Below are 55,351 nucleotides of genomic sequence, written 5' to 3' on the forward strand. Positions count from 1 at the left end.
CGCACCTTGGCAGCTTCGGCTTCGGCATAGGCACGGGCGCGCTCTTCGGCTTCGCGCTCGCGGCGCACCAGCTCTTCGCGCTCTTCGCGTTCCTTGCGTTCGGTCACCAGTGCTTCTTCCTGCTTGCGCAGGTCTTCCACTTGCAGGCGTGCCTCTTCCTCACGGCGGGCCAGTTCGGCCGCAGGGCGTGCAGCCTGGGCGGCAGCTTCAGCCGGGGTTTCGTCGCGTTGGATGAAGGTGCGCTTCTTGCGCACTTCCACCTGAATGGTGCGGGCCTTGCCAGTGGCATCGGCCTGCTTGATCTCACTCGTCGATTTTTTGGTCAACGTAATCTTCTTGCGGTCAGCACCTTCCGCGCCATGGCTGGCCTTCAGGAAGCTGAGTAGTTTTTGCTTGTCCGATTCGGTCAAAGGATCTGCAGACGTGGCTTTGGCCACACCTGCGGACTTCAGTTGTTCGAGCAGGGTCTCGGGGGTTTTCTTGAGTTCGGCGGCAAACTCGGCGACTGTATTCAACGACATATTTCCTACTTACCTCCGTACCCTTACTCTTCACCCTGCGTGAACCAGTGCTCGCGCGCCTTCATGATCAGCGCCTTGGCTTCATCAGCGGTCTGGCCGGTCAGTTCGGTCAGCTCGTCGATGGCCAGGTCAGCCAGATCATCACGGGTTTGCACACCACCAGCAGCCAGCTTGGCCACCAGATCCGGTGTCAGGCCTTCCAGATCACGGAGATCCTGGGAGACATGGGCCACGCTCTCTTCCTTGGCGATTTCCATCGTCAGGAGCGCATCCTTGGCACGTGCACGCAGTTCGTTGACGGTTTCCTCGTCGAACGCCTCGATTTCCAGCATTTCGGCGATGGGCACATAGGCCACCTCTTCCAGGCTGCTGAAACCTTCATCAATCAGGATGCCGGCGAATTCCTCGTCCACGTCCAGCTTTTCCATGAACAGCTTGCGGGCGGAGTCGGTTTCCACAGCCTGCTTCTGGGCAGACTCGGCGGCATCCATGATGTTGATCTTCCAACCTGTCAGGTCGGAGGCCAGACGCACGTTCTGACCACCACGGCCGATGGCGATGGCCAGGTTTTCCTCGTCCACCACCACGTCCATGGCGTGCTTTTCTTCATCCACCACGATGGACGACACGTTCGCAGGTGCCAGGGCGCCGATCACGAACTGCGCAGGGTCTTCCGACCACAGCACGATGTCCACGCGCTCGCCGGCCAGCTCATTGGTCACGGCATTGACGCGCGAACCACGCACGCCCACGCAGGTACCGATGGGGTCCACGCGCTTGTCATGGGAGATCACGGCGATTTTCGCACGGCTGCCCGCATCGCGTGCGCAGCTCTTGATTTCCAGCAGACCTTGCTCGATTTCCGGCACTTCGTTGCGGAACAGCTCGATCATGAATTCCGGTGCGGAACGCGACAGGATGATGGGAGCGCCACGCAGCGTCAGGTCCACTTCCATGATCATGGCGCGCACGCGGTCACCGTTGCGCAGGTTTTCCTTGGGGATCATTTCCCCACGGCGCAGACGGCCTTCCACGCGGCCGGATTCGACAATGATGTCGCCCTTGTCCATGCGCTTGACCGTGCCGGTGAAGATCTTTTCGCCACGGGCCATGAATTCGTTGAGCAGCATTTCGCGCTCGGCGTCACGGATCTTCTGCAGGATGACCTGCTTGGCGGCCATCGCACCGATACGGCCGATGGGCAGCGATTCGATCTGCTCTTCAATGAACTCGCCCACCTGGATGCCGGGCACGCGATCTTCTGCGTCCATCAGCATTTCTTCGGCATCGGGGTTTTGCAGGCCGGCGTCATCCGGCACCACCACCCAGCGGCGGAAAGTGTCGTAGTCGCCGCTGTCGCGGTCGATCGCCACACGAATGTCCACTTCACCTTCGTACAGCTTCTTTGTGGCTTGCGCCAGCGCTTGTTCCACCGCGCCGAAAACCACATCGTGCTCGACATTCTTTTCACGCGAAATGGCTTCCACCAACATCAACAGTTCGCGATTCATGCGACGACTCTCCTATTTTCTTTCCAAGAGGAGGCACCCACAGCAGCGCCTTCCTTGCCCAAACGATGACGATCCAGCCTTACTCCGGCTTGGCCGCGCGCCCTTTGAAATTGACGATGGGCGCCAGCCGCGCTTCACGCAACTCGTCGAACGTGAAGCCCAGCGCCTGCAGTGGCGGCGCTTCACGCTTTTTACTCACTCGTACCCCAGGCTTGATGGGAGGGGCATCGCTCCAGACGATCTGCCACCCACCGCCTTCGGCGCGCTCCAGCGTGCCGCGGAATTTCTTGCGATTGGCATTGATGCTGCCGGTCGCCGCCTCGCCAATGGCTTCCTTGAGCGTCAAGTCCACCTCCTGGCCTTCAAAACGGATGAAGTCCTGCTCGTGGCGCAGCAAACGGTCGATGCCGGGCGACGAAACTTCCAGGCGCTTGTAATCGGCGCCATCGACTTCCAGCGCAAACTGCAGTTGGCGTGTCACACGTTCGCAGTCTTCGACGGTGATGAACTGCTCCAGCAGCGGCGCAGGCTGGCCCTCGGCCGGCGGCGCCCAAGGCAAATCGATCGTAATACGCAACAGCCCGCCTGCGGTGCGTTCGATCTCGACCAGGTCGTAGCCCAGACCTGTCACGGTTTCTTCAACGATTTGCTGTAATGCCACGTGTATTCAGTTCAATCCCGGAAGTACAAAAAACCCGATAACCACCGCTCTGATAGGGCGGCAGCTTCGAGCTCCAAATCCTACCGACCAAAAAAAACGGGCGGTTGTTACCCGCCCGTTTGGTCGTGAAGCCCGTATTGTAGCCGCTAAAGCGTTGATTCGCAAAGACAGCCCACAAGCCGAATGGAAGCCTCCAGACCGCCTTACGCCAGTGCGGCTGTCACCCGCTGAAAAAGCGGTGTGGCCTCGGGCGGCAACTGGGGCGTGGCCGGCGCGCCATCGATAAAAGAGGCCACCAGCCGCTCCAGCACCGCATGCTGCGGCAGCAGCGGCCCCAGGAAGAACGCACGCTCCCCCTGGCCGATCAGCAGCGTGGGAAAGGTCTCCACATCCACATCGTCCACAAGGTCTTCCCGGTCCTCCACATCCAGCCATTCCCAGCGCACGTCCGGCCAGCGCTGGGCCACGGCATCGAACCCGCTGCGGTAATCCCGGCACACCCCGCACCAGCCGGCGCACAGGCACACCACCCACCAGGGGTCGGCAGACACCTCGGGTGCCGCGGTCGGCACAGCCGCATCCTTCATTTGCATTGCACTCCTGGCCCGCCAGCCGCCGTCACGGACGACCCTGCCGGGCGCGAAAAACCTCCATGGTAGCGACTGTCGCAGCCTGGTTGCCCCAGGACTGGCGGATATACGTGGCCAGCGCTGCGATTTCCGCATCGCCCAGGGTCTGCATGAACGGAGGCATGCCGTGCGGCGCCGGGTTGCCCGCCGTGGCGGGGGCATAGCCGCCCTGCAAGATGCTGCGCAGCATATTGCCGGGGTCGCTGCGCAGCACTGCCCGGTTGCCCGCCAGCGGGGGAAACGCCCCGCCGGGGCCGCCACCCTGGCCCTGGGCACCATGGCAGTCCGCACAATAGTGGCGAAAATTGGCCTGGGCGCCGCTGTCATAGCGTTGGCTGCCCCCTGTGGCGGGCGGCGTCACCGCTGCCCCTCCCCCACTAGCCACTCCTCCACTGCCGCCTGCCCCCGCCGCCGCATCCGGCAGGCGCTGCAGATAGGCGGCCACGGCCCGGGCATCGCCGTCCGTCAGATACCGGGTGCTCCAGAACACCGCATCCGCCATGGGGCCACTGGCCGTGGCCCCTGTATCGGTGCGCCCGGTGCGTAGCAGCTGCACCACGGCCTGCGGCGTCCAGCGCTGCACGCCGGCCTCGCGGCTGTCCAGCAACGACGGCGCCTGCCAACCCTCGGTGGGCATCAGCCCCCCTTCCAGCCGCTGGCCGCCCCCCAGCGCCCCCAGGCCATTGCGCGGGGAATGGCAGGCCGCGCAATGGGCAACGGCCTGCACCAGATACCGCCCCGCTTCCAGCGGCCCCGCCTCCCCTTCCTGCGCCACAGCAGCGGCCGGGCGGAAGTACAGCCCGCGCCACAGGGCCAGCGCCCATTGGGACCCATAGGGAAACGCCAGCACATGCGGCTGGGCCGGCTGCGCCACCGGCGGCAGGCTGCGCAGGTAGTGGTAGAGGGCATCCACGTCATCCGTACGCAAGGCCGTGTACTGCTCGTAAGGGAATGCGGGGTACAGCAAGCGTCCGCCGGGCGCCACACCGTGGCGCATGGCGCGGCGAAAATCGGCCAAGCTCCAGCGGCCCAGACCTGTCTCGGCATCGGGGGTTAGATTCGGCGCATGGAACACGCCAAACGGCGTGCGCACCTCGCCTCCCCCCGCCAGCACCACACCGCCCTGGGCGGTGTGGCAACCCATGCAGGCGCCGACCCGCACCAGATAGGCACCGCGCTCCAGAACCGCGACAGAAGGCGGCGGCGCCGACTCCGCGCCCTCAGTCTCCGGCGGCGTACCCGCCGCACTGCCGCGCCACAGCAGCCAGGCCAGCGCGGCCACGGCCAGCAAGGCGCACAGAACCACAACCCGCAGCCACCGGCGCCGCCCCCGTGCCCCCAGGCCGACCGGTATGGGCTGCGCCATGGCGCGCGGCATCCGTGGCGCACTCATGGTCGGCCCTCCCCGGGCTGCGGCGCCGCACCGCAAGGCAGCGGCCAGCGCACCGCCGCAGGGGCGGACGGTTTGGAGTGCGCGGGCACGGGCTGCGTGGCCAGCCAGGCGCTCAGATCGGCCACATCCTCCAGCGCCAGCCCCTTGGCCACCTGGGCCATGCAGTCCGGCGCGCGGGCGGCGCGCCGCCCGGCACGCCAGGCACCCAACTGGCTGTTCAGGTAGTCGCGCGAGAGGCCCAGCAGCCCGGGCACAGCCGGCAGACTGCCCGTCAGCTGCGCTCCATGGCATTGGGTGCAGGCGGGAATGCCACGCGCAGTATCGCCCTGGTGCACCAGCTGTGCGCCACGCGCCAGGCGGGCCGCTGTCGAAGCCGGAGGCTCCGGTGGCGGATACGGCACATCCAGCGCCGCAAAGTAACGCGCCATGCCCCGCAGCATGCCGTCATCCAGGTGCTGCAGCAGATGGCCCATCAAGGGGTAGCTGCGCCGGCCATCGCGAAAGTTCAGCAGTTGCTGGTAGAGGTATTCCTCGGGCTTGCCCGCAATGCGTGGAAAGTAACCGGACGGCGTGGCCCGCCCCTGCGGCCCATGGCAGGCGGTGCAGGCCGCCACATGGCTGACTTGCAACGGGGGCACGGTGCCCTGGCCTGCCCAGGGAGAGGGCGCTGACAGCGCCGGCGACAACGGAGGTGAAGGGGATAAAGGGGATAACGGTGGCGCAACAGAAGGCATGGTCTGCGCCGCACCTGCAGCACCTGCAGCACCTGCTACACCAGTCACGGCGCACAGTGCCACCCACAATACGGCAGCGACCCGCGCCAGCCCACGCTGGCACCTGCGCCACGCACCGGAGACTCCCGGTGCTTCATACCGTGGTGAAATCCGTCCATCCCCCAATGCGCAAAGCCTGTGGTGCATGCCCACACGCTAACCAGGGCCGCCCGGCTCCACCATCCGGGAGAACACCCCTGGCCAGCGACCGGATCGCCGCATACGGTCGTGGCGGCCTCCCTGTACGCCGATGGCATGCGCCTCTGCGCACGGTGGACGGCCCAAAACGACAACAGCCCGCCAAGGCGGGCTGTTGTGCAGCAGATCCGCAGGCAAGGCGCCTGCAGGTCCGGGAATCAACCGTGGCGCTTGCCAGGGTTCTTCTTGCTGCGGGTGTGCGAACCACGTTCCAGGCTCACGCGCTGGCCACGGCCACCGGTGGGCAGGGTCACGCCGTTAGGCACTGCGGGTTGGGGGGTGAACTTGCGATCGGCTTCGGTCACGATTTTGTTGCCCATGATGGACTCCTTTTGCGAACAACGGTAAAGGGCAGGATTCTTCCACATCCAGCGCCCGGCTTGAACAGTGCGCGTGCAAATCCCTGCACAAAGTCACAAATACATAGCCAACTGTGCTAGTGCCACCTGCGTTGCAGGCCGGTTTCACCGGCCATTCAAAAAACACTGCAGCGCCCTCGACCAAGGCCGCAAGGGCCCGCGTTCCGGCCATGCCGCATGGATTTTCGCTGGGGTACAGCCGGTACTGGCCCCGCCGCCGCACCGTAAAAACCCGCAACGCACAGCTTGGTACTGCATCCGCTTTCCCACACAAGCCACCCTCTGGCACACCGCTGCCGGTACGCTGACAGGGCCACAAGCCCTGCACCTGCGCACGCGTTTTGCCAGAAATGGACTACAAGCGCTGCAACTACGCCACACCTACAGTCAGAACCTATAGCAAGCGCCTGCGGATATGCCTAAGCTGGTAACCGCACCCGTTTGCGCCGCCCGACTTCCCTGTTTGCAGCCAAAGGAACCTGCCATGCTCCGCCTCCCCGATCCGCTCCGCCAGGACCCCACAGAAGCACGCGGCCACCTGCCGGTTTCGCAGGTGCTGGAACGCAATATCCCCGTGCTGGCCACCCTGGCGCTGACCACCGTGGGCGCGATTGCCTGGTATGCGCTGCGCCGCCCGCCGATTCCCCCCACGGCCATTCCGGTGTCCGACTTTGAACTGGGCCGCTACCTGGGCAAGTGGTACGAGGTCGCGCGCATCGACAACCGTTTTGAAAAAGGCCTGCAGCGCACCCAGGCGGAATACAGCCGCCTGCCCAATGGCGGCATCCGCGTGGAAAACCGCGGCTACGACCCACGCAAGCGCGAATGGCAGATTGCCACCGGCAAAGCCAAGACCGTGCTGGGGCCGGATGTGGGTGCATTGAAAGTGGCATTTTTCGGGCCGTTCTACGACGGCTACAACGTGGTAGCGCTGGACCCCAAATACCGCTGGGCCATGGTGGTGGGCTCGCAGCTGGACCGCTTCTGGATTCTGTCGCGCACACCTTTTTTGCCCATGGGGGTGGAAGAGCGCCTGCTGCGCCAGGCGCGCGAGATGGGCGTACCGGTGGACCGCGTGATCTGGGTGCACCAAGACGGCGTCAACCCCACCGGCAGCTACTAGCACCCACACGGCTTGCTGCGGCAAGGCGGCGGCCATGCGCCCAGCCGCCGCCCGTGCGGAGCAAAGGCGGCGACGCCCTGCCCCGATATGCCACGGGTGGCGCATGGCCTTGTCGTGGTGGGGTCAGCCTATTGCGTGGCCGCCACCAGCTTCTGGGTATAGGGATGGCGGGGCTGGGCCAGCAGCTCCAGGGCCGGGCCTTGTTCCACAATGGCACCATCCTTCATCACCAGCACCTGGTGGGCCATGGCACGGATCACGTCCATATCGTGGGTGATCAGCAGATACGCCAGACCGCGCTCACGCTGCAGGCGCTGCAGCAAGGCCAGCACCTGTTGCTGAATGGTCACATCCAGCGCGCTGGTGGGCTCGTCCAGCACCAGCAACTGGGGCTCCAGCACCAGGGCGCGGGCCACGGCAATGCGCTGGCGCTGGCCGCCGGAAAATTCATGCGGATAGCGCTCCAGCAGGCCGGGGAACTGGGCCTCGCTCAGGCCCACCTCCTCCAGCATGGCCAGCACCTGCTGGCGCACCTGCCCGGCCGACAGCGCGGGCGCATGCACCCGCAGGCCCTCCCCCACGATCTCGCCCACCGTCATGCGTGGCGACAGCGACGAGAACGGGTCCTGGAACACCACCTGCACCTGGCGACGCAGCCGCTGGTTGTGGGGGCTGTTGCGGATGGCCGGTTGCTGCCACAGCTGCCCACCCACGTCCAAAACCCCTTTGGACGGCAGCAACCCCAGAATGGCCTGCGCCAGCGTGGACTTGCCCGATCCCGATTCACCCACCACCCCCAGTGTCTGGCCCGGCTGCAGCGCCAGGCTGGCCCCCTGCACGGCCACGAATTCACCGTGGCGAAACCACCCCTGGATGCCCGGCAGCGGTGTGGCATAGGCCACGCGCAGATCCTGGGTGTGCAGCACAGGCGGTTGGGACGCGGCGCCTTCCGCCACTTCCACCACCTGGCGCCGGGGCGCACTGGACAGCAGCTTGCGGGTGTAAGGGTGCTGCGGCGCTGCAAACAGCTGCGCCACCGGGCCCTGCTCCACCAGATGGCCATGCTCCATCACCACGGCACGGTCGGCAAAGCGGCGCACCAGGTGCAGGTCGTGGGTGATCAGCACCATGGCCATGCCGGTCTGGCGCTGCAGGTCGCCCAGCAGCTCCAGAATCTGCGTGCGCAGTGTCACATCCAGTGCGGTGGTGGGCTCATCGGCCAGCAGCAGGCGCGGCTGGGACGCCAGGGCCATGGCAATCATGGCGCGCTGGCGCTGGCCGCCGCTGAGCTGGTGCGGATAGGCCGCAGCGCGGCGCCCGGGCTCCGGAATACCGGTGGTGGCCAGCAGCTCCACGGCCTGCTTCCAGGCCTGGGCCTTGCTGAGGGCCTGCTTGATCAGCAGCACCTCCGCCACCTGGTCGCCCACGGTCATCAGCGGGTTCAGTGCCGTCATCGGCTCCTGAAAGATCATGGCCACATCACCGCCGCGCACGGCCTGCATCTGCCGCTCCGGCAAAGTCAGCACGTCGCGCCCGTCCAGCAGGGCCTGGCCGCTGATGCGGGCATCGCCCAGCAGGCGCAGCAGGCCCAGTGCCGTCACCGTCTTGCCCGAGCCGGATTCCCCCACCAGGGCCAGTTTTTCGCCGGCGTGCAGCTCAAAGCTGGCACCGTGCACCACCTCTTTGCTGCCAAAGGCCACACGCAGATCGCGCACCGACAGCAGCGGGACTGGATTCATCGATGTGAACTCGCTCATGCGCCCCCCTTGCCCGCTCCGGCGGGGGCGGCAGGCGCCACCGGTGTTTCCATCGCCTTGCGCGGGTCCAGCGCGTCGCGCAGCGCATCCCCCATGAAGGTCAGCAGCAGCAGCGTGGTGACCAGCACACCAAAGGTGGACAACGAAATCCACCAGGCGTCGATATTGTTCTTGCCCTGGCTCAGCAGCTCGCCCAGGCTGGGGGTGCCGGGCGGCACGCCCAGACCCAGAAAGTCCAGCGACGTCAGCGCCAGAATGGCCGCACTCATGCGAAAAGGCAGAAAGGTGACCACCGGCGTCATGCTGTTGGGCAGGATGTGGCGACCGATGATCTGGCCGTTGGACACCCCCAGCGCACGCGCCGCCTTCACATAGTCCAGCTGGCGGTTGCGCAGGAACTCGGCCCGCACGTAGTCGGACAGGCCCATCCAGCCAAAGAGGCTGAGCAGCACCAGCAGCAAGGTGATGCTGGGCGCCAACACGGCAGAGAAGATGATCAGCAGGTAGAGCTCGGGCATGGAGCCCCAGATTTCGATGAAGCGCTGGAACACCAGGTCCGTCTTGCCGCCGAAAAAGCCCTGGATGGCGCCTGTCACCACGCCCAGCAGCACGCCGGTGGCTGTCAGCGCCAGCGCAAACAGCACGCTGACGCGAAAGCCGTACAGCAGCTGGGCCAGCATGTCCCGGCCCCGGTCGTCCGTGCCCAGCCAGTTGGCCGCCGTGGGCGGTGCCGGGTTAGGCGACTGGGCAAAGTAGTTGATGGTGTTCGCGCCGTAAGGGTTGGGCGGAAACACGGCCCAGTTGCTGCCCTTGGACAGCTGTGCCTGGATGAAGGGGTCCAGGTAGTCGGTGGCGGTGTCAAAGTCGCCGCCAAACACCTTTTCGGGATAGCTGTGCCACAGCGGCCAGTACATCTGCCCCTCATAGCGCACGGCCAGTGGCTTGTCGTTGCTGACCAGCTCCGCCCCCAGGCTGATGACCACCAGCACCACAAACAGCACCAGGCTCCAGAAGCCCAGGCGGTTGCGCCGAAACCGCGCCCACGCGCGGGCGGCTGGCGAACGCGCTGTCTCCACCGTCATGCAAACACTCCTTGTACTGTCAGCAGCAACCGCTGCCGACGGCGCATCCATTGCCAGGCACGCAGTTGCGCGCCCATACTGCGGCGACAGCACACCGCCCGCCTTCCCATTCCCTCGCGCTCATGCCCTCTCCCCCCACTGATTCTCCCCCGGCCGGTCTGCGCAACGCCGTGCGCGGCGTGGCGATTTTCGAGGCCCTGAAAGGGGTGACCGCCTTGGTCGGCCTGCTGGGACTGCTGGAGCTGTTGCACCACGATCTGCACCATCTGGCGCTGGAATGGATGGGGCATATCGGCCTCAGTCCCCAGCAGCACTACCCGGCCCTCCTGATGCAGGCGGTCGACCGTGTCAATGCCACCCCCGTGCACACGCTGGTGTGGCTGGGTGGGCTGTACATCACCGTGCGCTGGGTTGAAGCCTGGGGCCTGTGGCGGGACAGGGCCTGGGGCGAATGGCTGGGCGTGCTGTCCTGCAGCATCTATGTGCCCCTGGAGGTGCAGCACCTGCTGCACGCCCCCCACTGGCAAGGCGCCGCGGTATTGCTCATCAATCTGGCGCTGGTGGCCGTGCTGGCGCTGCGCCTGCGCGAACGCCGCCGGGTGCCTGTGCGTGTGAAAGGGCCCTGAAGTGTGCACCGAGTGCGCTTTCAATCGAATTTCACGCGGGGGTCCACCCACACGTAGCACAGGTCGCTGATCAGCTTGGTCACCAGACCGATCAGTGTGAAAAAGAACAGCGAGCCCAGCACCACCGGGTAGTCCCGGCGGATCACGCTCTCATAGCTGAGCAAGCCCAGCCCGTCCAGCGAAAACAGGGTTTCGATCAACAGCGAACCCGTGAAGAACGCACCCACGAACGCCGCCGGAAAGCCGGTGATGATGGGAATCAACGCATTGCGGAACACATGCTTCCACAGCACCTGCCGCTCCGACAGGCCCTTGGCCCGGGCCGTCAGCACGTACTGTTTGCGGATCTCCTCCAGAAACGCGTTCTTGGTCAGCATGGCCGTGACGGCAAAGCTGCCCGCCACCATGGCCGTCACCGGCAGTGCGATATGCCACAGGTAGTCCGCCACCTTGCCCAGGGTGCTCAGCTCGTCCCAATTGGCCGATGTCAGCCCGCGCAGCGGGAACCACTGCAGCTGCCCCCCGAAAATCACCAGCAGGGCCACGCCCAGCACAAAACCGGGGATGGCATAGCCCACCAGAATCAGCAGCGTGGTCAGCAGGTCGAACCGGCTGCCTGCGCGCACCGCCTTGGCCACGCCCAGCGGCACAGCCACCAGATAGCTGATGAAGAACGTCCACAGCCCCAGGCTGATGGAGACCGGCAGCTTTTCGGCAATCAGCGTCCAGACATCCTTGTTCTGGAAAAAGCTGCGCCCCAGATCAAACCGAGCGAACTGGCCCAGCATCTGGAAAAAGCGCTCGTGTGCCGGCTTGTCAAAGCCGTACAGGGCCTTGATCTGCTCCAGCCGCTGCGGGTCCACACCCTGCGCCCCGCGGTAGGCCATGCCACCGCCTTCGACACCACCCCCGCCGATACCGGCCTTGGCCTCTGCCAGGTACTGCTCCACCGGGCCGCCGGGAACGAACTGGATCACCACAAAAGTCAGCAGCAGCACGCCCAGCAAGGTGGGCACCATCAACAGAAAGCGTTTGAGGATATAGGCCAGCATAGAACATGCATTATGTCGCGCGGAATCGGCTAAGCTTTGCAGCTTTTGCTTACATCTTGCCCGTTTATCCGCTGCATGGACACCATGGTCTGGCTCCTCCGCATTCGATCCGCTCTGCGCATTCTGGCACTCGCCTGCGGGCTGGGCGGCCCGGCATGCCAGGCGGCTGCACCCGTTTTCGTGGTGCAGAACGAGCCCCACCTGGCCCATGCCCGCGCCCTGGTCCGCGCCGCGCTGGATGCCGCCGGCATGCAGGCCAGCTTCGTCGACGCCCCGCAGGGCAACGAACGCCGCAACCTCTACCAGATCAGCCACGGCCACACCCATATCGACATGATGCCCGCCACCCCGGCACGGCTGCGCCTGGTGGAGCAAGGCAAGCTGCGCATGGTGCCCATCCCCTTGGACCGGGGGCTACTGGGCTGGCGCATCAACCTGCTGCTGGCCTCGCAGCGCGACAAGCTGGCCCAGGTGCGCACGGCCGCCGACCTGGCGCAGTTCTCCATGGGACAGAACGTGGGCTGGATGGATGTGGAGATCTACCGCGCGGCCGGCATTCCCACCAAGGAAATCAAGCACTGGAGTAACGGGGAGTTTGCCGAGCAGATGGAAGCCGGCTTTCTGGACCTGTTCCCGCTGGGCCTGGAAGAGACGCTGAACTACTTCCTGCCCCATTTCCAGAAGTACTACCCCCAGCTCACCGTCGACCCCTACCTCCTGGTGCGCTACCCCTGGTTCCGCTTTGTCTGGGTGGCCCCGGGACCGGATACCGAGGCGCTGTACCAGGCGCTGCAGACCGGCTTTGACCGCATCGTGGCCAACGGCCAGTTCATGCGTGTGTGGAACCAGTACCGCCATCCGCCCAACGCGCGCTTCTTCCGCGAACGCACCACCATCGACATTGCCAACCCCTTCTACGACCAGCGTCTGGTGCCGCCGCGCTACCGCCACCTGCTGTTCCAGCCCTGAGGCCCGCATGCCCCCTTCCCCCACCACATCCGCGCCCCCGCTGCCCCGCCGCCGCACGCTGCACGGGCAGTTCGTGCAGCGGCTGCTGTGGCCGCTGGTGCTGGCCTTTGTGCTGGCCGCAGGCACCACGGCCACCGTCAACTACCACAGCGAAAAGGCGCAGCACACCGCACTGCGCGAACAGACCTTGCGCATTTTTGCGCGCACCCTGATCAAGCCGCTGTGGGACTGCGATGGCGCCACCGCACGCGGGATTGTGGACACCCTAGCCCAGCAGCCCCTGGTGCAGGCCGTGCGCCTGCACGACAGCTGCGGCGACAACGTCATCGCCTCCGAACCCGCCCTCGACACCGCCCTTACAGCCCAGGACCCCGCACACGCCAACCAGTTGGCCATGCCGCTGCACCACCGCGACGAACAGGGACGCGACCACCAGGTAGGCCACCTGAGCGTGCAGTTCACCCCGTTCTCCATGGCCCAGGCCGCCATGCAGAACCTGGGCCAGCAACTGGCCGTGTTTGCCGCCATGCTGGTGGTGGTGCTGCTGGGGGCCGCCCTGGTGTTCCGCCACCTCATCGGCCGCCCGCTGGCACGCTTTCGCCAGGCCATCCGCGACCAGCGCACCGTGCGCAGCCACGCCGGCCCGGCGGATACCGTGGAGCGGCTGCGCAACGACGAACTGTCGGACGTGGTCCAGGCCTACGACGCCCTGCTGGAAGAACTGGACTCCCGTTTTGCCCGCCAGTCCACCCTGGCCCATTGCGCCCGCAGCCTACTGGCCACCGCCGCCGGCCAGCAAAGTCCGCTGCCCGAGGTGCTGGCCCAGGTGCTGCGCACCACCGGGGCGGACCGCATCTACCTGGCAGAGAACCTGCAGACCACCGCCACCACCTGGCAGGCCCAGGCCCGCCTGGTGGCCGGAGTCCCCTGGCCGGACGCAGCGCAGGCCCTGGTGCCGGCCCGCTGGCGCAGCTGTTTGGAAGAACGCTCCGGGGTGCTGGGCACCGTAGAGGACCTGCCCGAGCCCGAACGCCAGCAGTTGATCGCCGCCGGGGTGCGCAGCGTGGCTGCCCTGCCGGTGTGGGGTCAGGGCCAGTGGTTCGGCTATCTGTGCGTGCAGGACCTGCAGCAGCAGCGCCGCTGATCGGACAGCGAGCGCGTGTTTCTGCACACCGTGGCCGACATGATCGGCGCCTTCCTGGAAAGCCGGCAGCACACCCGCACCCTGGACCGCGCCATCGTGCAGTTGCGCGACAGCGAACGCGCGCTGCAGCACCGCGCCCGCCACGATCCGCTGACCGGGCTGGGCAACCGCGTGGTGCTGGAAGAAGCCCTGGGCCACGCACTGGCACATGCCCAGGCCGGGGAAGACCTGCACGGCTATGTGCTGCTGCTGGACCTGGACGGCTTCAAACCCGTCAACGACACCCACGGCCATGCGGCCGGCGATGTGCTGCTGCAGACCGTCGCACAGCGGCTGCAGGCCTGCCTGCGCAGCACAGACACCGTGACCCGGCTGGGCGGGGATGAATTCGTCATCGTGGCCCAGGGCAAGGGTCCGCAATTCCAGCTGGACCAGTTGCTGGCCAAGGTGACGGCCGCCGTGGAAGCCCCGGTGGACTACCTGGGTCAGGCGCTGCAGGTGGGCGCCAGCATCGGTGCCGCGCGCTTTCCGGAAGCCGGCCGCAGCAGCGCCGAACTGCTGGTGCGTGCCGACCAGGCCATGTACGCCGCCAAACAGTCCAAGCGCCTGCCGCGCTGAACTCCTGGCACGCTGTCCGACCCGATGGCGGGGAACGGCCCAGGCAAATGGCTCAGGGTGCCGGCTTGCCCGCAGGCGACCGGGCCCACCAGGTGTCCATCACCCAGCCTTCGCCGCTGGAATACGGCGGCACCACGCTGGGCACCGCCAGACGCCAGGCGTTGTAGGCCATGCGGTGGGTGCCGGCCGACCACTGCGGAATCAGGTAGTGACCGTGCGCAATGGCGCGTTCCAGTGCATGACAGGCGGGCAGCAGCTGTTCCTGCGTCTTGGCGCTGGTCATGGCCTTGATGAAGGCATCCACCGCCGGGCTCTTCACCCCGGGGAAATTGCCCGAATCCTCCTGGTCGGCCGCCGCGCTGCCGAACAGGTCCGCAAACTCCTGGCCCGGGTTGTTCGTGCCCTGGTAGGCAATGGTCGTGATGTCAAAGTCGAACTTCTGCAGACGCTGCTGGTAGAGGGCAAAGTCCACCGCGCGGAAGTTCAGGCGGATGCCAAGTTTCTCCAGGTTGCGCTGCCAGGGCGCCACGGTGCGGATGCCGCCATCGCCGCTGTCCAGGTACTCCAGCTCCATGGCCTGGCCCTTGGCATTGCGCAGCACACCGTCCTGCACCGTCCAGCCCGCATCCGTCAGCAGTTGCTTGGCACGGCGCAGATTGTCGCGCAGGCTGCTGGGCGGCAAGGTGCTGGGCGGCACCGTCATGGGCCCGAAGGCGGCCACAGGCAGCTGCTTGCGCCAGGGCTCCATCAGCGCCAGTTCGGCCGGCGTGGGGCTGCCATGGGTTTCACACAAGGTGTTGCCGAAAATGCCATTGACCCGCTGGTAGGCACCATAGAACATCTGGCGGCTCATCCAGTCGAAGTCCACCGCCAGCCCCAGGGCCTCGCGCACCCGCGCATCCTGCAGCAGCGGGCGGCGGGTGTTGAGCACCGAACTCTGGAAGCCCGTGGGCAGCTTGTGCGCGAACTCGCCCTTGACCAGCTCGCCGCTGGTGAACTTGCGCCCGTTCACCCGCCGCGCCCAGTCGCCGGCGCTGAAAAAGCGCATCAGATCGAACTCACCGGCCTTCAGCGCTTCGAGCTTGGCCGTGTTGTCCTTGTAGATCTTGACGCTGATGCGGTCGAAATTGGCCGCACCCTTGCGCACCGGCAAGTCGCGCGCCCAGTACTGCGGGTCGCGCACATAGGTGATGTCCTTGCCAAAGCGCACCGGCCCGATGCGGTAGGCACCACTGCCAATGGGGGTGTCCATCACCACCTGATCGAAAGGTTTGGGCTTGCCGTCCTCGCCCAGGCCCCAGTCGCGGCTGAAGATGGGCAGGCCGCCCACGGTCAACGGCAGCTCGCGGTTGGGCACCTTGAAGACAAAGCGCACGGTGCGCGCATCCAGCACCTCGCAGCCCGCCACCTCGGCCAGCAGCGTCTTGTAGCCGGGCGACACATAGGGACCGATCAGCGTGTCGTAACTGTGCTTCACATCCTGGGCCGTGACCGGCTTGCCATTGTGAAAGCGCGCCTGCGGCCTCAGGCGAAAGGTGGCCGACAGTCCGTCCGCTGCCACGCTCACATCCTCGGCCAGCAGGCCGTAGCCGGTCGATGTCTCGTCCATGCTGCCCAGCAGCAGGGTGTCGAACATCAGCGACGACAGATAGGCCGGCGCCGAGCCCTTGATGGTGAACGGGTTGTACTTGTCGAAGGTGGAAGTGCGCAGATTGCTGACCAGCCGCAGCTCCCCGCCCTTGGGGGCCTGCGGGTTCACATAGGCGAAGTGGTCAAAGCCGGACGGGTACTTGGGCTCCCCCCATAACGCATAGGCGTGGGCGGACCAAGACGGCAGGGCCGCAGTGGCTCCTGCAAGCAACAGGCAAAACTTCCAAAGGCGCATGCGACAATTCTGCACCACAGCGGCCCCGGCCCGGCAATGCCTCCTGTAGATGCATGGCCTGCACCAGCCGCTTCCACCCTTTACCCCTCAGGAGAAGAACAATGGGTTTTCTGACCGGCAAGAAGCTGCTCATCACGGGCGTGCTGTCCAACCGCTCCATCGCCTACGGCATCGCCAAGGCCTGCCACGAACAAGGCGCCGAGCTGGCATTCAGCTACGTCGGTGAGCGTTTCAAGGACCGCATCACCGAATTCGCCGCCGAATTCAATTCCACGCTGGTGTTCGACTGCGACGTCGCCGACGACGCCCAGATTGACAAGATGTTCGCCGACCTGGGCGCCGTCTGGGGCAAGTTCGACGGCTTTGTGCACTCCATCGGCTTTGCTCCCCGTGAAGCAATTGCAGGCAACTTCCTGGACGGTCTGTCGCGCGAATCCTTCCAGATCGCCCACGACATCAGCGCCTACAGCTTCCCCGCCATGGCCAAGGCTGCCCTGCCTTACCTGAACGACAAGTCCTCGCTGCTGACCTTGTCCTACCTGGGCGCGCTGCGTTCCATCCCCAACTACAACACCATGGGCCTGGCCAAGGCATCGCTGGAAGCTTCCGTGCGCTACCTGGCCGAAGCCGTGGGCCGTACCGCCGACGGCCGCGCCATCCGCGCCAACGGCATTTCCGCCGGCCCCATCAAGACCCTGGCTGCCTCCGGCATCAAGGACTTCGGCAAGCTGCTGGGCCGCGTGGCCGATGCCGCCCCCCTGCGCCGCAATGTGACCATCGAAGACGTGGGCAATGTCGCCGCCTTTCTGCTGTCCAACCTGGCTTCGGGCGTGACCGCCGAGATCACCTACGTGGACGGTGGCTTCAGCCAGACCGCAGGCCTGTCGGCCGACCAGGTGTAAGCAGCGCTTCACCCCACTGCCAAGCCCCGCAGGTTCACCGCCTGCGGGGCTTTTTCATGCCCAACGCAAGGCCATTAGCCCTTTCAACTCATATGGATATTGGCGTGAATTACTGGTGATATGCGTCAATTTGAATGAGAATAATTCTCAATCAAATTGTTTTTGGAGTATCTCCCATGGCCCCGGAGCACCACGGCGATGCGGATCCCAACGCGCCCCCCGCCCCTCCTACGCCCTTGCAGGCCTGGGAACAGCGCATGCAGCGCGCGCAAGCCCTGTGGCAGAACGGTGAACAGGAATTTGCCCTGGCCCAGCTGGTGCAGGCCATTCCGCTGGCCCACCAGCTGCTGCGCAGCCCCTATCTGACCGTACAGCCCGACGACTACCTGGCCGCCTGGGTGGTGACCCACCTGTGGATTGCCGAGCTGCTGGCCGAACGCCAGCAACTGCCCGCCGCGCTGGACTACCTGTGCGATGCCCACACCGCCTTGCTGGGCCTGGGCGACAGCACCGAAGTGAGCCTGCTGCAGCAGGCCGCCTGGCGCCACCAGCGCGAGACGGTGCAAGCGCTGCTGCAGTGGCAGCGCCAGCACGGGCCCAGCACCCGCGTGACGCAGTTGCTGCAGTCCACGCTCTGCGCCCCGCCGGCAGCGCCGCCGCCCACGGCTCCCGCCGCCGCGGCGCTGCAGCCCGAACCGCTGCAACGCTGCCCGTTGCCCGCCGACCGGCTGCACTGATCGGCCCCCGCGCACCTGCCTTTTTGCCACCCCTTGATTGGAAAAAACGGAATGACCCAACACACGCTGCCCCCCCTGCCCTATGCCTATGACGCCCTGGCTCCGCACATCGATGCGCACACCATGGAAATCCACCACAGCAAGCACCACCAGACCTATGTGAACAACCTCAACGCCGCCGTGCAAGGCACGCCGTTTGCCGAGGTGCCGGTGGAGCAGCTGATTGCCGACCTGGACCGCCTGCCCGAAGCCATTCGCCCTGCCGTGCGCAACAACGGCGGCGGCCACGCCAACCACAGCCTGTTCTGGACCGTGATGGCCCCGGCCGGTCACGGCGGTGGCGGTGCCCCCGGTGGCGCCCTGGCCCAGGCCATTGAGCGCGATCTGGGCGGCATGGAAGCCTTCCAGAAAGCCTTCACCCAGGCCGCGCTGACACGCTTTGGCAGCGGCTGGGCATGGCTGGTGGTCAACGCCCAGGGCAAGCTGGCCGTGGAAAGCAGCGCCAACCAGGACAGCCCGCTGATGGCCGGCATCGGCTCGGGCAGTACCCCCATCCTGGGGCTGGACGTGTGGGAACACGCTTACTACCTGCAGTACCAGAACCGCCGCCCGGAATACATCGCAGCCTTCTTCCACGTCATCCACTGGGACGAAGTGGCCCGCCGCTACCAGCAGGCGCTGGGCTGATCCCCGCCAGCACGCCGCTCTATGGCTTTGCCCCCGCACCAGGACCCCTCCATGAAAAAAGCCAGTGCCAGCCTGTCCTCGGCCCCTTCACCAGCCTCCCGGCTGCACGCCGCTACCGGTGTGCGCCACAGCGCCCGGCTGTGGCTGGGGCTGACCATCACCATGGCCGGTGTCTGGGCCCTGTGCAGCCAGTTCTGGCTGTACGCCCAGCACCACCCGGTGGTGTGGCAGGCCCTGCTGGGCGGCAGCATGGCGGCGCTGGCCACGGCACTGGGCACCCTGCCCGTGATGCTGTCCCAGCGCATGTCCGAGCGCACCCAGGACACGCTGTTCGGCTTTGGCGCCGGCGTCATGCTGGCGGCCTGTGCCTTCTCGCTGATCCTGCCCGGGCTGGAAGCCGCCAAGGCCCAATCCCTGTGGGGTGGTGGCGGCGGCTGGGGCGCCGGCGGGGTGATGGGCACGTCCATCCTGCTGGGCGCCGCAGCGCTGATGGCCATGGACAAGCTGCTGCCGCACGAGCATTTCATCAAAGGCCGTGAAGGGCTGGACGGTGATGCTGCCCGCAAGCTGCAGCGCACCTGGCTGTTCGTGATTGCCATTGCCTTGCACAACCTGCCCGAAGGCCTGGCCATTGGCGTGGGCTATGCCGGCAACGACGGCCTGCGTGCCAACGCCCTGGCCACCGGCATTGCCATCCAGGACGTGCCCGAAGGCCTGGTCGTGGCCGTGGCCCTGCTGGCCGCCGGCTACCGCCGCCGCTTTGCGGTACTGCTGGGCATGGCCAGCGGCCTGGTGGAGCCGGTGGGCGCCGTCATCGGTGCCGCCGTGGTCAGCAGCTCGGCCGTGCTGCTGCCCTGGGGCCTGGGCTTTGCCGCAGGCGCCATGCTGTTTGTCATCAGCCACGAAATCATCCCCGAATCCCACCGCAAGGGGCACGAGGCCTTTGCCACCGGTGGGCTGATGCTGGGCTTTGTGCTGATGATGGTGCTGGACACCGCCCTGGGCTGACCCAGCCCCTCATCACCAGGACACGCCGGGGTGCAAGCCACCCCGGCCTGTCCGCTTTCCGGTATCCCTGTGCGGTGACCGCCCCCCTGCGCGTGTCCCGCTGGGGCTAGGTTGCGTCGTGAAAGATGATGCCCAGCGTATGCCGCCGGCCGGAGCGGATCCGGGACACCCCATGCCGCATGGTGACCCGGTAGCTGCCCCGGCTCCCCTGAACGGGCCGCTGCTGCACCGCAAACACGGCGGCATCGCCCTGGCGCAGCGCCAGCACCTCAACGCGCGACTGCATGCGTGGCCGCTGTTCGGTCAGCACCAATTCCCCGCCCGTGAAGTCCTGCCCCGGCTGCGCCAGCAGCACCACCATCTGCAAGGGAAATACATGCTCGCCATACAGGTCCTGGTGCAGGCAGTTGTAGTCACCCGCTTCGTACTGCACCAGCAGCGGGGTCGGGTGCCGCTGCCCTGCGGCATGGCAGCGCGCCACAAAGTCGGCATGCTCCGCCGGAAAGCGCGGCTGCAGGCCCATCTGCTCGTACCAGCGGTTGGCCATCGGTGCCAGGTGGGGGTAGACGCTGGTGCGCAGCCCCTGCACCAGGTCGGGCAAGGGGTAGCCGAAATACTGGTACTCGCCGTTGCCAAAGCCATGGCGCTGCATGACGATGCGGCTGCGGAACACCGCAGGCCGGGCGTAGAGCGCCGCCAGGTCCTGGCAGTCCGGCGGCGTCAGCAGTTGCGGAATCACGGCGCAGCCGCTGTGGTTCAGAGCATCGCTGACGTCCTGCCAGTCCACCGCCGCCAGGCGCTGTGCCAGACCACCCAGCCCGCTCATGCCTGGGCCTCCCGCTCCAGCAAGGCACGCTTGCGCTCCACCCCCCAGCGGTAGCCGGACAGATTGCCGTCGGTCCGCACCACGCGGTGGCAGGGAATCGCCACCGCCAGCGCATTCGCGGCACAGGCCCCCGCGACCGCACGCACCGCCTTGGGCGCACCGATGCGCCGGGCAATCTCCGTGTAGCTGACGGTCTGCCCCGCCGGCACATCGCGCAGCGCCTGCCAGACGCGCTGCTGAAAGGCAGTTCCACGCACATCCAGCGGCAGATCCAGGCCCTGCTGCGGCATTTCCACCAGACCGACCACCTGGGCCACCAGTTGCTCAAACCCGGCGTCCCCGCCAATCAGCACGGCCTTCGGAAACCGGTCCTGCACATCGCGCACCAGTGCATCGGGATCGTCTCCCAGCAGGATGGCGCAGATGCCGCGTGCACTGGCCGCCACCAGGATCGCCCCCAGGGAACACTGGCCCACCGCAAAACGGATGCTGACCTGCTCCCCTCCGGCGCGGTAGGTGGACGGCGTCATCCCCAGCAACTGGTCCGATTGCGCATAGAAGCGGCCGTGGGAGTTGTAGCCCGCGCCATAGATCGCCTCCGTGACCGAGCCGCCCCGCACCAGTTCCTCTCGAACCTTGTGGGCGCGGTGGGCCGCCGCGTAGGCCTTCGGCGTGACCCCGGTCACGGCCTTGAACACCCGGTGCACGTGGAACGTGCTCATCTGCACCACCTCGGCCAGCGCTTCCAGGCTGGGCGGCGTTTCGGCGGAGGCAATGAAGCGGCACAGCTTTGCGACCAGTTCGGCATGCTGCTCCAGCCGTGCGGGCTGGTCCGGCTTGCAGCGCTTGCATGGGCGAAAGCCCGCCTGCTGTGCCGCCGCCTGCGCCGTAAAGAAACACACATTCTCGGGACGCGGCGTACGGGCCCCGCACGAAGGGCGGCAATAGACCCCGGTCGTCTTCACCGCGTACCAGAACTGCCCATCTGCCTGCGCATCGTGCGCCACGACCGCCGCCCAACGGGGATCGGTCAGCACCGCCTGTGCGCAGGCTTCAGTTTGCTTCAACATGGTTGAGCCTCTCATCAAGGATTGCATGCCCAAACTGTAGGTCGCACGCGATTTTCAGGCACTCCGTGTCTTGCTTTGGAATTCGAAAACTGGCCGACCCGCATGCACTGGCCGTCCCGGGTGGCGTGGACAGTCCGCTGTTTCGGACGCCCACCTACGGCAGCCCCTTCCGCACCGAGCCTGTGCTGGCCCACTTACGGAAACGCGGCACGCCTGGGACGGATGCCAGTGGATGCGCCAAAAGCGCCGCCACCACAAATAACTGTATATTTATACATCACTCATTAACCAAGGCAATCCCATGCACCATGTCGCAACCGGTCAATTTGAGATCACCCTCGACAGCCAGCCCTTGAGCGGCGTTGCCGCAAGCACCGGTCTGGCCCGCATGTCGCTGGATAAAAAATTCCAGGGCGACCTGGAAGCCGTCAGCCAAGGCGAGATGCTGGCATTTCGCAGCGGTGTCCCAGGTTCTGCGGGCTATGTGGCCATGGAGCTCGTGCTAGGCAGCCTGCATGGCCGCCAAGGGAGTTTTGTGCTCCAGCACAGCTCCACCATGAACCAGGGGGCACCCACCCAGTCCATCACCGTCGTGCCGGACTCCGGCACAGAGGCACTGGCCGGACTGTCTGGAAGCCTGGTCATCACCATCACCGACGGGCAGCATGCCTACCGGTTCGAGTACAGCCTGCCAGAGCGCACGCTGTGATCCTGCTCCAGCATGGATGACCCGGTGGCTTGGCGGGCGCTGCCGCTGACCATGGCGACACCCAACCGGCATACGGCAGTCGCTGCAGACCAGAAGCGGACGCTCACCTGGGCCAGCCGCAGCCCAGGCACGCCTTGACCCGCACCATGATGGCCGGGCCGCGCGCAAGGCTCTCGCCCGTTACAGGACCTGGCCCACGTCGATGCGGTTCCCGTCCGGGTCCGCAAAGACAAAGCACCTCAGCCCAAAATCTGCATCGCGAATGGCTTTGATGATCTTGACCTTGTGCGCCTGCAGGTGCTGGTACAGGGCCTCTGCATCGTGCACCAGAAGGTGGGCCACGTTCTGGACCGTCGCCTTGTGGCCTTTGTGCAGGGAAAGATGCAGCTCGGCATCTTCCTTCTTGAGGATGGCGAAGCCGACAGGGCTCCCATTCTCGAAGACCTTGGTGAACCCAAGAATGCCGGTGTAGAAGTGCATCGCCTGATCGATATCGGACACCGAAATCGTCGGGGCCAATCGGCCAAAGCGAACCGCATGGGATGGAAAAACAGCAGATGGCATATCGCGCTCCAACTGGGTGACGCGGGGGCCAAGGCGAGGCGGTGCCCGGGATTTTGGCCGGCGTCAGAGACGCGGAGCGGTGTCCGCACAATCAGCCGCCGATTCTAGTGTGCATGGCCTGCGCCTTCGTCCCTTCCTGGCGGCAGCCATGGTGCATGGTGTACCGAGCACCCCTTTGGAACCCAACCTGCCGCCATCGCTGAACAGCCAGAAGCAGGCAGCTCCCGCCCCCACCCCGGCAGCGCCGCAACCAGGTCCGCGGTTTACCCGGGACGCCCGTCCATGCGCGGCCGGGTAAGCAACGGCCCATAGCACCAGGCATACAGGCCAAAACCTGCCGACCACAGCACCGCCGACACCAGGATGGCGTGCAGCGTCTGGCTGGGGACAATGAGCGGCAGGGCCACACGCACCACCGCAGCCAGCAGCACCAGCACATAGGCTGCCGTGTCCGCCCGGCTGGCTTGCAGCGGGCGCCCGGTATGGCCCTTGGCGGTCCGGGTCATCATGCCGATCATGAGGCCGCCTGCGGCCCCCACCGTCAGCGCATGGACCGACAGCGACGGGCTCACCCACCCGAAGGCGCTGAATGCGCGCAGAAGCAGATGAATAGGCACCCACACATAGGCCAGGTGCAGCACCCATACCAGCGGCGTGCCCAGGGTCTTCCACGGCTGCCACAGCAGCCACCGGCACAGGTGCGCCACGCAGGCCACTGCGGCCACCGCTGCCACGGGCCAGCCCTGCAGGCCGAAAGCATCGGCAAGCAGCAGCACCAGCACAGAGCCCAGCGCCACCTTTTCGATCCAGGGCCGCTTGGCCGCAGACGCACCGGGCACTCCGTTGTTGGTGAACATCGGGATGACCCGCCCGCCCATGACCACCACAATGAACAGCACCGTATCCAGTGCGATCTGCAAGCCTGCCCACGGCGGCATGGCCAGCGCACCCAGGGCCGTCAGGTGGAAGAGTGCCGCCACTGCAGCCAGCAGCACCAGCAGCGCCACGAAAAAGTAGTTGCGGCGGTTGCGCGCCTGGAAGAACGGCACCGCCAGCCCGGCGGCTGCGGCCAGGGGAAACGCCACATTGGCCACGGCGGCGGCGAGCGCGTAAGGCGTCAGCACCAGGACCCGCGCCAGCAACCACAGGGCCACCAGAGCGCACAGCTTTGCGCCGGTGGGCGTGGGCAAATTGGTCCAATTGCGACCGGCAGTCAGCAGAAAGCCGACGATGACGGCCAGGGTGAAGCCAAACAGCATTTCATGGGCATGCCAGACCACTCCACTGAGATACGGACGCGGCAGCAGGCCGGCGAACTGCAGCGCCCACAACGGCACCGACAAGGCGGCAAAAACGCTGGCCAGCAGATAGAAAGGCCGAAAGCCAAGTGCGAACAGCGCAAAGCCCTTGGGTTGCGGAGCAGAGGGGTCTTCAAGGTGTTGCAGCAAGGCCATGGGGTGGTTCGTTCCATCAGGTTTTTTACACAGGGGCAGGCCTGGAGGTCCATCGCAGACTGGCCGCCGGACCTCTGGCGGCACAGTCGCCACAAGGCCCGCATTCCCGGCCTGGCATTCATAGCCAACAGCGACCATGGTGCAAAGGCCGACGGATCTCGCGGGGCACCCATTGCACAAGCGGTGCGCGCTGGGTCAGACTGGAGCAACCATGGCCCCACACAAGAGTTCACCATGCCAGACACCACACCAGACTCCAGAATTCGTGCCAATGCCATTCAAAGTCAAGGCCACACGGCCTCCCCGGACAAGGACGGCGGCGAACCGGCAGCCAGCGGCCAGACGGCTGCACCGGCAGGCCAGCGGGCCGACAGCAGCCCGCCTTTGAGCGATGCCGAACTGGTGCAACTGCGTGTGCGTGTCATCGCCCTGGAGAGCATCGTCATCGCGCTGCTGGCCCAATCGTCCGAGCGCCAGTTGGAACTGGCACGCGAGATGGCGGACCACATCTCCCCGAGGCCAGGCTTCACCACCCATCCGGTGACCATACACGCCGCCGCCGAGATGAACAGCCTGGTCCGGCGGGCCCACGCCTTCCGGTCCGGCGCCTTCCGGTCCGGCGCCTACCTTCCCAGGGATGATGCGCAGACGGAGTGATCCGCGCCTTGCTCCAACGCAAGGGCCCAAGCCTTTTCGCCCCTTGCTTTCCGTCAGTGACTGGTGTGCGGCGCCTTTCCATCCCAGGCAGGCAGTCCCTGCCTGTGGAGGGCACGGCCATGCACCCAGCCCTGTGGTCCACGCCAAGCCGGTGACCGCCACCGCACGCAGCCTCCCGCAGGTCACGCCGCCACGGGAGTTGCCCTCAACCAGGGCATCTGGGCAGCAGAGTGGTGGCTACCGCTGGATTGTTTGCTTTTTCCATACAAACCAATCCATTTACTTCTATTTATCTTTCAATCCACAGTTTCTACCATCGGGGCATTGCATTCACAGGACCCCTCCATGGACAAGACCTTGCACTACATATTCGATCCGCTGTGTGGCTGGTGCTACGGCGCCAGTGCCGCACTGGCAGCGGTTGCCGACAGGGCAGGAGTGCACCTGAACCTGCTGCCCAGCGGCCTGTTTGCAGAGGAAGGAGCCCGGAAGATGGACGACGATTTTGCGGCCTATGCTTGGAGCAACGACCAGCGCATCGAACGCCTGACCGGCCAGCGCTTTACCGAGCGCTACCGCGCGGAGGTGCTGGGCAACCGCCAGCAGCGCTTCGACAGCGCCCCTGCCACCCTGGCGCTGTCCGCCGTAGCGCTGACCGCCCCGGACAAAGAGCTGGACGCACTCAAGGCCATTCAGCAGGCCCGCTACGTGGACGGCAGGGACATCACGCGGACCGACACGCTGGTGTCGATACTGGAGACCCTGGGGCTGGCACAGGCGGCATTGCGGCTGCAGACCCCGGATGCCGAGTTGCTGGACGCCAACCGGGCACGGATGGATCAAGCCCAGCGCCTATTGCAGGCATTCGGTGCCCGCGGTGTACCCACCTTCATTCTGGAAACCGAAGGTCAACGCGCGCTGTTGCATGCGGGCTCCGCGTTCGCCGACCCGCAAGCGTTTGCCCAAGCGCTGCAGACCGCCTAGTTTTCACCGTTCAACCAGAGGAGCACCATGACCACCAACCTGGACATCATCCGCGCGACCTACGAAGGCACGTCGGAAGAAAACGGCAAGCACCTGCTGGCCGTGCTGGCCCCCGATGCCACATGGACCGAGGCCGCAGGCTTTCCATATGCCGGCACCTATGTGGGGGCCGAGCAGATTGTGGCGGGCGTGTTCCAGCGCCTGGGCACCGAGTGGGAGGGCTACACCGCCAAGGCCCACACCTATCTGGCGGACGGAGACCGGGTGGCAGCCTTCGGTATCTATGCGGGCACCTACCGCAAGACGGGCAAGGCCATGACCGCGACCTTCGCCCACCTGTACCACCTGCAAAACGGGAAAATCATCCGCATGGAGCAGTATGTGGACAGCCACCTGGTGCAACAGGCCATGCAGCCCTGACAAGGCCGGCCATGCGCGACGCCACCACCGAACTGCGCGACGTGCTGGCGCTCCTGCGTGCCGGCCACTGGAATGCGGCGCACGACCGTGTGCAGCAGTACGAAGGCCTGCATGCCGCCTGGCTCCATGGCCTGCTGCATTGGCAGGAAGGAGATCTGGAAGATGCCGAGAACTGGTACGAGCGCGCCGGCCGGCGGTTCCGGCAACGCGGCACGCTGGATGAAGAACTGGCGCTGTTTGAAGCAGCGCTGGACGGGCCGCCCAAAGGGTGACCCTCTTGGGTGACGCCCTTGGGTGATGCTCATGGCCACAGGCCCTCCCTCTGGCCTAAGCTGCCAATGCCCACCGGCTGGCGACCGTCAATGGGCAGGCGCTCCCCCCAGGCTCAGCGGCGGGCACAGCCCATGCGCCTGCATGCAAGCGCAAGCATGCGCTGTCTATTTGGATGCCCAAAAGGCTTCCGTATCTGTCGCTCTGTGCACCACGAAAGCATCCGAGAACGACAACACATAGCCGTTTGCACGGGCGCTGTAGTGCAAAAACTGCGGCGGAAAGAAAAGCTGGCACGGCAGATCCGAATCCAGCTGCCTCAGCTGGGAAGGATAGCGGCCGTGCTGTTGCCGGTATGCCGCCAGTTGCACCCGTATGCCCTCTCCATCCGCCACGCACTGATTGAATGCTGCTGTGGCAAAACGGCTGCCGATGAGCCAGGCAAAGACCGTTGCCGCCAGACAGCAGCCCGCAACCAAGGCACAGGTGCGCGCCCCATCGCCCCGCAGCAGAAAAAACGACACAGCAGCAGGCGCAAACACCGGCAACAGCTGCCACACAGGCAGAACCGAAAAACGGTGCTCACCCAGCCAGTAGCCCAGGGCCATGGCGAAAACGGTCAGCAAGCTGGCGATGGCGGGTTTGGACATGCCTGAAGCGGTGCAGACCACCGCGCACCGCAGGTACTGTCTGGTGCCGGCGGTATCACGTGGTCTGGAAAAATTGGGGAAAGCCCGCCCACACAAGCACACATAAAAAAGCCCGCTAGCTTGCGAAGCGGGCTTGGCGATGTGGGCCGTCTGTCGCGGTAAGGTGTAACGACCAGGCTCAGCAGACCCTCTACACCTTGATAGCACAGAGGCCACTGGCCTGCAGATGTGGATCGTTAGATGGGAGTTTCTTTGGGGTTCGGGCCATATTCATTGGCGCCAGGGGTGCTGTCTTGCAGCGTCCAAACAAGCCAGGCGATGGTCCCGATAAGCGGTACCAGCCATAAGAGCATCCACCAGCCACTGCGCCCTGTGTCATGGAGCCGGCGCACGCCGACAGCGATGGACGGGATCAGCAATCCCCAAAATGCCAGAGACCCGAACAGCCCCACTTCAATATCCGCTTGGTACAGACCCGTCACTCCATCGACAATGGATGAGCACAAGATAATAAGAAGGTAAAAGAGTACGAAATACCAGTACTCAGCACGTTGTGCACGGCCTGAGAAAGTGGAATATTTCTTCAGCGCCTTCAAAAACCAATCCATGCTTACTCCCTGGTGATGTACGTTTTACGGGTGATTTCTTACACAACGGCACTATAACCCGCACAACAAGTCATTATTTTTTCAGCGAGCGCTTGGTGGCATGGGCCGCATGCCATACACCGGCGCCACACACTAAATAAGAGCCGCGAACACGACCCAGCAAACCGCAGGTTTGCGTTGTAGACGAGGCGCGAAGCTGCAGGCAGTACAAAAGTACGACAAAGCGAAGCAACGACGTACCAAGGGTTGTATTAGCAGCTCTGAAGGGTGGCTGGCCTTCCTGTTTACCTTGGGTTCCTTAGCCATTGGCTTTCCCGCCAACCTGTGACAGCAGCTGAACGGTCACCAGCAGTCTTTCATATCTTCCGTGGCCAGTCCTTGCCCTATGCTCGTGGCTTCGCATGTGTGCGCTGATAAATAAGGGAGCGGTGATCCATGTCTGCCAATTCGCCCGATTCCTTAGCCAATATGGATGCCGCAGTCCAGCGGCTGGTGCAGCTGTATGAAACACTGACTCCGGCCGATATTCAGCAGCTGGGTCGTTGCTATGCAGCAGATGCGCACTTCAAGGACCCATTCAACGATGTATCGGGGTTGCCTGCCATCACCCGCATTTTCGAACACATGTTTGAAGCCTTGCTGGATCCCCGTTTCGTGGTCACCCACAAGCTGGTGCAAGGCCAGCAGGCTTTTCTGGCGTGGGAGTTTCATTTTCGGTTTCGACGCTGGCGGCCCGATACCGCGCAATGCATCAACGGCGCCACGTGGCTGAGCTTGGATGCCCAAGGCCGGGTTAGCATGCACCGCGATTACTGGGATACGGCTGAAGAGCTGTATGTGAAATTACCTCTGCTCGGAACCCTGATGCGCTGGCTGCGCACAGCAGGTTCCGCTTCTGGGACCACCATCCATGCTGACCGTTCACCACCTTGATACCTCGCGCTCGCAGCGCATTCTCTGGCTGCTGGAAGAACTGGGAGTGCCTTACGAATTGCGCCTGTACAAGCGGGATCCGCAGACCCGCCTGGCCCCTCCCGAACTCAAGCGTGTGCACCCGCTGGGCAAATCACCGGTGATCACCGATGGCGACACCGTGGTCGCGGAATCCGGCGCCATCATCGAGTACCTGGTGGAGCGCTATGGCAACCAGGCACCTGCAGAGCTGGCGCACCTGGAGCCGTCGCGCGGCACGGCCGAGCACCGCCAGTGCCGCTTCTGGATGCACTATGCCGAGGGCTCGCTGATGAACTGGCTGGTGATGAAACTGGTGTTCGACACCATTCCCCGCCAGCCCATGCCCTTTTTCGTGCGCCCGATTGCACGCGCCCTGTGCGGCAAGGTGCAGCACAAACTGATTGCCCCCAACGTCCAGACCGCGCTGGCCTTCATGAACGAACACCTGGCCAGCCACCCCTGGTTTGCGGGCGAGCATCTGACCATGGCCGACTTCCAGATGAGCTTTGCCGTGGAGGCGGCTTTGGCACGCAGCGGCAACGAGGCCGCGTGGCACCATCTGCTTGCCTACCGCCAGCGCATGCACGCGCGCCCGGCTTACCAGCGGGCTTTGGACAAGGGTGGACCGGTGGTGATGAGCTCCTGAGCCCTCAGCATGCGCTCGGCGGGAGCATGTGCGCCCAGCAGACGCGTAGACACCTGAAAGCAGGTCTGCGCTCTTGGCGTGCAGGCTATGGCGTGGGCACAGGCTGGGGTGTGGGCCCATGCAGGCCAGCCACCAGACCACTCAATTGGCCACTCACTTGACCGTTGCCAGTCCGTCGAATGTGGTGCTTGTCACCCAGTCGATGATCTGGGCATGCGTGTACTGGCCCGACTCCTTGAGCAAGGCCACCACCGGATCGCAGGCCCGCGCGAACAGCGTGTACAGCACCAGCTCGGGGGGTAGCGCCGCCTGCAGCTGGCCGCTGGTCTGGGCCTCGGTGATCCAGATGCTGAGCCGGTTGCTCAGCGCAATCAGCCGATCCATATAAGCGTCGTTGGATTGCAGCGACGCGCTGAGGGTGGAGTTCTGCGCCGGCAGCGAAGGCATCTCCCCTTCCAATTGGGTAAGCATGGCCCAGCGCGTCACGGCCTTGAGCTGGTCCAGCGGGCGTGCGGGCGTGCCTGCTTCCGCCGCCTGGGCGGCCGCTTCGCGCAAACCATCCACAAAGGCCAAGGCACGGTCCAGCACCCCGACCATGGCCGCCCCCGCCAGTTCTTCCTTGGACGTGAACAGCTTGTACAGGCTGGCCTTGGCCATGCCTGCCTCGGCAGCCACTTCGTCCACCGTCATCGCGTCGTAGCCCTTGGTAGCCAGCAGCCGATTGACGGCCGCCACGATGGCCTGTTCGCGCACACGCTGTATCTGCTGTTTGATGGAGGAGCGGCTTGTCATGGGCATATTTTAGACCTCACAGGCCACATCCAATACTAAATAGTGCAAATCTGAAGTCTTTGGTTTATAGTTTGAACTGACTAGTTCACAGTTCGTCCTTAATGGTACAGATGGTACTGAACGAGCAGGAAAGGCACTCCATGCATCGCATTGCTGTCATCGGGTCAGGGGTTGCGGGTCTGGCCGCAGCGTGGCGCTTGGCCAACGCGCCGGGTGGGCATGGCGTGACCCTGCTGGAGGCGGGCAGCCATTTCGGCGGCCATGCCAACACCGTCGACATGACCCTGGATGGGGTGAGCCAGGGCGTGGACACCGGCTTTCTGGTCTTCAACCACCGCACCTACCCGCTGCTGACGCAACTGTTCGAAGAACTGCAGGTGCCCACGACGGCGGCCGAAATGTCGTTTTCCGTGCAGGTGCCGCAGGCCGATGGCAGCGCCGGTCTGGAATGGAGCGGCAGCTCGCTGGGCAGCGTGTTCGCCCAGCGCGGCAATCTGCTGCGCCCGCGCTTTCTGACCATGCTGTCCGAGATCCTGCGCTTCAACCGTCTGGCCACACGCATCGCCCGGGAAGGTGACGAGGTCCGGCTGCACAGCTCCATCGCGGATTTTCTGGACACGCACGGCTTTGGCACCGCCTTCCGGCAGGACTACCTGCTGCCCATGATGGGCAGCATCTGGTCCTGCCCCACCGACCAGATGCTGCGCTTTCCCGTGGCCACGCTGATCCGCTTTTGCCACAACCACGGCCTGGTCCAGGTCACAAACCGGCCGCAGTGGTACACGGTGCGTGGCGGTTCGCGCCAGTATGTGCGGCGCATGCTGGCCGCACTGCAGCACGATGGTCGGCATGCGGCCCGTCTGCATGCACCCGTGCTGGGCCTGCGCCGCGTGCCGCACGGGGTGCTGCTGCAGATGGCGCACGGCACGGAGCAGTTCGACGCCGTGGTGCTGGCCTGCCACAGCGACCAGGCCTTGCAGCTCTTGGGCGCCGATGCCACCCCTCAGGAACGCAGCGTGCTGGGCGCCATCCGCTACCAGCCCAACCAGGCGGTGCTGCACACCGACGCCGGTGTGCTCCCCCGCCGCACAGCGGCCTGGGCCGCCTGGAACTACGAGCGCGCGGCCGATGCGGGGCGCGACCAGACCGGTGTCTGCCTGCACTACCTGCTCAATCGCCTGCAGCCCTTGCCATGGCAACAGCCCGTGGTGGTGTCATTGAACCCGGTGCGCCCCATCGATGACCGCCTGGTGCACGCACGCATCGCCTACAGCCACCCGGTGTTCGATCTGGCCGCCATCGAGGCCCAGGCGCAGGTGGGAGCCCTGCAAGGCCAGCGCCGGATCTGGTTCTGCGGCGCATGGTGCGGCTACGGCTTCCACGAAGATGGCCTGCGTTCGGGCCTGGCCGCGGCCGACGGCCTGCTGCATGCCTTGCAGACTCTGCCGCCCCACCCCGCCATCGAGGGGGCCGCATGAACGCCCGCCCCCTCATTGGTTTTGGCCATGTCTGGCACCGCCGCCTGCGGCCGGTGGAGCATGTCTTTCGCTATCCCAGCTACTTTCTGCTGCTGCCGCTGCGCAGCCTGCGCGCGCAGCCGGATGCCGGGCTGCGGCGCAACCGGCGCGGCTGGCTGAGCTTCCATGACCGCGACCATGGCGAAGGCGGTCCCGATGCACTGGCCTGGTTCGAGCAACTGCTGCATGACCACGGCATTGGGGACGCCGATGGCGAAGTCTGGCTGCACACCTTCCCGCGCGTGCTGGGCTATGTGTTCAAACCCGTGAGCTTCTGGTATGCCCACCGCGCCGATGGTTCGCTCGCCGCCGTGCTGGCCGAGGTCAACAACACCTTTGGCGAACGCCATGCCTATCTGCTGGCGGGTCCGGACCTGGCCTGGGGCCGCGAGCAGGCGGCGCACAAGCAATTCCATGTCTCGCCGTTCTGCGAGGTGCAGGGCGAATACCGCTTCCGTTTCGAGCGCAGCGAGGACCGCACCCTGGCGCGCGTGGACCTGCATGACGAGCAAGGCCCGCTGCTGCAGACCAGCGTGGGCGGCGTACTGCATCCGCTGGATGCGCCCACCGTGCGCCGCGCCTTCTTCGGCACGCCGCTGATGACCCTGGGCGTCATTTTCCGCATCCACTGGCAGGCGCTGCGCCTTTGGGCCAAGCGTGTGCCGTTCCACGGCAAACCCTCCGAGCCCAAGCGCTTCGTCACACGATGAACACCACCACCGCCCCCCTGCTGAGCCCCACCGTCGCCACGCCGGGCCGTGCGCCTGCACGGGCACGCCGTGTGCTGAAGCTGCTGGAACGCCTGCCGCACGGGCAGCTGGACTTGGAGCAGCCCGACGGCCACCTGCTGCGCCTGCCCCGGCCTCGCCCTGCCCCCAGTCCGGGCGACGCGCATTGCGTGCTGCACGACTGGCAGGCGCTGGAGCGCACCCTGCAATCGGGCGATATCGGCCTGGCCGAAGGTTACATCGCCGGCGAATGGGACAGCCCCGACCTGCCAGCCCTGCTGCGGCTGTGCATGACCAACCGCGACCAAGTGCAGCGCCTGGTCTACGGCAGCTGGTGGGGCCGGCTGGGCTACCGCCTGCACCACCTGCTGCAGCGCAATACGCGCGCCGGCAGCGCCCGGAACATCCATGCCCACTACGACCTGGGCAATGACTTCTACCGCCTTTGGCTGGACCCCGGCATGAGCTACAGCGCCGCCTGGTTCGAAGGGCGCACCGGCGATTCGCTGCACCAGGCCGACCTGGAGCAGGCCCAGCAGGCCAAGCTCCGCCGCACGCTGCACGCAGTGGGACTGCAACCCGGCCAGCGCCTGCTGGAAGTCGGCTGCGGCTGGGGCGGGCTGGCCGAGACTGCGGCCCGCGAGTTCGGCGCCCAGGTCACGGGGGTGACGCTGTCGCGCGAGCAACTGGCCTGGGGACAGCACCGCATGCAGCGGTCCGGCCTGACCGATGCCGTGGACCTGCGCTACCAGGACTACCGCGACCTGCCCACCCTGCATGCGGGCCAGCCATTCGACGCCATTGTCTCCATCGAGATGTTCGAAGCCGTGGGCCACGCCTACTGGCGTGGCTACTTCGCCATGCTGCGCGACTGCCTCCGGCCCGGCGGCCTGGCCTGCATCCAGACCATCACGCTGCGCGAAGACCTGTTCGCGCGCTATCTGCGCTCCACCGACTTCATCCAACAGTACATCTTTCCGGGCGGCCTGCTGCCCAGCATTCCTGCTTTCGAACAGGAGGCGCGGCGCGCAGGCCTGGTGGTGGAAGGCCGCATGGCTTTCGGCCACGACTACGCGGAAACGCTGCGGCGCTGGCGCCAGTCCTTCACCGCCCAGATTGATGCCGTGCGCGCCCAGGGCTTTGACGAGCGCTTTGTGCGTCTGTGGAGCTTTTACCTCGCCTACTGCGAGGCGGCTTTTGACACCGGCAACACCGATGTCGTCCAGTTCACGCTGCGCAGGCCGCTGCCATGAAACCCCTCCAGCCCGTTCCACCCCGTGCACACCGCCGCCAGGCCCTGGCCTGGACCGCAGCCTGTGCGCTTGCCCCTTTCCTGATCGCCATGTCCAACGCCACCCACGCCATGACCCCGACCACAGCCCCGGTGGCAGAGCTCCCGACCGAGCTACGCAGCGCCCTGCCTGCCAGCCGCCTGGTGGGCACGGGTGTGCTGCGCTTCTTCGGCCTGCGGGTCTACGAAGCACGGCTGTGGGCTGCGGCCGGATTCGTACCCGAGGACTACGCCCGCCATCCGTTTGCGCTGGAGCTGGTCTATGACCGCAAGCTCGAAGGCGCAGCCATTGCCGAGCGCTCCATCGCCGAAATGCGCCGCGTGGGCAGCTTCACCGAAGCACAGGCCCGGCAGTGGCTGGCCCTTATGCAGCAGGCCTTCCCCGATGTCCAGCCGCAGGACCGGCTGCTGGGCCTGAACGATGGCCAGGGCGAGGTGCGCTTTTTCCACAACGGCCGCCAGACCGCACTGCTGCGCGATGCCGACTACGCGCGCCTGTTCTTCGGCATCTGGCTGGCACCGCAGACCTCGGCGCCCGCCCTGCGCAACGCACTGCTGGGCCTGGGCTGAACGCCGCCGGAGCATGCCATGGCTTTGCACCCCACCACAGCCCCCCTGCTGCCCTGGCGCACAGGGCTGGCCTATGGTGGGTTGGCCGCGCCGCTGGCCTTCGTGTCCCTGCCGCTGTATGTGAACCTGCCCTACCACTACGCCAGCGTGGCGGGCGCGCCGCTGGCGGGCCTGGGTGCCGTGCTGCTGGCCACCCGTGCATTCGACGCCCTGGTGGACCCCGCCATCGGCCGCCAGGCCGACAGGCTGCTGCGCCGGGGCGCGGCTTGCGCCGCGGGCGCAGCGGCTCTGGCGGGCCTGCTGATGGTGCTGGGCTTTGGCGCACTCTGGCACCCGCCATTCGGTGCGCACACGCAGGTGCGGCTGCTGGGCTGGCTGGCCGGCAGCCTGCTGCTGTGCACACTGGCTTACGGCTTCCTCACCATCCTCCACCAGGCCTGGGGCACCCGCTGGGGCGGCGCACCCACATGGCGGGCACGTGTCACCGCCTGGCGCGAAGGTGCCACCCTGGCGGGCGTGCTGCTGGCCAGCGTGCTGCCGTCCTGGCTGGGGCTGGATGCAACCACCGCCGTGCTTGCCCTGGGCCTGGTGCTGGGCCTGGCCGGCCTGTACCGGCTGCAGGCACCCGTGGCACCGCCGCAACCGGCAGACGGCCCGGCGGCCTCCCCCTGGGCGGATGCAAGCTTTCGCAGGCTGCTGGCCATCTTCATGGTCAACGGCGTCGCGGCCGCCATTCCCGCCACCCTGCTGCCCTTTTTTGTGGCCGACAGACTGCAGGCGCCCGCACTGCAGCCCTGGCTGCTGCTGTGCTTTTTTGGTGCGGCGGCCCTGGGCCTGCCGCTGTGGGTGAAGGCCGTCTCCCGCTGGGGCCTGGCGCCCAGCTGGCGTGCGGGCATGCTGGCCAGTGTGCTGGCCTTCGGTGTCACGCCCTGGCTGGACGCGGGCGACGGCATGGCCTTCGCCGTGGTCTGCCTGGCCAGCGGCCTGGCCCTGGGCGCGGACCTGGCCTTGCCGGGCGCCCTGCTCACGGGCGTGATCCACGACGCTGGTGAAGGCGGCCGGGGTGAAGGCCGCTACCTGGGCTGGTGGACCTGTGCCACCAAGCTCAACCTGGCCCTGGCGGCAGGCCTGGCCTTGCCGCTGCTGTCGCTGGCGGGCTACCGCAGCGGCAGCACCGATCCGGCCGGCCTGCAGGCGCTGGCCTGGGCCTATGGCGGGCTGCCCTGCCTGCTCAAGCTGGCGGCAGCGGCGCTGCTCTGGCGCGCCGAGCGACGGCATTCTTCCTGGAGGCACACATGAGCCACACCACCCACTCCACCTCGTTTTCACCGCTGCGGCGCGCCTGCCTGGGGGCCGCATTGGCGCTGTCGGTCGCGGGCTGTGCCGGGCCTTCCGTGCAGGACTACGCCAAGGAACAGCCGCCACTGGACCTGCGCCAGTATTTCAACGGGCCGCTGATGGCGCATGGCATGTTCACGGACCGCTCGGGCAAGGTGGTCAAGCGCTTCACCGTGCGCATGACAGGCCGCTGGAATGGCGACGAGGGCACGCTGGAAGAACACTTTGTCTACAGCGACGGCAGCACACAGCAGCGCGTCTGGCATCTGCGCCACCTGGGCGACGGGCGCTACAGCGGCCGGGCCGATGACGTGGTGGGCGAAGCCCAGGGCCAAAGTGCCGGCAATGCCATCCGCTGGAGCTATGTGCTGGCCCTGCCCGTGGACGGACGGGTCTGGAACGTCACCATGGACGACTGGATGTTCCTGGTGGACGGGCGCACCCTGCTCAACCGCACGGCCATGAGCAAGTTGGGCCTGCACCTGGGCGATGTGACGCTGTCCATCACCAAGGAGTGACTGCCATGCCACTGTTCTCCCACCGGCTGAACCCGCCGTTGCGCGACTGGCAAGGCCGCACCGCGTGGATTCTGGGGGCTTCTTCGGGCATAGGCCGCGCCACGGCCGAAGCACTGCACCAGCAGGGAGCACGCGTGATCGTCTCTGCACGGCAGGGCGATGCGCTTCAGGACTTCGTGCAGGGCCACCCGGGCTGCCTGGCCCTGCCGCTGGACGTGACCGATACCGCCGCCATGACCGCAGCCGCCCAGGCCGTGCAGGCCCATGCAGGCAAGGCACCGGACCTGGTGCTCTACTGCGCAGGCCACTACCGCCCCCTGCGTGCCACGGCGTTCGACCTGGCCGAAATGCAGCACCACCTGGCCGTGAACTACGGCGGCGCGCTGCACCTGCTCGATGCCCTGCTGCCCATGCTGCTGGCCGCCGGGCAGGGGCATCTGGCCTTGGTCGGATCGGTCGCCGGCTACCGCGGGCTGCCCATGTCCCTGGCCTACGGCCCCACCAAGGCAGCGCTCAACAACCTGGCGGAAAACCTTTATCTGGATCTGCACGGCCTGGGCCTGGGGGTGTCCGTCATCAACCCCGGCTTTGTGGATACGCCGCTGACGGCGCAGAACGACTTCAGCATGCCGGCCCTGATCAGTGCCGACGAGGCGGCCCGGCACATGCTGCAGGGCTGGGCGCAGGGGCGCTTCGAGATGAATTTTCCGCGCCGCTTCACCCGCTGGATGCGCCTGCTGCGCTGCCTGCCCGATGGCTGGTACTTCTCGGCCGTGCGCCGCTTCACGGGAACCTGACCTACGGCGGCCTTCCGCGTTCGCACGGGCCAGGCACTGCAGGCGTCCCGCCCCAGCTATCCACCAACTCCGCCCGGCACGCGGGCCTGTGACGGCCTGCGCCATGGCTCGCACATGAAAAAAGCCCGCACCTTGCGGAGCGGGCTTGGTGGCAGCCGCTGGCGGCTCCCAGCGACCGGCCGGCCAGGGCATGCCCTGGGGCCGGCACCGTAAGCTCAGGCCTTGGCCGCCTTGACGGTCTTCACCGCGGGCTTCTTCGCCGCTGCGGCAGGCTTCTTGGCGGCGGGCTTGGCGGCGGGCTTGGCTGCCGCCTTCTTGACCGCAGCCGCCTTCACGGCAGGCTTGGCGGCCGGTTTGGCACCGGCCGTGCGGCTGCGCGGCGCGGCCGCCGGCTTGACTGCGGGTTCTGCCACGCAGTCGGCGTAGTAGCGGATGTTGCCGTTCTCGTCTTCCAGTTCCACCAGACCGTGGATATCGGTCTCGAAGCCCGGGCATTCCTTGGCAAATTCGCGGGCGAACACCAGGTAGTCCACGATCTTCTTGTTAAAGACTTCACCGGGAATCAGCAACGGAATGCCGGGCGGGTACGGCGTGACCAGACCCACGGTGGTGCGGCCCACCAGGTGGTCGATCTCCACGCGCTCGGTCTTGCGCTGGGCAATGTGGGCGTAGGCATCCGAAGGCTTCATCGCCGGCTTCAGATCGGACAGGTACATCTCCGTCGTCAGGCGGGCGATGTCGTACTTGGCGTACAACTCGTGCACGTGCTGGCACAGGTCCTTCAGACCCATGCGTTCGTAGCGGCGGTGCTGCTGCACGAACTCGGGCAGGATGCGCGCCAGCGGCTGGTTGCGGTCGTAATCGTCCTTGAACTGCTGCAGCGCAGTCAGCATGGTGTTCCAGCGGCCCTTGGTAATGCCGATGGTGAACATGATGAAGAAGGAATACAGGCCGGTCTTTTCCACCACCACGCCGTGCTCGGCCAGGTATTTGGTGACGATGGAGGCGGGAATGCCGGTGTCGGCAAAGTCGCCATCCAGATCCAGACCCGGCGTGACGATGGTGGACTTGATCGGGTCCAGCATGTTGAAGCCGTCGGCCAGGTCGCCAAAGCCGTGCCAGTTGTCGAATTCCTTGCCGCTCTTGCCCTTGGCCTTGTGCTTGCGCGAGGCATCGGGGCCGCGGATGATCCAGTCCTGGGCCGAGCCCACGCCTTCTTCGGCCAGGGCTTCAGGGCCCCAGACTTCGAACCACCAGTCGTCGTCACCGAACTCGTCATCCACCTTGCGCATGGCGCGGCGGAAGTCCAGCGCTTCCAGGATGGACTCTTCCACCAGTGCAGTGCCTCCAGGCGGCTCCATCATGGCGGCAGCCACATCGCAGCTGGCGATGATGCTGTACTGCGGGCTGGTCGAGGTGTGCATCAGGTACGCCTCGTTGAACAGCGGGTGGTCCAGCTTTTCGGTCTGGCTGTCCTGCACCAGCACATGCGATGCCTGGCTGATACCGGCCAGCAGCTTGTGGATGGACTGGGTGGCATACACCACGGAGTGCTTGGGACGCGCACGCTTCTTGCCCATGGCGTGGTAGCTGCCATAGAAGGGGTGGAAAGCAGCGTGGGGCAGCCAGGCTTCATCGAAGTGCAGGTTGGCCACATAGCCGTCCAGCATGCCCTTGATGGTTTCGGTGTTGTACAGCACACCGTCGTAGGTGGACTGGGTCAGGGTCAGCACGCGCGGCTTGACGGCCTTGGCATCCACGCCCTTGAGCAACGGGTTGGCCGCAATCTTGGCCTGGATCGACTCCACGCTGAACTCGCTCTGCGGGATCGGTCCGATGATGCCGAAGTGGTTGCGCGTGGGCTTCAGGAACACCGGAATCGCACCCGTCATGATGATGGAGTGCAGGATGGACTTGTGGCAGTTGCGGTCCACCACCACCACATCGCCGGGTGCCACGGTGTGGTGCCAGACGATCTTGTTGGAAGTCGACGTGCCATTGGTCACGAAGTAGCAGTGATCGGCATTGAAGATGCGCGCGGCATTGCGCTCGGACTCGCCGATGGCACCGTTGTGGTCCAGCAGCTGGCCCAGTTCTTCCACGGCATTGCAGACGTCGGCGCGCAGCATGTTCTCACCGTAGAACTGGTGGTACATCTGGCCCACGGGGCTCTTCAGGAACGCCACGCCACCCGAGTGACCGGGGCAGTGCCAGCTGTACGAACCGTCTTCGGCGTAGTCCAGCAGCGCCTTGAAGAACGGCGGCTGCACGCTTTCCAGGTAGCTCTTGGCTTCGCGGATGATGTGCTTGGCCACGAATTCGGGGGTGTCCTCGAACATGTGGATGAAACCGTGCAGCTCGCGCAGGATGTCGTTGGGCAGGTGGCGGCTGGTCTTGGTCTCGCCGTAGATGTAGATCGGCACCTCTTCATTCTTGCGGCGCACTTCACCAATGAAGTTGCGCAGGCTGTGAATGATGGGGTCCTTGTCGCTGCCCAGCGTGAACTCTTCATCGTCGATCGACAGAATGAAGGCGCTTGCCCGGCTTTGCTGCTGCGCGAACTGGCTCAGGTCGCCGTAGCTGGTAACGCCCAGCACCTCGAAGCCCTCTTCCTCGATCGCATGCGCCAGGGCGCGGATACCCAGACCCGAGGTGTTCTCGGAACGATAGTCCTCGTCGATGATGACGATGGGAAAACGAAATTTCATGCGCAGCCCCGTGCAACCGGGCCTCATAAATAACGAAACAGGCGCGAAGTGTAAGTAATATCGAGGGCATTCCCTGCGGTTTGCCCGCAATTCATGGCAAAACGGGGTTTTGTTACCAACATACTGCGCCGCACGACGGCGCCGAAAGGACTGCAGACAATGGAGGCAAGCACCTGGTGGTGGATTCTGGCGGGCATGGCCGTAGTGGCCGAACTGCTGACGGGCACCATTTATCTGCTGATGATCTGCCTGGGCCTGGCCTCAGGCGCCGTGGCGGCCCACCTGGGTCTGAGCATGCCACTGCAAATCGTGGTCGCTGCCGTGGTGGGCGTGTTGTGCGTGGTGGTGGCCCGCCGCGTGCGCCGCGCCCGCAGCTCGGGCCTGCCGGCCTCGGCCGATCCGGCCATGAACCTGGACATTGGCGAAACCGTCACCGTCCACCAATGGGAAGCCGATGGCACCGCCCGCGTCGCCTACCGGGGTGCGCAATGGACGGCCGTGCTGCGCGCCGGCTCCATGCCGGCCCCCGGCCAGTACCGCGTGGTGGAGCTGCAAGGCAACCGTCTGGTGGTGGACAAGGCCTGATCCAGGCCCGGCCACCATCGGGCTTTGGGGCCTTTGTGCCCCTTGCGCTCACAATCTGATCCCAATCGGCTGCCCACCCAGCGCTGCTGCAGCGCAGGCAGTCCCCGTTTTCGCAACTCCCCTTTCATGCTGAAGGAGCATCCATGGAAATTGCCATCGTCCTGTTCGTCATCGCCATCATCTTTGTGGCGCAATCCGTCAAGGTCGTCCCCCAGCAGCACGCCTGGGTCAAGGAACGCCTGGGCAAGTACGCCGGCACCCTCACGCCCGGCCTGAACTTTCTGGTGCCCTTCGTGGACCGCGTGGCCTACAAGCACAGCCTCAAGGAAATCCCGCTGGATGTGCCCAGCCAGGTCTGCATCACGCGCGACAACACCCAGCTGCAGGTCGACGGTATCCTGTACTTCCAGGTGACCGACCCCATGCGCGCCAGCTATGGCTCGTCCAACTACATCATGGCCGTGACCCAGCTGGCCCAGACCTCGCTGCGCAGCGTGATCGGTAAGCTGGAGCTGGACAAGACCTTCGAAGAGCGCGACATGATCAACGCCCAGGTGGTGTCCGCCATTGACGAGGCCGCGTTGAACTGGGGCGTGAAGGTGCTGCGCTACGAGATCAAGGATCTGACGCCGCCCGCTGAAATCCTGCGCTCCATGCAGGCCCAGATCACCGCCGAACGTGAAAAGCGCGCGCTGATCGCCGCCTCCGAAGGCCGCCGCCAGGAACAGATCAACATCGCTACCGGCGAACGCGAAGCCTTCATCGCACGCTCCGAAGGTGAGAAGCAGGCCGTCATCAACAAGGCCCAGGGTGAGGCCGAATCCATCAAGGCCGTGGCCGAAGCCACTGCGACCGCCATCGAACGCGTGGCCACTGCCATCCGCCAGCCCGGCGGCGAACAGGCCGTGCAGCTGAAGGTGGCAGAAAAGGCCGTGGAAGCCTACAGCCAGGTGGCCGCGGATTCCAACACCACCCTGGTGGTGCCCAGCAACATGACCGAAGTCTCGGGCCTGATCACCTCCGCCATGAAGATGGTGCAGGTCGGCAAGAGCGTCTGATTTCCGGCCCCGCTCCCGCGTGCCTGCACAAAAAAACAGGCACTTCGCCGGGAGCGGCGGAATTTCAGGCTAGAATTGCGGCTTCATCACACGGAGCGGTGGATGAGTGGTTTAAGTCGCACGCCTGGAAAGCGTGTGTGGGTTAATAGCCCACCGCGGGTTCGAATCCCGCCTGCTCCGCCAAATGAATTTTCAAAACCAAGCTGCCAGTAGAGCTTGGTTTTTTGTTTCCCTCCCGGGAAACAACGCCGGTTATCAATGTGGAGCGGTGGATGAGTGGTTTAAGTCGCACGCCTGGAAAGCGTGTGTGGGTTAATAGCCCACCGCGGGTTCGAATCCCGCCTGCTCCGCCACATTGAACCCCAAGCCCCAGTTACGCAAGTAGCTGGGGCTTTTCTCATTGTCCCGCGCCCTCTCAACAAGAGCGTCGCCGCGCCACAACCCATGCTGCGCCCAGATGCAGCCATTGCCCAGGCAGCAGCAGATTTCACCGCCCTGCCCCATTCTCCTCATCGTTTGCTGCACAATCGGAAGCACGCCAGCCAGCAGGAACAAGCCCTACAGCAAGCCACAACACCGCCCTCTCGCACACAACCGGCTCCGGCCATCTGGCCGCCACAGTGTGTGCCAACCCAACTGCGCAGATCCATCCATGAAAATTCTCACCCGCTTCTCGACCCTCGCTGCAGGTGCTGGCATAGGCGTGCTAGCAGCCGGCATTGCAGGCGACCGCCCTGGGCTGTGGCTGCCCGGCACATCGCTGTTCTGCGTGGGCATCGTCCTGTTCGGGGCATCCAAGCTGATGCGCAAGCCCGCCAAGGAGCAGTGATCCACAGGCAACGGAGCAGCAGCCTACCCGTTGCTCCGCGCCGCTGAAGGCTCGGCGCCAGCGACGGGAGCGGCTCGCCATGGACCTCCCACCTGCAGACGCCCCCGGCGCAAAGGCATAGTGCGCGGGTTCAGGCCCCGCCCTTCTCACTGTCCATTCCGGCCTGCTCCCATTCCGGCACGCCCCCCACCAGGCGCTGGGCCTGGTAGCCGTGGCTGACCAGCAGCTCCACCGCCTGCGTGGAAGAGATGCAGTAGGGATCGCGGCAGTAGGCCACGATGTCCGTCTTGGGCAATTTCCGCATACGCGACTGCAGCTTGGCAATGGGAATGTTCACCGAGCCCGGGATATGGGCCTGTGCAAACTCGGCCTCGGACCGCACATCCACCAGCGTGATGTTCTGCTCTGCCATTCTGCGGCGCAGCTCGGCCACCGTGATGGCCTCCAGCTTGAGCGGCTGGAAATCCAGCGCCAGCGTCTGCTGCAGCGCTCTGCGCTGAAACTCCGCATAGTTGCGCAAGGCCGCCAGCACTTCGGTCAAAGGGCCTGCGCCCAGTCGGTAGAGCATCTGCTTGCCCTGCCTGCGTGCCGTCACAAAACCGCCGCGCTTGAGCGTCTGCAGGTGTTGCGAAGCATTGGCAACGCTCAGTTGCGCAAGCTCCGCCAGCCGCTCCACCGCCATCTCCCCCTGTGACAGCTGCTCCAGCAGCACCAGCCGCTGCGGGTTGCCCAGTGTCTTGGCAATGTCCGCGAACTGCGCCAGCACGCTTGGCCCGACAGGTGATAGGTGATTGTCCATGCCCCAAAGATAGCACTCCACTATCATTCAATTGTTTAATTGAATGTTTAATCCATTGAGAGGATACGCCATGGAAATCATTTGGGCCCACGGTGCCGCAGCGCTGTGGATGTGCGTGGTCATCGCGGTAGCTGCCGCCAGCATTTCCTACACCATCACCATGACGGAGCTGTTTGCACCACTACGTTCCTGGAGCCAGAAGCTGGGCCACATGGTGGGCTACCTGTTCACCTGCTTCTATTGCATGAGCCACTGGGTCGTCATCGCGGCCGTGCTGGTCTACCAGCCCCGCCTGATACACAGCAACCTGCTGGCCGTCGACCTCATCGTGTCGATCTTCTTCACCATCACGATCGCCGCCCTGGTGTGCGGCCTGCTGTTCAGGGTCTTTCTGAGCGCCATGGCGATGAAGCTCAAGCAAAAAGAAATGGCCGCGGTCATGCACAAATAGCGCCGTGCCGCCTTGGTGGCCGGATTCCGGTTTCTGCGTTCTACTCTCTGCCATCAGGATCGCCAGGCCACATCCACCATTGCTGCGCAGAGGCTCGCCCACATGAACCGGAATCCCATCCCCGCCATCGCTCTGGCAGCCCTGCTGGGTCTGCCCATGCTCTCCAGCGCCGCGCCCAGCGTACAGGTGGGCTTCTCACCCGAGGGCTCGGCCCGGCAACTGGTGCTGGACACCATCACCAGTGCCCGGACCAGCATCCAGATCCTCGCCTATGCCTTCCAGGCGCCGGACATTGCCCAGGCCCTGGTCGATGCCCGGCAACGCGGCGTGCAGGTGCGCATCGTGGTGGACAAGAAACGCAACACCGGCAAAGCCAGCCAGGCCGCAATGGACCTGGTGGTGCGCAACGGCATTGAACTGCGCACCAACGACCGCTTTCACATCCACCACGACAAGGCCATGATCGTGGACAGTGATGCCGTGGAAACCGGCTCCTTCAACTACGCCCCATCGGCCGAGACCGCCAACTCGGAAAACGTGGTGGTGATTCGCGGCATGCCGGAAGTGACCCGGCAGTACCTCCAGCACTGGCAGTCCCGCTGGGAGCTGGGGGTTCCCTACCCGGTGCGCTGACGACGCTGGCCGCCACGCCACACGACGCGGCCCGTGGCCCGTGGCCCGTGCCCCGTGGTCTGGGGCATCCGGTAACCGAACCGGACGACTGTTTCAGCAGTGGCTCCTGCCTGCGCTGAGGAGACCATGGCGTACTTCCACCGCGTTCACAACAACGCCAGTTCTGAAAATAAGACCCATCCCAGTACACCGGGGTGCTTCTCGCTCAAGAGTCCAACCCGAACACAGGCAGTGGACACCACACGCAATACCGGCAAAGCCAGCCGGATCGCAACGGACCTGATGGGACGCAACGGCATGGGACGGCGAAACGCCAACCGTTGTCACTTTCACCACGACAAGTACCGCCAGAGATATGAAAAAGATTTCATTTTTCACATCTCTCAAGTTTTCTCGTGCATTTCCGAGAACAAGGGTAGTTGTGCATCTTGTTTCACCACCTGTTGAGTGCCTCGGATTCCGTATGTTCCATACCCTTCGTTCAAAAATCCTGGCCATCAGCACGGCCACCGTGGTGGGCGCACTGGCGATCACCGGTGCTGCCAGCTACACCATCGCCCGCACCAGCAGTTTCCAGACGCTGGCACAGGACCTCAATGCCGTCACAGCAGGCAACACCATGGCCGTCGACCAGTGGGTGGCCGCCAAGGCGCAAGCCGTAACCGCCGCTGCAGCCGCCATCGAACACGGTGACCCACGCGACCTGGCGGCCCACATGGGCCAGGCCAGCGGTTTCCCCATTACCACCGTGGGCTGGGAAGACAAGAGCTTCAAGTCCACCACCCAGACCGCCGCTGACTACGACCCTACAGCCCGGCCCTGGTACAAGGCCGCCGTACAGGCCGGCAAGCTGACGGTGACCAAGCCTTATGGCGACTCCAGCACCGGCATACCCTATGTGGCCTTTGTGGCTCCGTTGCAGGCCACCGGTGTGCGCGGCGTGCTCAGCGGCGCCGTGCCCCTGGATGGCGTACGCGCCGTGGTTGCAGCCATCCGCCCCACGCCCAGCAGCAGCGGCTGGGTGGTCAACACCGAAGGCATGATCCTGGCGCATGCCAACGCGGAGTACGCACTCAAGCCTGCCACCTCGCTCTCTACCGAGCTGACGCCTGCAGCGCTGGCTGCGCTGGCCAGCGCCCAGGCGCCCATGCGGTTGGACCTGGGCGGTCGCCCCCAGTTGCTCAAGGCCCAGACGGTGGCCGGAACCGACTGGCTGCTGGTGGTTGCCCTGGACGAGGCGGAAGCCACGGCCGGCCTGTCCAGCCTGTTGCATACCCTGATCGCCGCCATCGTGATCCTGGCCCTGTTGGCCGCCGCGGTGGCTGCCGCGCTCACAGCGACATCGTTCCGCCGCCTGTCTCAGGTGCGCGACGCCATGAACCGGATCGGCTCGGGCGGCGGTGACCTTACCCAGCGCCTGCCCGTGATCGGCCGGGACGAGGTGGCACAGATTGCCGTGGCCTTCAACAGCTTTGTGCAGCAGATCGGCGTCGTGCTGCAGGACGTGCGCAATCGCGTGGACTCCATGACCACTGCCACCGACGAGATCAAGGCCGGCAACGTGGACCTGTCCACCCGCACCGAGGACTCGGCCAGCAGCCTGCAGGAAACCTCGGCCGCCCTCTCCCAGCTCACGGTCCATGTGCGCCAGTCGGCCGATGCCGCAGCACAGGCCACGCGCCTGGCCGATGCCGCCAGTGAATCGGCCAACCGTGGCGGCGCCACCGTCAGCAGTGCGGTCGCCACCATGGATGAGATCGCCCAGTCCTCCACCCGCATTGGCGAAATCATCAACGTGATCGATGCCATTGCCTTCCAGACCAACATCCTGGCACTCAACGCCGCCGTCGAGGCCGCCCGTGCAGGCGAGCAGGGCCGCGGTTTTGCCGTGGTCGCCAGCGAGGTTCGCTCCCTCGCCCACCGCAGTGCCACCGCCGCCAAGGAGATCAAGGCCTTGATTGACGCCTCCGGTGCCAGCGTACGCACAGGCACGGAGCGCGTGCGCGCCTCGGGCGCCACCATGGGCGAGATCGTGGACAGCATCCAGCGGGTGGCCCGCATCATCAACGAGATCCACGGCTCCATGGCAGAGCAGAGCACGGGCATTGATCAGATCAACCAGGCCGTGGCAGAAATGGATCGATCCACCCAGCAAAATGCCGCCCTGGTCGAGCAGTCCACGGCTGCCTCGGGCGTGCTCAACGAACAGGCCCACCACTTGTCCGATGCGGTGAGCCGGTTCACGCTGTCCACAGAGGATTCCAGCCAATCCTCCAAGCTCCTGCAGCTGTCTCGATAACCTAGTCTGCCGCGTGCCGATCGAAGCCGCACATGTCGGCATCGAAGGCCGGGCAGCAGGCGCTGGTAGCGAAAACGGAAGTGCTGCGGCGCCTGAAACACAGCTGCACCGCATGACCGGAGCCTGACAGCAGAGAAAGGCCGCTGCGCACCTTGCCAAGCAGTACGTGTGAAGTACACCTTCACAAGGTGCACCTCACTCATGCGGTGCGTCATGGCCGCAGATGCTCCAGTCTCGCGCCGAGAGCGCTCAGCAAACGAGTCAGAGATTCCATCCACACATCGGAGCCATTTATGGCGCGGCAAGGCGAGCGGCTCGTGCCCACTCGCGTTGCATGGCCGCCATCCGTTACTCGCTTTCGATTCCGGTGAAGCCCGCCTCGGGGTAGCGTTCACCAGCCACGCGCCCTGGTGCGAACATCTCGTCGAGTTCTTGAATTTGCTTGGAGGTGAGCGTCACGCTGGAAGCGCTGACATTGCTCTCCAGATAGCTCACCCGTCGCGTACCAGGAATTGGAATGACGTTCTGGTGCTTGTTCAAAATCCACGCCAGGGCAACTTGGGAGTTTTTCAGCCCGTAGCGTGAAGCAAACGCCGTCAGCTCGCTGACGAGTTGCTGGTTCTGCGCCCCAGCATCGCCGTTGAATTTCGGGTTGGAACGCCTGAAATCATTGGGCGCCAGTGCGTCCACATTGACTGGTCCGGCGAGAAAAGAGCGGCCAAGCGGGCTATAGGCAACAAAGGTCGTTCCTAGCTCGGCGCAAGTGTCCAGCATCGCGTGCTCAGGCTCTCGGCTCCAGAGAGAGTATTCGCTCTGAACTGCTGCAATGGGGTGGATGGCATGGGCCCGCCTGAGCGTTTGCGGGGAAACTTCTGACAGGCCGATTGCAGCAACCTTTCCTGCGGCGACCAGGGCGGCCATGGAAGACACGACTTCCTCAATGGGAACAGAGAGGTCTCGCCGATGGCAGTAGTACAAGTCGATTCTTTCGACGCCGAGCCGCTTCAGCGACGCTTCACAGGCCTGCCGAATGTATGCAGGCGAGTTGTCGATGCGGCGCTCATACTTCCCTTCTGAGCGAACAATGCCGAATTTGGTGGCAAGCACTATGTTGTCGCGCTCAGCTTTGCCAATGTGAGCGACAAACTGACCGAGGAGCTGTTCGTTGCGGCCAAAGCCGTAGGTGTCTGCGGTGTCGAAGTGGGTGACGCCGACCTCCAGTGCTCGCGCCAGGACTCGCAGCGAATCTGCGTCGTTGCTTTTTCCATAGAACTCGCTCATTCCCATGCAGCCCAGGCCTATGGCTGAAGAGAGCTTTCCGTTGTCTCCCAGTTTGCGCTGCTCCATCGCTATGCACTCCTCTGAATGGCTGGGGGTGGCCTATCTCCAGGTAGACGGCCGCCCATGCATGCTACAGGTACGCGGCCCCGCCAAGTGGCGACGCTGGGCCATCCGCCCCGCGCAGACAAAGCACCACAGCACAGAGCCGCCAGGAAGCTTGCCAGGCATACAGACTCAGGAACTGCCAGCATGCGCTGATGGCACAGGAACCCTGCGCCGGGTCTGGGTGGTGCAGCGCCACCCCACGCGCGCGCTTCCGGCGATGTGCGTTCCAGCCGGATGCGTTCGTACCCTTGGGTATTCACGCTGGTGACAAATTCACCGTGAAAATGCGGAGCAAACGCCTGTCCGCGGAAGTCGACATAGGCGATGTCGACACCGGCGAACAAGCAGCGGGCGAAAAAATGCACGGCGGCAATGCAACGGCGGTTTCAGAGGGAAAAAACGCCATCGGGCCGGCCCATTGCTGTGATGCAGATGGCCGCCGTTCTGCCCATGGTCAGTGACAAAGCTTGCTGAGCGCCTATCATTTACCGTAGCGTTCTCCACGGAAGCCAGCTAACCGGGCACAGATCCGGCTCACACACGTTTCAGTTTCAGTTGAATCGTCAGGGAGTCTCAGATGCAGGAACAGACCCGCGTTGCCGATTGGCACGCGTTGCCGACCGATGCCGTTCTCACCCAATTGCACACGACCGCCGCCGGACTGGATTCCAGCCAGGCCAGCGAGCGTTTGCAGCAGCAAGGGCCCAATGCCCTGCCCGCTGCCGCGTCACGCAGCATGCTGGTGCGCTTTCTGTCGCAATTCAACAACCTGCTGATCTATGTGCTGCTGGGTTCGGCCGTGGTCACGGCGCTGCTGCAGCACTGGGTCGATACCGGGGTCATCCTGGCGGTGGTGCTGATCAATGCCATCTTCGGTTTTGTGCAGGAAGGCCGTGCGGAAAAAGCGCTGGATGCGGTGAAGGCCATGGTCTCCAGCCGCGCCAATGTGCTGCGCGACGGCCTGCGCACCTCCGTGCCCACCGAAGAGCTGGTGGCAGGCGACTGCGTGCTGCTGGAGGCTGGCGACCGCGTCCCAGCCGATGTGCGCCTGCTGCGTGCCAGCAGCCTGAAGCTGGATGAAGCCATGCTGACCGGCGAATCGGTCGCCGTCGACAAATCGGTCGACCCCGTGGCTGCCGATGCCGCCCTGGGTGACCGCTTCTGCATGGCCTACTCCGGCACCCTGGTCGCCGCCGGGCAAGGCCTGGGCGTGGTGGTGGCCACTGGCCCGCGCACCGAGCTGGGCCGCATCAGCACCATGCTGAGCACGGTGGAGACCCTGGCCACCCCGCTGACCCGGTTGATGGACCGCTTTGCACGCCAGCTCACCATCACGGTGCTGAGCCTGTCCGCCCTGATGTTCTGCTTTGCGCTGTGGGTGCGCCATTACGACCTGGCCGATGCGTTCATCGCCGTCGTGGGCATTGCGGTGTCGGCCATCCCCGAAGGCCTGCCCGTGGTCATGACCATTGCATTGGCCATTGGCGTGCAACGCATGGCCGCGCGCTATGCCATCGTGCGCAATCTGCCGGCGGTGGAAACGCTGGGCGCAGTCTCGGTCATCTGCTCCGACAAGACCGGCACCCTCACCCGCAACGAAATGAGCGTGCGCGCCGTGGTGCTGCCCGGCGCCAGCTTCGAGATAGAAGGTGAAGGCTACGCCCCCCAGGGCCGCTTCAGCCTGGCGAGCCAGCAGGTCGACCCTGCAGCCCACCCGGCGCTGCTGCAGTTCGCCCGGGGCGCGGCCCTGTGCAACGACGCCCATGTGCGGCAGGCCGACGACGGCGCCTGGACCGTGGAAGGCGACGCCATGGAGGGCGCCCTGGTGGCATTGGCCAGTCGCGCCGGCCTGGACGTGGAAGCCTTGCGCCTGGACTGGCTCCGCCTGGATGAAGTGCCGTTCGATGCCGTCCACCGCTTCATGGCCACCCTGCACCGGCCTGCGGACGCGCCGGCCGTGGTCTTTGTCAAAGGCGCGCCCGAACAGGTGCTGACCATGTGCGTGGACCAGCAGGGCCCCGAAGGCCTGCAACCGCTGGACGCTCCCTACTGGCTGCAGCAGATCGACGCCCTGGCCGCCCGGGGCTACCGCGTGCTGGGCCTGGCCAGCCGCGCCCCGGCGCACGGCGCAGACAGCGTGGACATGGACGATGTGAAAGACCTCACCCTGCTGGGCGTACTGGGCATGATCGATCCGCCGCGCGACACCGCCAAGGAAGCCGTGCGCGAATGCCGCAGCGCTGGCATCGCCGTGAAGATGATCACCGGCGACCACGCCACCACCGCCGCCGCCATTGCCAAGGAACTGGCCCTGGCCGACACCATCCGCGTTACTTCGGGCCATGAGCTGGACGGCCTCAACGACGCCCAGCTGATCGACGTGGCCCGGGCCTCCACAGTCTTTGCCCGCACCAGCCCCGAACACAAGCTGCGCCTGGTGCAGGCCCTGCAGGCAGACCGCAGCGTCATCGCCATGACCGGCGACGGCGTCAACGACGCACCGGCACTCAAGCGCGCCGACATCGGCGTGGCCATGGGCATCACCGGCACGGCTGCCGCCAAGGAAGCCGCAGGCATGGTGCTGGCTGACGACAACTTCGCCACCATCGTCGCTGCCGTCAAGGAAGGGCGCACCGTCTACGAAAACCTGCGCAAGGTCATTGCCTGGACCCTGCCCACCAACGGCGGCCAGGCCATCATCATCATCGTGGCCATCCTGCTGGGCCTGGCGCTGCCGGTTACGCCGGTGCAGATTCTCTGGGTCAATCTGGTCACCGCCGTGGCGCTGGGTCTGACGCTGGCCTTCGAGCCACCGGAGCCCACGCTGATGCAGCGCAAGCCCCGCTCCCCCGAGGAACAGCTGCTCCAGCCCTATCTGCTGTGGCGTGTGGCCTTGGTATCGATACTGTTCGCCATAGGCTGCTTCGGCATGTTCGAATGGTCGCTGCAACGCGGCGACTCGGTCGAGCTGGCGCGCACCATCGTCGTCAATGCCCTGGTGATCATGGAAATCTTCTACCTGTTCAGCGTGCGCTACATACAAGGCACCTCGCTCAGCCTGCGCGGCGTGCTGGGCACCCCGGCCGTGCTGCTGGGCGTGGGCGGCGTCATCCTGGCACAGCTGCTGTTCACCTACACCCCGCCCATGCAGGCGCTGTTCGACAGCCGCCCCGTGGACATAACCGCAGGCCTGCTGTCCATCGGGCTGGGCGTGCTGCTGCTGGTGCTACTGGAAGTGGAAAAGCTGGTGGTGCGCCTGATGAACCTGGATGTCCGGGGCTAGGGCGAGAGGGGCATTGCTGGCGGAGCGCCAGCTGCCGACCTGTCCCGCGGCTTGAATCGACCAATTCCCATTGCAGCCGCACAGCACTCCTGGGCACTCAGCGCTGCGTGATGTTCAAGCCGCACCCCTGGCCAAGGCAGCCGCCTTGCCCTGACGTTCAGTCCTCGCTCGCGCGCGGGTAGCCTGCGTCTGCCCACTGCTGCGCAGCAGCGCGGGTGAGCCTGTAGTCGGGGCGGGCCCGCACCTGGGCCAATTGGCTGCCGTCCGCCGCCGTCGCACTGAGCGTGGCAGTGGGGTTCTCCTCATCGGGCTCGATATCGAGAGCCACCGTCACGCGCAACCCGTGCACGTCAATCTGTATGGCCTGGTGCAACATCGCTGCCAGGTGCTGCTCATGCCGACGGATGACCTCGTGGGCCGTCTTCACCAAGGTATTGAAGGCCGACACGTCAAGTGGCTTGGGATTCTTCTTGTCGCGGCCCATGGTCCATGGGCCGACCAGGGCGGGCTCCGATTGGCCGTCCTGGGTCATTGACACAGCCCAGCCATCGTCGTCTTCATTCTTGATGACACGGGCTTCCCAGCCCTTGTGGTGCCAAAGGCGGTCTTCGAAGATGGAGACGTCTTCCTGTTCGGGTTCTACGGACATGCTTGGCTTCTTTTTTTGGAGCTATCAAGTCCAAAGTTTACTGTTTCTCTATACAGCCCACAGCCTGTTGAGGCGGAGGGCACAGACCGCACAGCGGCATTGCCCAAGTCGTACCAATGTCCAGACCCACATCTCCACACAAGCTCTCCGCGATTCGCAACCTGCCCCCAATCTGCATCTTGAGGTGAGGCTTTGCATAAATTGAGAATAGGTATCATTTATGTAGAATCGCCGCATTTCCAATGCACCTGAACCTCCCGTGTCCACCCCCGCCCACAGCATCGCCAGTGAAGCACTTGGCGGCATGTACACACTGCACAACCGCTGGTTGATTGCCTGGCTGCAACGCAAGCTGGGTGACCGCCACGACGCAGCGGACATTGCACAGGACACCTTCACGCGCATCTGGAGCACGGCCAGGACCCAGGCCATTGAAGACATTCGCGAGCCCAGGGCCTATCTCACCACCGTCGCGCGGCGGCTGATGATCAACCACCTGGAACGCCGCTCGCTGGAACAGGCCTACCTCACCTCCTTGCAGCTGCTGCCTGAAGCCACCACCCTGTCTGCCGAAGACCGGGCCATCCTGCTGGAGACGCTGGAAGAGCTGGATGCCTTGCTGGGCGAACTGCCGACCAAGGTGCGCACGGCATTTCTGCTCTCTCAGCTCGAAGGTCTGGCTTACGAGGAGATTGCCGAGCAGATGCAGCTGAGCGTGCGCACCGTCACCCGCTATATGGCGCAAGGCTTCCGGCAATGCCTGCGCGTGATGTGGGATGCGTGAAGGCCACGCCATGGATGCACGCATTCTCGACGAGGCGGCCCAGTGGATGGCGCGCCGGTATGCCCCCGGCTTCGGTGCTGCGCAGCAGGCCGAGCTGGCGCAGTGGCGCGGCCGGAGCGCCACCCATGAAGCCGTCTGGCAGCGCATAGAACAGCTGCAATTGCGCATGGATGGCGTCCCCCCATCCATGGGCATGGCCGTGCTGAACCGTCCGCGGGCGGGCAGCCGCCGGCACGTGCTGCGCACCACGGCGCTGGTTCTGGCCACCCCGATGCTGGGCTGGCTGTCCTACCGCCATCTGCCATGGCAGGTCTGGAGTGCAGACTTCAGCACCGCCACGGGCGAAACGCGCGATGTGACGCTGGCGGACCACAGCCACGTGCTGCTGAACACGGCTTCCGCCATCAGCACCCGTTTTGACAGCGAAGCGCGCCGGGTCCGCCACCATGCGGGCGAGATCCTGGTGGAGACCGCGCACGACAGCGCCTACCAGACTCTGCCCTTCGTGGTGCAGACGGACGACGGCCTGTTGCGCGCCCTGGGCACCCGGTTCACCGTTCGTAAGCATGCGCACGGCACCACGCTGGCCGTGCTGCAGGGAGCCGTGCAGGTCACCCCCGCGCAGTCCGGCCAGTCCCTGGTGGTGCAGGCGGGCGAACGGGTCAGCTTCGACAGCCACCAGACTGGTGCCGTCACCCCACTGCCGCCCCATACCGATGCCTGGGTGCGGGGCACGCTGTATGCCCAGGACATGCGCCTGGACAACTTCCTGGCCGAGCTGCAGCGCTACCGCCCCGGGGTGCTGCAGTGCGCCCCCGGTGTGGCCGACCTGCGCGTCTCCGGCGTGTTCCAGCTGCGCGACACGGACCGCATTCTGGAACTGCTGACGCAGACCCTGCCCGTGCGCACGCAAGCACGCACCCGCTACTGGGTGACGCTCACCCCCGCCTGATGCGGATGGGACTGCGCTGTTCCTCTCCGGCTGCCCTCCGCTTGCTCTTGCCACCGCCCTCGCCGGTCATCTTTCGCCAACGACCATTCCAGGCTTCCAGGCAGGCATACCAATTTTTTTGTCCATTGCTGTCCGGTTTTTCGATCTCGCCTGTCAAGCACATCAAGACCCATTCATTGACAGACAACGAGGACTGAACACCATGCCTGCCACGCGCTCACGGCCCATCGCCCCCCACTCCCCTGCAGTGCCACTGCACCCGCTCACCCTGGCCGTCCAAGGCGCGTTTGTGGCCATCGTCGGCAGCGCCGCACTGGCCCTGCCCATGGCGGTGCACGCGGCAGAGCCTGCTGCCCAGTCCGCACAGAAGGCCTACCAGATCTCCGCCGGCCCGCTGGGGCCCGCGCTGATGGACTTTGCCGGCCAGGCCGGCATCAACCTGAGCATGGACCTGGCCCAGCTCAAGGACCTGCGCACCCCCGGCCTGTCCGGCCCCCACACCGTCGACAGCGGCTTGGCACGCTTGCTGGAACACTCGGGGCTGCATGCCCGCCGCCTGGGCGCAGGCAACTACGCGCTGGAAGCTGCGCCGGCCACCCCAACGCCCGCTGTGCCTGCTACCGCCAAGACTGGCGCCGCCGCATCGGCAGATGCACAAGCTGCAGCGGAACTGGCCGCCGTCACCGTGTCCGCACGCACCCAGAACAATCTGGTGGCCCCGTCGCGCCAGGTGACCATTCTGGAAGGCGAAGAAGTGCAGCAGCTGCGCCAAGGCTCCGACAGCCTGGCCACCATGCTCAGCAAGGTGGTTCCAGGCATGGCGGACTCCAGCCACACCATCACCGACTACGGACAGACACTGCGCGGCCGCAACATGCTGGTGCTGGTGGACGGGGTGCCGCTGAACACCAACCGCGACTCCTCCCGCAACCTGGCCAACATCAACCCCGCCGACATCGAACAGATCGAAGTGCTGCGCGGCAGCAGCGCCATCTACGGCAGCGGCGCGGCCGGCGGTATCGTGTCCGTGCGCACCAAGCGCCCTTCGGGCGAAACCAAGGCAGAGACCATCGTGACGGGATCAGCCCCCCTCTCGCAACTGCAGGGCGCGGGGCTGGGGGGTGAGATCCAGCATTACCTGTCTGGCGGCGGCGACGTGGTGGACTACTCGGTCAGCCTGGGAGCCAAGCATGTCGGCGGCTCCTACGATGCCAAGGGCAAACGCATCGCCCCCGAACCCAGCCAGGGCGACCTGTTCGACTCCAACATCTACAACGCATCGGCCAAGATCGGCTTCAAGCTGGATGCCAACCAGCGCCTGCAGCTCTCCGCCAGCCACTACAACGCCAACCAGGACACGGACTATGCGTCCGATCCGTCCGTGGCCCGCCTGCCTGCAGGTACGGCAGCGGCCAGGTCCATCCATGGCCTGGTGCTGGCCGACCAGAACCAGATCAAGAACACCATGCTGGGCCTGGACTACGAGAACCGCAATCTTGCGGGCAGCATCGTGGCGGCGCAGTTCTACTACCGGGATTTCTACACGCGCTTTGCCCCGTTTGACGCGCGGGCCGTGCCCGTGCGGGGCGCCAATGTCGACCAGTCCATGCAGAACTCCGATGTGTTCGGCGGCCGCCTGACTGTCAAGACACCGCTGGGGGCCGAGAAGAACACCCTGCTGATCTGGGGCGCAGACTTCAACCACGAGCGCACCGACATGCCGATCGACATTTTCGATCCCGCCGCCTATGACGCCAGCGGCGGCCTGGTGTTCAACAAGACCGGGCGCCTGATGTACATGCCCCCAGTCACCACGCGCAGCCTCGGCGGCTTTGCCCAGCTGCAGCACAAGTTCAACGAACAATGGTCGGTGGAAGGCGGCGCGCGCTACGACCGCGCCCAGGCCAGCTTCAACGGCTTCATGCCGCTGTCGCAGT

56 protein-coding genes and 2 tRNA genes (2 of these 58 cut by a window edge) are annotated in these 55,351 nt (G+C 65.3%); 36 read left to right on the forward strand and 22 right to left on the reverse strand.

All coding sequences use genetic code 11. The features are described from left to right. From infB to QM470_RS06520, 7 genes are all read right to left on the reverse strand, one after another. Positions 1–521, reverse strand: partial view of a translation initiation factor IF-2 gene (infB, locus tag QM470_RS06490; protein ID WP_283338619.1) — the 5' end (the start) only. 2,311 nt of this gene lie to the left of the window's left edge; only the first 521 of its 2,832 coding nucleotides appear in the window; the start codon lies at positions 519–521; its stop codon lies off the left edge, out of view. Between the two features lie 23 nt (positions 522–544). After that, a complete protein-coding gene (nusA, locus tag QM470_RS06495; protein WP_066534993.1) occupies positions 545–2,032 on the reverse strand; it encodes a transcription termination factor NusA in 1,488 nt (495 codons plus the stop codon). Between the two features lie 79 nt (positions 2,033–2,111). After that, complete coding sequence (rimP, locus tag QM470_RS06500) at positions 2,112–2,693, reverse strand: ribosome maturation factor RimP (protein WP_066534994.1); 582 nt, start codon at positions 2,691–2,693, stop codon at positions 2,112–2,114. Between the two features lie 203 nt (positions 2,694–2,896). Next, the gene (locus tag QM470_RS06505) at positions 2,897–3,280 is read right to left on the reverse strand and encodes a thioredoxin family protein (RefSeq protein WP_280025075.1); all 384 of its coding nucleotides are present in this window, start codon (positions 3,278–3,280) and stop codon (positions 2,897–2,899) included. 31 nt (positions 3,281–3,311) lie between these two features. Continuing rightward, positions 3,312–4,715 carry a c-type cytochrome gene (locus tag QM470_RS06510; protein WP_283338621.1) on the reverse strand — a complete coding sequence of 468 codons (1,404 nt, stop codon included), beginning with the start codon at positions 4,713–4,715 and terminating at the stop codon, positions 3,312–3,314. Beyond that, complete coding sequence (locus tag QM470_RS06515) at positions 4,712–5,353, reverse strand: c-type cytochrome (protein WP_349307060.1); 642 nt, start codon at positions 5,351–5,353, stop codon at positions 4,712–4,714. The genes QM470_RS06510 and QM470_RS06515 overlap by 4 nt, the downstream gene beginning before the upstream one ends. Positions 5,354–5,844: 491 nt before the next feature. Beyond that, positions 5,845–6,006 (reverse strand): hypothetical protein, encoded by a 162-nt coding sequence (locus QM470_RS06520; protein ID WP_172591824.1) that lies wholly within the window; start codon positions 6,004–6,006, stop codon positions 5,845–5,847. 523 nt (positions 6,007–6,529) lie between these two features. Between QM470_RS06520 and QM470_RS06525 the strand changes: the two genes are divergently transcribed. Then, positions 6,530–7,168 (forward strand): lipocalin family protein, encoded by a 639-nt coding sequence (locus QM470_RS06525; RefSeq protein ID WP_280014269.1) that lies wholly within the window; start codon positions 6,530–6,532, stop codon positions 7,166–7,168. A gap of 128 nt (positions 7,169–7,296) precedes the next feature. Here QM470_RS06525 and QM470_RS06530 read toward each other — a convergent pair whose 3' ends face one another. Continuing rightward, positions 7,297–8,925: an ABC transporter ATP-binding protein gene (locus QM470_RS06530; RefSeq protein ID WP_283338623.1), complete on the reverse strand. Its 1,629-nt coding sequence runs from the start codon at positions 8,923–8,925 to the stop codon at positions 7,297–7,299. Continuing rightward, a complete protein-coding gene (locus QM470_RS06535; RefSeq protein ID WP_283338624.1) occupies positions 8,922–10,007 on the reverse strand; it encodes an ABC transporter permease in 1,086 nt (361 codons plus the stop codon). Before QM470_RS06535 ends, QM470_RS06530 begins: the two co-directional genes overlap by 4 nt. Before the next feature lie 122 nt (positions 10,008–10,129). On the opposite strand from QM470_RS06535, the gene QM470_RS06540 reads away from it, so the two are divergent. Continuing rightward, a complete protein-coding gene (locus QM470_RS06540; RefSeq protein WP_283338625.1) occupies positions 10,130–10,633 on the forward strand; it encodes a DUF2127 domain-containing protein in 504 nt (167 codons plus the stop codon). A gap of 20 nt (positions 10,634–10,653) precedes the next feature. Here the strand turns inward: QM470_RS06540 and QM470_RS06545 are convergent, their stop codons facing one another. Continuing rightward, positions 10,654–11,685, reverse strand: coding sequence for a microcin C ABC transporter permease YejB (locus QM470_RS06545; protein ID WP_283338626.1), 1,032 nt, complete (start codon positions 11,683–11,685; stop codon positions 10,654–10,656). 84 nt (positions 11,686–11,769) lie between these two features. Between QM470_RS06545 and QM470_RS06550 the strand changes: the two genes are divergently transcribed. From QM470_RS06550 to QM470_RS06560, 3 genes are read left to right on the forward strand one after another with little or no spacing between them, the layout of a single operon-like run. Next, on the forward strand, positions 11,770–12,654 hold the full coding sequence (locus QM470_RS06550) for an amino acid ABC transporter substrate-binding protein (RefSeq protein WP_283338627.1): 885 nt from the start codon (positions 11,770–11,772) through the stop codon (positions 12,652–12,654). 7 nt (positions 12,655–12,661) lie between these two features. Continuing rightward, positions 12,662–13,798 (forward strand): hypothetical protein, encoded by a 1,137-nt coding sequence (locus QM470_RS06555; RefSeq protein ID WP_283338628.1) that lies wholly within the window; start codon positions 12,662–12,664, stop codon positions 13,796–13,798. A gap of 15 nt (positions 13,799–13,813) precedes the next feature. Continuing rightward, positions 13,814–14,416 (forward strand): GGDEF domain-containing protein, encoded by a 603-nt coding sequence (locus QM470_RS06560; RefSeq protein WP_283338629.1) that lies wholly within the window; start codon positions 13,814–13,816, stop codon positions 14,414–14,416. Between the two features lie 52 nt (positions 14,417–14,468). On the opposite strand, the gene QM470_RS06565 is transcribed toward QM470_RS06560, so the two are convergent. Next, positions 14,469–16,301, reverse strand: a complete 1,833-nt coding sequence (locus QM470_RS06565; RefSeq protein WP_283338630.1) for an extracellular solute-binding protein — start codon at positions 16,299–16,301, stop codon at positions 14,469–14,471. Positions 16,302–16,402: 101 nt separating this feature from the next. Here QM470_RS06565 and fabI point away from each other — a divergent pair, with 101 nt between their 5' ends. The 4 genes from fabI to QM470_RS06585 all read left to right on the forward strand — a co-directional run bounded on the left by fabI (position 16,403) and on the right by QM470_RS06585 (position 19,635). Beyond that, positions 16,403–17,203: an enoyl-ACP reductase FabI gene (gene fabI, locus QM470_RS06570; RefSeq protein ID WP_280014276.1), complete on the forward strand. Its 801-nt coding sequence runs from the start codon at positions 16,403–16,405 to the stop codon at positions 17,201–17,203. Between the two features lie 176 nt (positions 17,204–17,379). Beyond that, positions 17,380–17,940: a DUF2753 family protein gene (locus QM470_RS06575; RefSeq protein WP_283338631.1), complete on the forward strand. Its 561-nt coding sequence runs from the start codon at positions 17,380–17,382 to the stop codon at positions 17,938–17,940. 51 nt (positions 17,941–17,991) lie between these two features. After that, positions 17,992–18,627, forward strand: coding sequence for a superoxide dismutase (locus tag QM470_RS06580; RefSeq protein WP_283338632.1), 636 nt, complete (start codon positions 17,992–17,994; stop codon positions 18,625–18,627). Between the two features lie 162 nt (positions 18,628–18,789). Further along, a complete protein-coding gene (locus tag QM470_RS06585) occupies positions 18,790–19,635 on the forward strand; it encodes a ZIP family metal transporter (RefSeq protein WP_502846817.1) in 846 nt (281 codons plus the stop codon). 106 nt (positions 19,636–19,741) lie between these two features. Here the strand turns inward: QM470_RS06585 and QM470_RS06590 are convergent, their stop codons facing one another. Together QM470_RS06590 and ada are read right to left on the reverse strand one after the other, a co-directional pair. Further along, on the reverse strand, positions 19,742–20,461 hold the full coding sequence (locus tag QM470_RS06590) for a 2OG-Fe(II) oxygenase (RefSeq protein WP_283338634.1): 720 nt from the start codon (positions 20,459–20,461) through the stop codon (positions 19,742–19,744). Further along, positions 20,458–21,531, reverse strand: a complete 1,074-nt coding sequence (gene ada, locus QM470_RS06595) for a bifunctional DNA-binding transcriptional regulator/O6-methylguanine-DNA methyltransferase Ada (protein ID WP_283338635.1) — start codon at positions 21,529–21,531, stop codon at positions 20,458–20,460. The genes QM470_RS06590 and ada overlap by 4 nt, the downstream gene beginning before the upstream one ends. A 301-nt stretch (positions 21,532–21,832) precedes the next feature. Between ada and QM470_RS06600 the strand changes: the two genes are divergently transcribed. Further along, on the forward strand, positions 21,833–22,240 hold the full coding sequence (locus QM470_RS06600) for a DUF3224 domain-containing protein (protein ID WP_283338636.1): 408 nt from the start codon (positions 21,833–21,835) through the stop codon (positions 22,238–22,240). A 180-nt stretch (positions 22,241–22,420) separates the two neighbouring features. Here QM470_RS06600 and QM470_RS06605 read toward each other — a convergent pair whose 3' ends face one another. Then, the gene (locus QM470_RS06605) at positions 22,421–22,804 is read right to left on the reverse strand and encodes a glyoxalase superfamily protein (protein WP_283338637.1); all 384 of its coding nucleotides are present in this window, start codon (positions 22,802–22,804) and stop codon (positions 22,421–22,423) included. Between the two features lie 263 nt (positions 22,805–23,067). Further along, complete coding sequence (locus QM470_RS06610; RefSeq protein ID WP_283338638.1) at positions 23,068–24,258, reverse strand: NnrS family protein; 1,191 nt, start codon at positions 24,256–24,258, stop codon at positions 23,068–23,070. 234 nt (positions 24,259–24,492) lie between these two features. Here QM470_RS06610 and QM470_RS06615 point away from each other — a divergent pair, with 234 nt between their 5' ends. From QM470_RS06615 to QM470_RS06630, 4 genes are all read left to right on the forward strand, one after another. Further along, positions 24,493–24,915 (forward strand): hypothetical protein, encoded by a 423-nt coding sequence (locus QM470_RS06615; protein ID WP_283338639.1) that lies wholly within the window; start codon positions 24,493–24,495, stop codon positions 24,913–24,915. Positions 24,916–25,260: 345 nt separating this feature from the next. Continuing rightward, on the forward strand, positions 25,261–25,899 hold the full coding sequence (locus QM470_RS06620) for a DsbA family protein (RefSeq protein WP_283338640.1): 639 nt from the start codon (positions 25,261–25,263) through the stop codon (positions 25,897–25,899). Between the two features lie 27 nt (positions 25,900–25,926). Further along, complete coding sequence (locus QM470_RS06625) at positions 25,927–26,319, forward strand: nuclear transport factor 2 family protein (RefSeq protein WP_280011732.1); 393 nt, start codon at positions 25,927–25,929, stop codon at positions 26,317–26,319. Positions 26,320–26,330: 11 nt separating this feature from the next. Then, the gene (locus tag QM470_RS06630; protein WP_283338641.1) at positions 26,331–26,591 is read left to right on the forward strand and encodes a hypothetical protein; all 261 of its coding nucleotides are present in this window, start codon (positions 26,331–26,333) and stop codon (positions 26,589–26,591) included. Positions 26,592–26,756: 165 nt separating this feature from the next. Here QM470_RS06630 and QM470_RS06635 read toward each other — a convergent pair whose 3' ends face one another. Together QM470_RS06635 and QM470_RS06640 are read right to left on the reverse strand one after the other, a co-directional pair. Then, positions 26,757–27,239, reverse strand: coding sequence for a hypothetical protein (locus QM470_RS06635; protein WP_283338642.1), 483 nt, complete (start codon positions 27,237–27,239; stop codon positions 26,757–26,759). 236 nt (positions 27,240–27,475) lie between these two features. Further along, positions 27,476–27,847 carry a DUF805 domain-containing protein gene (locus tag QM470_RS06640; protein WP_283338643.1) on the reverse strand — a complete coding sequence of 124 codons (372 nt, stop codon included), beginning with the start codon at positions 27,845–27,847 and terminating at the stop codon, positions 27,476–27,478. Positions 27,848–28,282: 435 nt separating this feature from the next. On the opposite strand from QM470_RS06640, the gene QM470_RS06645 reads away from it, so the two are divergent. Then, entirely contained in the window at positions 28,283–28,780 is a 498-nt protein-coding gene (locus tag QM470_RS06645; RefSeq protein ID WP_283338644.1) for a nuclear transport factor 2 family protein, read from the forward strand. Continuing rightward, the gene (locus QM470_RS06650; protein ID WP_283338645.1) at positions 28,758–29,447 is read left to right on the forward strand and encodes a glutathione S-transferase family protein; all 690 of its coding nucleotides are present in this window, start codon (positions 28,758–28,760) and stop codon (positions 29,445–29,447) included. The genes QM470_RS06645 and QM470_RS06650 overlap by 23 nt, the downstream gene beginning before the upstream one ends. 153 nt (positions 29,448–29,600) lie before the next feature. Here the strand turns inward: QM470_RS06650 and QM470_RS06655 are convergent, their stop codons facing one another. Then, on the reverse strand, positions 29,601–30,239 hold the full coding sequence (locus QM470_RS06655) for a TetR/AcrR family transcriptional regulator (protein ID WP_283338646.1): 639 nt from the start codon (positions 30,237–30,239) through the stop codon (positions 29,601–29,603). A 140-nt stretch (positions 30,240–30,379) separates the two neighbouring features. On the opposite strand from QM470_RS06655, the gene QM470_RS06660 reads away from it, so the two are divergent. The 7 genes from QM470_RS06660 to QM470_RS06690 are packed head-to-tail and all read left to right on the forward strand — an operon-like array spanning position 30,380 to position 36,998. Continuing rightward, entirely contained in the window at positions 30,380–31,717 is a 1,338-nt protein-coding gene (locus QM470_RS06660) for an NAD(P)/FAD-dependent oxidoreductase (RefSeq protein WP_283338647.1), read from the forward strand. Next, entirely contained in the window at positions 31,714–32,466 is a 753-nt protein-coding gene (locus QM470_RS06665) for a DUF1365 domain-containing protein (protein WP_283338648.1), read from the forward strand. Before QM470_RS06660 ends, QM470_RS06665 begins: the two co-directional genes overlap by 4 nt. Further along, positions 32,463–33,737: an SAM-dependent methyltransferase gene (locus QM470_RS06670; RefSeq protein WP_283338649.1), complete on the forward strand. Its 1,275-nt coding sequence runs from the start codon at positions 32,463–32,465 to the stop codon at positions 33,735–33,737. The genes QM470_RS06665 and QM470_RS06670 overlap by 4 nt, the downstream gene beginning before the upstream one ends. Further along, on the forward strand, positions 33,734–34,345 hold the full coding sequence (locus QM470_RS06675) for a chalcone isomerase family protein (RefSeq protein ID WP_283338650.1): 612 nt from the start codon (positions 33,734–33,736) through the stop codon (positions 34,343–34,345). The genes QM470_RS06670 and QM470_RS06675 overlap by 4 nt, the downstream gene beginning before the upstream one ends. 18 nt (positions 34,346–34,363) lie before the next feature. Beyond that, positions 34,364–35,644, forward strand: a complete 1,281-nt coding sequence (locus QM470_RS06680) for an MFS transporter (protein WP_283338651.1) — start codon at positions 34,364–34,366, stop codon at positions 35,642–35,644. After that, entirely contained in the window at positions 35,641–36,201 is a 561-nt protein-coding gene (locus QM470_RS06685; RefSeq protein WP_283338652.1) for a DUF3833 domain-containing protein, read from the forward strand. Before QM470_RS06680 ends, QM470_RS06685 begins: the two co-directional genes overlap by 4 nt. A gap of 5 nt (positions 36,202–36,206) precedes the next feature. After that, positions 36,207–36,998, forward strand: coding sequence for an SDR family NAD(P)-dependent oxidoreductase (locus QM470_RS06690; RefSeq protein ID WP_283338653.1), 792 nt, complete (start codon positions 36,207–36,209; stop codon positions 36,996–36,998). 215 nt (positions 36,999–37,213) lie between these two features. Here QM470_RS06690 and QM470_RS06695 read toward each other — a convergent pair whose 3' ends face one another. Beyond that, positions 37,214–39,706 (reverse strand): arginine/lysine/ornithine decarboxylase, encoded by a 2,493-nt coding sequence (locus QM470_RS06695; RefSeq protein WP_283338654.1) that lies wholly within the window; start codon positions 39,704–39,706, stop codon positions 37,214–37,216. 159 nt (positions 39,707–39,865) lie between these two features. Here QM470_RS06695 and QM470_RS06700 point away from each other — a divergent pair, with 159 nt between their 5' ends. The 5 genes from QM470_RS06700 (at position 39,866) to QM470_RS06720 (ending at position 42,178) form a co-directional block, all read left to right on the forward strand. Next, on the forward strand, positions 39,866–40,291 hold the full coding sequence (locus QM470_RS06700; protein ID WP_283338655.1) for an NfeD family protein: 426 nt from the start codon (positions 39,866–39,868) through the stop codon (positions 40,289–40,291). Positions 40,292–40,434: 143 nt separating this feature from the next. After that, positions 40,435–41,349 (forward strand): SPFH domain-containing protein, encoded by a 915-nt coding sequence (locus tag QM470_RS06705; RefSeq protein WP_066535114.1) that lies wholly within the window; start codon positions 40,435–40,437, stop codon positions 41,347–41,349. A gap of 92 nt (positions 41,350–41,441) precedes the next feature. Further along, positions 41,442–41,532: transfer RNA gene (locus QM470_RS06710), tRNA-Ser, on the forward strand. Between the two features lie 79 nt (positions 41,533–41,611). After that, positions 41,612–41,702: transfer RNA gene (locus QM470_RS06715), tRNA-Ser, on the forward strand. Between the two features lie 299 nt (positions 41,703–42,001). Beyond that, positions 42,002–42,178, forward strand: a complete 177-nt coding sequence (locus QM470_RS06720; protein ID WP_283338656.1) for a hypothetical protein — start codon at positions 42,002–42,004, stop codon at positions 42,176–42,178. A 130-nt stretch (positions 42,179–42,308) separates the two neighbouring features. On the opposite strand, the gene QM470_RS06725 is transcribed toward QM470_RS06720, so the two are convergent. Next, positions 42,309–42,977, reverse strand: coding sequence for an ArsR/SmtB family transcription factor (locus QM470_RS06725; RefSeq protein WP_283338657.1), 669 nt, complete (start codon positions 42,975–42,977; stop codon positions 42,309–42,311). A 70-nt stretch (positions 42,978–43,047) separates the two neighbouring features. Between QM470_RS06725 and QM470_RS06730 the strand changes: the two genes are divergently transcribed. From QM470_RS06730 to QM470_RS06740, 3 genes are all read left to right on the forward strand, one after another. Continuing rightward, positions 43,048–43,428, forward strand: coding sequence for a DUF1360 domain-containing protein (locus QM470_RS06730; RefSeq protein WP_283338658.1), 381 nt, complete (start codon positions 43,048–43,050; stop codon positions 43,426–43,428). Positions 43,429–43,530: 102 nt separating this feature from the next. Continuing rightward, positions 43,531–44,061 (forward strand): phospholipase D family nuclease, encoded by a 531-nt coding sequence (locus QM470_RS06735; protein ID WP_283338659.1) that lies wholly within the window; start codon positions 43,531–43,533, stop codon positions 44,059–44,061. A 463-nt stretch (positions 44,062–44,524) separates the two neighbouring features. Then, positions 44,525–46,360: a methyl-accepting chemotaxis protein gene (locus QM470_RS06740; RefSeq protein ID WP_283338660.1), complete on the forward strand. Its 1,836-nt coding sequence runs from the start codon at positions 44,525–44,527 to the stop codon at positions 46,358–46,360. 348 nt (positions 46,361–46,708) lie between these two features. Here QM470_RS06740 and QM470_RS06745 read toward each other — a convergent pair whose 3' ends face one another. After that, positions 46,709–47,707: an aldo/keto reductase gene (locus QM470_RS06745; protein WP_283338661.1), complete on the reverse strand. Its 999-nt coding sequence runs from the start codon at positions 47,705–47,707 to the stop codon at positions 46,709–46,711. 287 nt (positions 47,708–47,994) lie between these two features. Here QM470_RS06745 and QM470_RS06750 point away from each other — a divergent pair, with 287 nt between their 5' ends. After that, complete coding sequence (locus QM470_RS06750) at positions 47,995–48,207, forward strand: hypothetical protein (RefSeq protein WP_283338662.1); 213 nt, start codon at positions 47,995–47,997, stop codon at positions 48,205–48,207. A 116-nt stretch (positions 48,208–48,323) separates the two neighbouring features. Beyond that, positions 48,324–51,029 (forward strand): HAD-IC family P-type ATPase, encoded by a 2,706-nt coding sequence (locus QM470_RS06755; protein WP_283338663.1) that lies wholly within the window; start codon positions 48,324–48,326, stop codon positions 51,027–51,029. 157 nt (positions 51,030–51,186) lie between these two features. Here the strand turns inward: QM470_RS06755 and QM470_RS06760 are convergent, their stop codons facing one another. Then, complete coding sequence (locus tag QM470_RS06760; RefSeq protein ID WP_283338664.1) at positions 51,187–51,678, reverse strand: hypothetical protein; 492 nt, start codon at positions 51,676–51,678, stop codon at positions 51,187–51,189. Positions 51,679–51,982: 304 nt separating this feature from the next. On the opposite strand from QM470_RS06760, the gene QM470_RS06765 reads away from it, so the two are divergent. From QM470_RS06765 to QM470_RS06775, 3 genes are all read left to right on the forward strand, one after another. Next, a complete protein-coding gene (locus QM470_RS06765) occupies positions 51,983–52,462 on the forward strand; it encodes a sigma-70 family RNA polymerase sigma factor (protein WP_283338665.1) in 480 nt (159 codons plus the stop codon). 10 nt (positions 52,463–52,472) lie between these two features. Then, a complete protein-coding gene (locus QM470_RS06770; protein ID WP_283338667.1) occupies positions 52,473–53,414 on the forward strand; it encodes a FecR domain-containing protein in 942 nt (313 codons plus the stop codon). 202 nt (positions 53,415–53,616) lie between these two features. Then, positions 53,617–55,351, forward strand: the 5' portion of a protein-coding gene (locus QM470_RS06775; RefSeq protein ID WP_283338668.1) for a TonB-dependent receptor. The gene runs 812 nt beyond the window's last position; 1,735 of the gene's 2,547 nt are visible here — the first part of the coding sequence; its start codon is at positions 53,617–53,619; the stop codon falls past the right edge of the window.

The sequence above is a fragment of the Comamonas sp. 17RB genome, assembly GCF_030056555.1.
GTDB lineage: Bacteria > Pseudomonadota > Gammaproteobacteria > Burkholderiales > Burkholderiaceae_C > Comamonas > Comamonas terrigena.

Excerpts from the sequence above, each read along its gene's own strand:
- QM470_RS06720 (WP_283338656.1), top strand. The coding sequence starts at position 42,002 with ATGAAAATTCTCACCCGCTTCTCGACCCTCGCTGCAGGTGCTGGCATA.
- QM470_RS06660 (WP_283338647.1), top strand. The coding sequence starts at position 30,380 with ATGCATCGCATTGCTGTCATCGGGTCAGGGGTTGCGGGTCTGGCCGCA.
- QM470_RS06530 (WP_283338623.1), bottom strand. The coding sequence starts at position 8,925 with ATGAGCGAGTTCACATCGATGAATCCAGTCCCGCTGCTGTCGGTGCGC.
- QM470_RS06675 (WP_283338650.1), top strand. The coding sequence starts at position 33,734 with ATGAAACCCCTCCAGCCCGTTCCACCCCGTGCACACCGCCGCCAGGCC.
- QM470_RS06610 (WP_283338638.1), bottom strand. The coding sequence starts at position 24,258 with ATGGCCTTGCTGCAACACCTTGAAGACCCCTCTGCTCCGCAACCCAAG.
- QM470_RS06620 (WP_283338640.1), top strand. The coding sequence starts at position 25,261 with ATGGACAAGACCTTGCACTACATATTCGATCCGCTGTGTGGCTGGTGC.
- QM470_RS06740 (WP_283338660.1), top strand. The coding sequence starts at position 44,525 with ATGTTCCATACCCTTCGTTCAAAAATCCTGGCCATCAGCACGGCCACC.
- QM470_RS06655 (WP_283338646.1), bottom strand. The coding sequence starts at position 30,239 with ATGACAAGCCGCTCCTCCATCAAACAGCAGATACAGCGTGTGCGCGAA.
- QM470_RS06770 (WP_283338667.1), top strand. The coding sequence starts at position 52,473 with ATGGATGCACGCATTCTCGACGAGGCGGCCCAGTGGATGGCGCGCCGG.
- QM470_RS06600 (WP_283338636.1), top strand. The coding sequence starts at position 21,833 with ATGCACCATGTCGCAACCGGTCAATTTGAGATCACCCTCGACAGCCAG.
- QM470_RS06590 (WP_283338634.1), bottom strand. The coding sequence starts at position 20,461 with ATGAGCGGGCTGGGTGGTCTGGCACAGCGCCTGGCGGCGGTGGACTGG.
- QM470_RS06625 (WP_280011732.1), top strand. The coding sequence starts at position 25,927 with ATGACCACCAACCTGGACATCATCCGCGCGACCTACGAAGGCACGTCG.
- QM470_RS06575 (WP_283338631.1), top strand. The coding sequence starts at position 17,380 with ATGGCCCCGGAGCACCACGGCGATGCGGATCCCAACGCGCCCCCCGCC.
- QM470_RS06635 (WP_283338642.1), bottom strand. The coding sequence starts at position 27,239 with ATGTCCAAACCCGCCATCGCCAGCTTGCTGACCGTTTTCGCCATGGCC.
- QM470_RS06755 (WP_283338663.1), top strand. The coding sequence starts at position 48,324 with ATGCAGGAACAGACCCGCGTTGCCGATTGGCACGCGTTGCCGACCGAT.
- QM470_RS06520 (WP_172591824.1), bottom strand. The coding sequence starts at position 6,006 with ATGGGCAACAAAATCGTGACCGAAGCCGATCGCAAGTTCACCCCCCAA.
- QM470_RS06725 (WP_283338657.1), bottom strand. The coding sequence starts at position 42,977 with ATGGACAATCACCTATCACCTGTCGGGCCAAGCGTGCTGGCGCAGTTC.
- ada (WP_283338635.1), bottom strand. The coding sequence starts at position 21,531 with ATGTTGAAGCAAACTGAAGCCTGCGCACAGGCGGTGCTGACCGATCCC.
- QM470_RS06665 (WP_283338648.1), top strand. The coding sequence starts at position 31,714 with ATGAACGCCCGCCCCCTCATTGGTTTTGGCCATGTCTGGCACCGCCGC.
- QM470_RS06685 (WP_283338652.1), top strand. The coding sequence starts at position 35,641 with ATGAGCCACACCACCCACTCCACCTCGTTTTCACCGCTGCGGCGCGCC.
- QM470_RS06540 (WP_283338625.1), top strand. The coding sequence starts at position 10,130 with ATGCCCTCTCCCCCCACTGATTCTCCCCCGGCCGGTCTGCGCAACGCC.
- QM470_RS06555 (WP_283338628.1), top strand. The coding sequence starts at position 12,662 with ATGCCCCCTTCCCCCACCACATCCGCGCCCCCGCTGCCCCGCCGCCGC.
- QM470_RS06640 (WP_283338643.1), bottom strand. The coding sequence starts at position 27,847 with ATGGATTGGTTTTTGAAGGCGCTGAAGAAATATTCCACTTTCTCAGGC.
- QM470_RS06565 (WP_283338630.1), bottom strand. The coding sequence starts at position 16,301 with ATGCGCCTTTGGAAGTTTTGCCTGTTGCTTGCAGGAGCCACTGCGGCC.
- QM470_RS06705 (WP_066535114.1), top strand. The coding sequence starts at position 40,435 with ATGGAAATTGCCATCGTCCTGTTCGTCATCGCCATCATCTTTGTGGCG.
- QM470_RS06510 (WP_283338621.1), bottom strand. The coding sequence starts at position 4,715 with ATGAGTGCGCCACGGATGCCGCGCGCCATGGCGCAGCCCATACCGGTC.
- QM470_RS06700 (WP_283338655.1), top strand. The coding sequence starts at position 39,866 with ATGGAGGCAAGCACCTGGTGGTGGATTCTGGCGGGCATGGCCGTAGTG.
- QM470_RS06505 (WP_280025075.1), bottom strand. The coding sequence starts at position 3,280 with ATGAAGGATGCGGCTGTGCCGACCGCGGCACCCGAGGTGTCTGCCGAC.
- QM470_RS06525 (WP_280014269.1), top strand. The coding sequence starts at position 6,530 with ATGCTCCGCCTCCCCGATCCGCTCCGCCAGGACCCCACAGAAGCACGC.
- QM470_RS06680 (WP_283338651.1), top strand. The coding sequence starts at position 34,364 with ATGGCTTTGCACCCCACCACAGCCCCCCTGCTGCCCTGGCGCACAGGG.
- QM470_RS06535 (WP_283338624.1), bottom strand. The coding sequence starts at position 10,007 with ATGACGGTGGAGACAGCGCGTTCGCCAGCCGCCCGCGCGTGGGCGCGG.
- QM470_RS06690 (WP_283338653.1), top strand. The coding sequence starts at position 36,207 with ATGCCACTGTTCTCCCACCGGCTGAACCCGCCGTTGCGCGACTGGCAA.
- QM470_RS06695 (WP_283338654.1), bottom strand. The coding sequence starts at position 39,706 with ATGAAATTTCGTTTTCCCATCGTCATCATCGACGAGGACTATCGTTCC.
- QM470_RS06765 (WP_283338665.1), top strand. The coding sequence starts at position 51,983 with ATGTACACACTGCACAACCGCTGGTTGATTGCCTGGCTGCAACGCAAG.
- QM470_RS06650 (WP_283338645.1), top strand. The coding sequence starts at position 28,758 with ATGCTGACCGTTCACCACCTTGATACCTCGCGCTCGCAGCGCATTCTC.
- QM470_RS06645 (WP_283338644.1), top strand. The coding sequence starts at position 28,283 with ATGTCTGCCAATTCGCCCGATTCCTTAGCCAATATGGATGCCGCAGTC.
- QM470_RS06670 (WP_283338649.1), top strand. The coding sequence starts at position 32,463 with ATGAACACCACCACCGCCCCCCTGCTGAGCCCCACCGTCGCCACGCCG.
- QM470_RS06580 (WP_283338632.1), top strand. The coding sequence starts at position 17,992 with ATGACCCAACACACGCTGCCCCCCCTGCCCTATGCCTATGACGCCCTG.
- QM470_RS06745 (WP_283338661.1), bottom strand. The coding sequence starts at position 47,707 with ATGGAGCAGCGCAAACTGGGAGACAACGGAAAGCTCTCTTCAGCCATA.
- QM470_RS06630 (WP_283338641.1), top strand. The coding sequence starts at position 26,331 with ATGCGCGACGCCACCACCGAACTGCGCGACGTGCTGGCGCTCCTGCGT.
- QM470_RS06760 (WP_283338664.1), bottom strand. The coding sequence starts at position 51,678 with ATGTCCGTAGAACCCGAACAGGAAGACGTCTCCATCTTCGAAGACCGC.
- nusA (WP_066534993.1), bottom strand. The coding sequence starts at position 2,032 with ATGAATCGCGAACTGTTGATGTTGGTGGAAGCCATTTCGCGTGAAAAG.
- QM470_RS06735 (WP_283338659.1), top strand. The coding sequence starts at position 43,531 with ATGAACCGGAATCCCATCCCCGCCATCGCTCTGGCAGCCCTGCTGGGT.
- QM470_RS06605 (WP_283338637.1), bottom strand. The coding sequence starts at position 22,804 with ATGCCATCTGCTGTTTTTCCATCCCATGCGGTTCGCTTTGGCCGATTG.
- QM470_RS06585 (WP_502846817.1), top strand. The coding sequence starts at position 18,790 with ATGGCCGGTGTCTGGGCCCTGTGCAGCCAGTTCTGGCTGTACGCCCAG.
- QM470_RS06545 (WP_283338626.1), bottom strand. The coding sequence starts at position 11,685 with ATGCTGGCCTATATCCTCAAACGCTTTCTGTTGATGGTGCCCACCTTG.
- QM470_RS06615 (WP_283338639.1), top strand. The coding sequence starts at position 24,493 with ATGCCAGACACCACACCAGACTCCAGAATTCGTGCCAATGCCATTCAA.
- QM470_RS06550 (WP_283338627.1), top strand. The coding sequence starts at position 11,770 with ATGGTCTGGCTCCTCCGCATTCGATCCGCTCTGCGCATTCTGGCACTC.
- QM470_RS06730 (WP_283338658.1), top strand. The coding sequence starts at position 43,048 with ATGGAAATCATTTGGGCCCACGGTGCCGCAGCGCTGTGGATGTGCGTG.
- fabI (WP_280014276.1), top strand. The coding sequence starts at position 16,403 with ATGGGTTTTCTGACCGGCAAGAAGCTGCTCATCACGGGCGTGCTGTCC.